The organism is Silvibacterium sp., from assembly GCF_047605705.1.
Taxonomy (GTDB): domain Bacteria; phylum Acidobacteriota; class Terriglobia; order Terriglobales; family Acidobacteriaceae; genus Silvibacterium.
On the sequence record NZ_JASGFD010000005.1, the window covers coordinates 1 to 57,671 of the forward strand.

The following is a 57,671-nucleotide window of genomic DNA, read 5'->3' on the forward strand; positions in this document are numbered from 1 at the left end:
GCGATGCAGGGCTGGCGAAGGCGACGGCCGGCGGCGGGATCGGCGAAGGCGACGCGGGGCTGGCGAAGGCGATGGCTGGAGGCGGTACGGGCGACGGCGTTGCCGGGCTCATGGCGATCGCCGAAGCGAAGGGAAGAGCAAAGGAAGCCAGAGCGAGGACGGAAGTCATTTTGGACATGAGAGATATCTCCTAGGAGTCCGGGGGCAACGCCGGATGCAATTTCTTGAGACGAGCTTACCCCCGAAAGTTGTAGTGAATTGCAACTTTTGCGGAACTCTTTTGGAAAATTGGGCAAGTTTGCACCAATGAGTATCCGCGCATCTTACGGGTCAGTTACTAGTTATTGGATAAGTAATGAGATGGCTGGAAGAGCGAAAGAATGCGCCGAAATGTTGGCCAGTTGGGAAAGCGCTTGACCGGATGAAGTGCAACAAATTGTTGCATATGCCTGCGGCTACGCTTGCTCCCGTTGCGCTTGTTTCGTTCTGCCAAACTACTTGCCAGGATCAGGACGACACTCCGTGGAGGGGTTGGAGGATAGGTCGGATAGGTGGGTGAGAAAGCTGGCTGGATGCTGAACTTACTAATAACTTCTTATAAGTCGGGCGCCCCGCGTTAGTTTCATTTTGGAACAGCAAAGGCGTAGCCGAAGCTACGCCTTTGCGGGATTGCCTATCCTGATCGTGTTATAGGGGTGGCCAGATAGTCATCGTACCTTCGAGAAGATAGGCACACGGCTCGACGCGGAAGGTGCCGTCGTGCACTACGAATTCGCGCGGCCGGCCGGTGGCCCCTGTGCTCCAGAGTGAAACGCCGGCATAGGCTCCATCCTTGCGGACGATGTAGAACTCCATATCGAGATAGCGGATTTTGCGCATGTCCCCGTTGTAGTTACGAACGATGCGGCGCAGCGCTTCGAGGCCTGCCTCTTTGGGGCTATAGCCGTGGCGCATGAGTTCGACGATGGTGTGGGCTCCGGCGATCTTGATGTTCTCCTCGCCTGTGCCGGTGGCTCCAGCCGAGCCTACGTCCTGATCGGTGTAGCAGCCGGCGCCGATGACCGGCGAGTCGCCGATGCGGCCGGGCAGCTTCCAGGCAAGGCCCGAGGTGGTGGTGGCGCCGGACATCTCGCCTTTCGCGTTCACCGCAGAAACATGGATGGTGCCGGTCGTCGGCCAGAGGATCTGCTGCGCGGCGAAGAGGCGCTTCTCGGGAGCGATGCCCAGGTCGGCAGCCATGGCCAGCAGCTTCCGGGTGCGGTCGGCGATCACCGGCTGCCATTCGGCGGTGGGCTGGCGGGGAACTTTCCCGCCAGGGATAGGTAACGGCTCCAGCGCCGAGGTTTTCTTCTGCTCTTCGGACATGCCATGCAGGTCCATGGTGGGCTTGGGCGCGGGGCGGTCGGCGTAAGGATCCTTCCACTCCGGATCGGGCAGGCCCGGTCCCCACCAGTCCATTTGCGAGTTGCTTTCCTTCCAGAGCATCCAGATGCGGCGCGCGTCTTCGGTGAGCAGGTCTTCGCGCTTGAAGCCGAGATCGACGGCGAAATCTTCGGCGCCCTTGGCGGCCATCATCACGTGGGCCGAGTGCTCATAGACTTTGCGGGCCAGCAGGCAGACGTTGCGGATGTTCTGGACACCGGCGACGGAGCCGGCGCGGCGGGACGGTCCGTGCATACAACAGGAGTCTAGTTCGACGACTCCCTGCTCGTTGGGCAGACCGCCGTAGCCGACGCTATGGTCGTTGGGGTCGTTCTCGCGGCCGAGGCAGACGTGGTGAATGGCGTCGAGAGTGTCCTGACCATCGAGCAGCATCTTGTAGGCTTCTTCGACGGTCTGGTCCCCGGTTACCCGGGTAACGATGATCGGCTTCGCGGGTGGCTTCAGCGCGCGCACCTGGTCGGCGGTAAGCGATGGCCGGATCTCGTCGGCAAAAGAGACCGGCGTGCCCAGGCCGAGTCCGGCAGCGGTAAGTGCTCCAATGGAAAGAAAATTACGTCTTGTTGTCATCTGTACTCCTGCGGGGGATAAGGCTCAAAAACCAGAAAATCAAAAGGTTGGACTGGGAGGCATGCTGAAGCGGCGTGGATCGGGATCGTTTTGCTGGATGCTGGGCGCCTGATCGAGATCGGCGACGAATCCGCAGAGAAGCCGATAGTTCTCGTAGTAGCTGTCACTCTGGATGGCCGCTGCGGTGTCATCCGCGGAGCCGGGCAGGTCGGAATGAGCGGCATCCACGGAATGGATCAGAATGGAAGGCACTCCCTTGAAGCGGAACTGCCGAGTATCGTCGGTCCGAAACCATTTGCCGGGCACTACCTGAAGCGCCTCGGGCAGGCCGGATTCGTGCGCGGCGAGCTCGAGCTGGGAGACGAGGCCTAATTCCGGCGTAGAGGGATGGTTTTCGACGGGGCGTAGATAGAAGGCGGCGGGACCGAGACCGAGCGAATCCAGGGCGATCATGGCTGTGAGGTTATGCCGCTGCTTCTTGGTGAGGCGGTTCATCCAGGCCTGCGCTCCTGCCTCGCCTGCGAAGGCCGCGAAGATGTAGGTGTGCTCCCGGGGCTGCGCGGTCAGCGCGTGATAGAGGAATGGGAGCATGGTCGCGCCGGACCAGTTTTCGACTGCGCCCTGCCCGGTCTCGCCCACCTGGTAGTGCGCAGCGATCACGATGGCCTCAGGAGAGTTCCCAGGCAGAGTACAGAGCACATTGGGACCGGAGAGCAGCGCTTGCTCCTGCAGATCCGTCGACTCGCAATGAAAATCCTGGAAGGTCTGGCGGAGCTGGGCGACCCGTATGGCATTGTCCTTCGGAACGTGATGGACCAGCATGTCCACCCGCTTTTGCGGCAGCGTCCAGACGAGCACGCCCGGATGTTTCTGCGGGGCGGCCGGCGCCGCAAAAGAAATGAGCGAGAGAAGGGCCAAAGCCGGAATGCGCATGAGGTGGTTGGAGGCAGCATAGCAGACACGGAGCCGGAGTTCTGCCGTTCGTGAGTCGGCTCTGAACCTTGACGCACCGCCCTTCGCGCTACCGGGATCGCCGGGACAAGGGAAGCTGGTCGAGTTCCGTCACAAAGGTGCAGAGGAGGCGATAGCTGTCGTAGTAGAAGCCGGTTGCGATCGCCTCCGGAGTGTCCTGGGAGCTTCCGGGCACGGGAGCATGAGCGTCGCCTTCGGAGTAGAGAAGAATCGCAGGAATATCGTTGTAGCGAAACTGCCGGGTGTCGTCCGTGCGAGGGCTGTGTCGCGGCACACGCTGCTGCGGGGTCGGCACACCGGAGTCGTGAGCCGCATACATAAGAGCAGAGGCCAGCTCCGACTGCCCTTGCGGAGCCGGCATATCCATTGGGTTCAGATAGAACGCCAGCGGCCCGGTACCGAGCGCATGCAACGCGACCATGAAGTCCAGGTTGCGGCGCTCCTCCCTGGTCAGGTTATGCATCCACGCCTGGGCCCCGCTCTCTCCGTCGAAGGCAATAAAGAGATAGGTATACCGGCGCGGCTGGGCGGTAAGGGCGTGATAAAGAAAGGGCAGCAGCATGCTGCCGGACCAGTCGTCGATGGCGCTTTTCCCCTCGCCTTTGCGTTGGTAGTGCGCAGCGATGACGATGGTCTGCGGGCTTTGTCCGGGGAGTGCGCAGAGCAGGTTCGCGCCGTGCGGGAGTGCTTCTGTACGAAGCGCGGGTGGCTGGCATTCCAGCTCGTGGAAGGTGTGACGGAGCTGTTCGAGGCGGGTGGGGTCATCCTGCGGAACGTGATGCACCATGGCGTCGATGTTCTTCGGATCGCTTTGCCAGTAGAGGAGTCCGGGACGGCTTGTCTGCACGGCGGAAGCCGAAAACGCGAAGAGCAGGACAAGAGCCTGGGCCGGGGTACGCATGGGGTAAGCGGCAGCATACCAGAGCCATGCAGGCATAAGAATGCCCCGCGGCGCAGGAGTTGCGGCCGCGGGGCCGGTGTTCCGAACGGGCTCGATGCTGCTTAGAAGCCCATGATGCTGTAGCCGGAGTCGACATAGATGACTTCTCCGGTGATGCCGCTGGCCAGGTCAGAGGCGAGGAAGGCCGCGGTGCCGCCTACTTCGAGCTGATCGGTGTTGCGGTGAAGGGGAGCGCGATCGGCGTGCGCCTTCAGCATGTCGCTCATGCTGCCCACGCCGCGGCCTGCGAGCGTCTTGATGGGGCCGGCGGAGATGGCGTTGACGCGGATCTGCTTCCTGCCGAGATCGTAGGCGAGGTAGCGGGTTGTCGCTTCGAGTGAGGCCTTGGCCACGCCCATGATGTTGTAGCCGGGCACGACCTTCTCGGCGCCGAAGTAGGAGAGCGTGACGATGCTGCTGCCTTCGGGCATGAGCGGGGCGGCGGCGCGGCTGAGCGCGATCAACGAGTAGACGCTGACGTCATGCGCAATGCGGAAGCCGTCGCGCGAGGTGTTGACGAAGTCGCCCTTGAGATCTTCGGCCGGCGCGTAAGCGACGGAGTGGATGAGGATGTCGACCTTGCCGAACTTCTCCTTGATTTGCCCGAAGACGCTGTCGATCTCGGCATCATTGGAGACATCGCACTGAAAGGGCACGGCGCCCGGCAGATCGACGATGAGCTGGTGAGCCTCGGACTTCATGCGCTCGTTCTGATAGCTGATGGCGAGCGTGGCGCCGGCTTCATGCAGCTTCTGGGCGATGCCCCAGGCGATGGAGCGCTTGTTGGCGAGGCCGAAGATGACCGCGACTTTTCCTTGCAGGTTCAACATAACTCGGGTGTTTCCTCCAGACCCATCCAGAATACCAGCGGGACTTGCCGTCCAGGCGATCGCCTTCGGCCTCCCACTCCCGTTGGTCGCGGACCAGCATACATGGAAAAGACTCTTCCTCTAACGCTGGCTGGCTTCTCCGGCTGCGACCAGGCGGTTGAACTCCTGTGAGCGGTTGCGCGGCACGCTGAGCGTGCGCCACTGGCCTCCGGCCATGTGCCGGGCGAGCAGGACAATCTGGCCTATGTGGTGCGGGTAGTGAGCGAGCTGGCGGTTGATGGCCTGCATCACGCTGTGTGCCTCGCCGCGGATGGTGATGGTGCGCGCAAGGTCGGCTTCGGTGAGCGGCTCGATGGCGCCGAAGAGGCAGGCCCAGCCTTCTTCCCAGCAGGCGTGCAGCGCGGCGCGCGTGGCCGGAGGCTCGCAGAATTCGCCGTCACGGTTACGATCCGGCTTCTCGCCATCCGTGGTCAGAAAGTCGGTCCACCGCGAGAGCATGTTGCCGGCCATGTGCTTCACGATGACGGCGATGGAGTTGGTTTCGTCATCGAGCGCGAGGAAGAGCTGCTCGTCGGTGAGCTGTTCCATCGCCTGATCGCCGAGCTTCTTGTAATAGCGGAAGAGCGAGATCGCGTCTTCAAGATACGAGGTAGTGAAGCGCAGAACCATGCGGACAGTGTATGCCCGTAAAGGTGGCTTCCTCCCACGTCTCAGAAGCGAGACGTGGGGCACCCGGGATTGAGCCGCCTAAAAGCCTTCAGCCCCCTAAGTCGATGAGCGTGACTTCCTCGATGGGCTGGCCGAGGAAGGCTGCGCCGAGGCGGCGGAATTTGGCGACCGAGTCCGTCGCGTAGAAGAGGCGGATGCGGTCGCCTGTGGGGCCGGCGAGCGCATCTGCGGGAATCGCCGCAGCGACCTGCGCGGCGGTGACGTCGGCCGAGTCGATGACGCGGATGGACGCAGGCACGGCGCGCTCGATGTTGCGGCGCAGCAGTGGATAGTGTGTGCAACCGAGGACCAGCGTATCGGGATTCAGGCTCTGCGCAGCCGTCTCGGCCGCGAGTTCGTCAAGATAGATCCGCAGCACTTCTTCGGTGACGGGGTGGTCGATCCAGCCTTCTTCGACGAGCGGCACCAGCAGCGGACAGGCCTTCTCCCAGGCACGCAGGCCGCGCTCATGGCAGGCGTCGCGGTAGGCGTGGCTTTCGACGGTGGCGGCGGTGGCCATCACCAGAACGTCAGAGGTCGTGGTGCTGGCGAGCGCTGCGTTCGCGCCGGTTTCGATGACGCCGAGGACGGGCACGCGGACTGCGTCGCGGATGGCGTCGAGGGCGAGCGCGCTGGCGGTGTTGCAGGCGATGACGAGATAGTCCGCGCCCTGCTCGACTAAGAAGCGAGCACTGGAAACAGCGTAGCGCGCTACGGTGGCCTGCGACTTCGCGCCGTAGGGGAGGCGCGCGGTGTCGCCGAGGTACATGTAGTCGGCCTGCGGGATCTGCTCCAGCAGAGCGCGCATGACGGTGAGCCCGCCAAAGCCGGAGTCGAAGACGCCGATGTTCATTGTTTGCCGCTCACTGTGTGGTGGCTCCTGCGCCGGAGGTGGATTCGACCGCGCTGTCGCCCGAGATGCTGGTCGCTGTATCGGAGGCGACATAGGTGCGGGTCAGGTCGGCGTGGCCGGCGAGCGTGTCCTTGACATGACCGTCTACGAGGAAGCGGACCTGCGTGATGTCGGGCAGGTTGTCGTGCAGTGTGCCGAGCACGGCCAGCAGCGTCAGCGTCTCGGGTTCGATGCCAGAGGGATGCGCAGCCGTGAAGGCGGAGGTGAAGTCGATGACCGCCATTTGTCCCTTGACCGGCGTGCTGCCCTTCGCCTGCGGAATGGGCATGAGGTAGACCTCGTCGAGATCCTGCGCCGCGAGCGCATCTTCGAGTTGCGCGGAAGAGGCTGTGCTGCTGCCGCCATACTGCGAGCTCAAAGGAGCGAGGGGGTGCGTGGAATGGGGCTCGCGGAAGGTGCGCAGCAGGGTCTCGATCAGCACGCGGGCGCGGGCGCTTTCATCCTGCGGCATGGGCAGGGTGCGGTGTATCTCGACGAGTGAGCCGTCGGTGTCATTGGGCATGAGCAGCGCGATGGACTCCGGCGCCGCGCTCGCAGGCTCGACCGTGGGGACGTCGATCTCCAGCGCGTGGAAGCGGTCCTGGGCGCGCTCGCGCAGGCGAATGAGGATGGTCGCCATCACCACTACGGCGATCAGCATGCAGAGGAAGAGAATGCGTTGCGCGCGGGAGATCACGGCTGCTGTCTCCAGTCGTTCTTCCACTGGCCGAGCGCAGCGGCCAGCGCGTCGATGATCGACTTCTGGTAGCTGATGTCGGTGAGCGCCTTGTAGTGCGTGGTCGCGCCCTGCTGCAGCGGAGCAATCTCGAGCGCGACGGTGGGGCAGGCGAAGCTGTCCATTGGCTGGAGCGAGGTGCGGCCCAGTGTCACCGGCACCTCGGCGTGCGCGAGCGCGGAATCGATCTCGGAGGAGAGCTTGAGGCTCTGCGTGACGTAGGCGGCCTGTGCGGTCTGCCAGGGGAGGAACTTCGTCGCCTGTGCGGGCGCGAGCGACGAGGTGTAAAGATGCACGCCGCTGCCGGTGGCCGTCGCGTGGATCAGCAGGCAGGCCGCAGCCTGCGCTCCATTGGCTGCCGTGGCGCGGGCGGTTGAAGAGAAGTCGCTGTCGGATTCGCGCGTGGTCACCACGCCGATGCCGCGCGCGGCAAGTGCAGATCGCAGCCACACGGAGAAGTTCAGCGTGACGCTCTTTTCGAGCAGCGTGCTGCTGATGCGCGCGCCGGTGTCGGAGCCGCCGTGCGCTGCATCGAGAACGACGACGAAGCGCGGTGTGACAGGCGTGGGCAGCGCTGCGGGAATCGAAGGCGCGGGCGTGGCCGTCTGGACGGTGACTTGTTGAGGGGCGCTCTGCTGCGGCGTCTGGGCGAAAGCCGGGGCAGCGGCGAACGCAGGCAGAACTAGGGTTAAGAGAGGGCTAGTCCAGCGCATAGATCGTGAGCCCGCTCAGGAGTTTGGGATAGAAGTCGGTGGACTTCTGCGGCATGACTTCGCCCGCAAAAGCCACCTCGCGTAGCTGTTCGAGCGTGACAGGGCGCACGAGGAATGCGATGTTCGCCTGTCCGCCGCGAACCTGCGCGATGGCTTCGTCCGCGTCACGCAGATAGCGCAGGTGGGACTGATTACGGATGGCCTCCGGCGTCAGGCCGAGGAGGTCTCCGAGTACGAGCGTGTGCAGCCGCACGACATCGAGCTGCTGCTGGCGGGTGGAATGCCCGTCGAGGGTGTTCGTGCTCCCGCCCGGTTTCTGCGTCAGCAGGGCGGGGCCGTTCGCGGTGATCGCAATGAAGGCGGTCTTCTCCGGCGATTGTTCGAGATGCTGCTGCAGAGCGGCGGCATCGGTTTCTGCGAGTGGTTGCACATCGAAATGACGCTCGGCAGCTGCGAAAAATGCAGACGGCTCGAAATTTGCGAGGCTGTGGACGACGCGATGCGTGGGCAGGATAACCAGCCCTTCGCTGTCCATGTTGACGAAGGTCATCATCGCGGCGGCTTCGGGATAGGGCGGATGCGGCAGCGCATTCGGCGACGACTCGTGCGGCGCGGTGTTCGCAGTTGCGGCGTGCTCCTGCGCGTATGCCAGCGCGGTCTCGTAGCGATGGTGCCCGTCGGCGATGATGAGCTTTCTGTCGGCCATTTCGGCGACGACCATGCGGATCACGGCGGGGTCGGAGATGCGCCACACCCGGTGCTCGACGCCGTAATCGTCGGTGACTTCCATCTCCGGGGCCGCGCCTTCGGTGAAGATCAGGTTCTCGATGGTGTTGGCCGGATCGGAGTAGAGCATGAAGAGCTGGCCGAAGTGCGCGCGGGTGGCACGCAGCAGGTTCATGCGATCACTCTTGGGCTTGGCCAGCGTCTGCTCGTGGCGGAAGACGATCTTCTCGGCGTAGTCATGCAGGTGGCCGAGGGCGATGAGTCCGCGGCGCTCGATGATTGTTTCGGGCTGTCCGGGCAGGGCAAAGCGCTGCGCGTAGGCGAAGATCGAGGGCTCATTTTCCCGAGCGAGGATGCCGTTGTTGCGCCATGCCGTGAAGTCGCCGGCCGCGCGGGTATAGATGTCCGCGCCTGTGTTCCCGGGGCCTGTTTGATCGAACAGTTCGGGCAGGCCGAGTTCGATGCGTACCAGGTTGTAGGGGCTGCGCTGGTAATAGGACTCCTGCAGCGCGGGCGTGATCTTGTCGTAGGGCTGGGTGACGACGTCGGCGAGGCGAACCTGGAACGGGCTGTAGCGAAGGGCTCGAAAGGGGTAAATACGGGCCATGCGGTGAGGGTCGAGCTCCTGGTGAATGGCTGATGGGCTGGCTGGAACGCGCAGGCTTCCTGATACGCCTCGGGGTCCCGGAATGTTCTGGACGATTGTAAATCAGGGGAAAACCGGATTTCGCTCATCCATTTCTCTTTGGGATGCCGGTAAAACCGTCTCCCAGGATTGCACCGGCGTCTTTCACCCCACAAAAGCGGCAGGAATACAGGTGGTGACGGCGTGCTAGGATGCTGCACAACCTTGCTTGAGAACCCGCTGGCTGGGAGTCGCGGAGACCGGGCTCACGAGGGGCGGGCGGCTCTCCATGGCGATTACCCTGACCTCTGATTTCTTTTGTCTTCGTCCCCGGCGATTCCACTTCCTGTTCTTCGCGGCAAAACGAAAGCATGTGCTGATGCGGACCCTGGCCGCCGGTCTGCTTCTGCTTTCCTGCATTGCTCTGCCCGCGATGGCACAGGAAAATCCTCTCGGCACGGTACACGTCGATGCGCCTCCTCCGCCCCCATCCAAGGAGCCTGCGCCCGTAGAGGGAAGCGCTGCGTTGAAGGCCCGCGGTGGCGAGCGCATCCGCGTGGATGTGAACCTGGTGCTGGTGCCGCTTACCGTGACCGATCCGATGAACCGGCTGGTGACCGGCCTCGATAAAGAGAACTTCTTTCTTTACGAGGACAATCACCTTGAGACGCTCAAGAGCTTTTCTTCGGACGATGTGCCGGTGTCGATCGGGGTCATCTTCGACCTGAGCGGAAGCATGGCGAACAAGGTGCTCCGCGCCCGCGACTCGATTTTGCAGTTCATGAAGACCTCGAATCCGCAGGATGAATTTTTTGTGGTGGGCTTCAATGACCGGCCGGAGCTGATCGAGGACTTTACGCAGTCGACGGATGAAGTTGAGGCACGGCTGAGCATGGTGAAGCCCGGACATCGCACCGCGCTGCTCGATGCCATCTACTTTGGCATGGTCAAGATGAAGCAGGCGAGGTACGAACGCAAGGCGCTGCTGGTGGTCTCGGACGGCGGCGACAACCGCAGCCGCTATACCGAGGGCGAGGTGCGCTCGGTGATTCGCGAGAGCGGCGTGCAGATTTATTCGATCGGAATCTTCGATCCCTATGCGGCTACCACCGAGGAGCGGCTTGGGCCGATGCTGCTGAACGACATCAGCAATGAGACGGGTGGCCGGCTCTTCCGGGTGGACGACATCACCGAGATGGGCGACGTGGCGACAAAGATCAGCTCTGAGCTGCGGCACGAGTACGTGCTGGGGTATCGTCCAAGTGACGAGAAACGGGATGGCAAGTGGCGTAAAGTGAAGGTGAGGCTGGTGCCACCTTCCGGGCTGCCTCCACTTACGGTTCACGCCCGCAATGGATACTATGCGCCTTTGCAGTAATCGGATTGTCTCCGCTCTGCTCCTTTTCGCTCTTGCCCCGCTTGCCGGCTACAGCCAGACGGCTGCACCGAGCCAGCAGCCTGCCGCTACTTCTACGCCTACGCGCCCCGTACTGCGGCCGGAGACTCAGGCTCCGCTCAACGAGGATCGCGACCCCGTGACCTCTCCGGATGCGGTGGACAACCTCGGCGTGAGCCCGGAAAATCCCGGGGCGGCGCGGCAGTCCGCACAGGATGTGGAGAAGGGAAGCCACGGCTACACGCTCACCCGCACGGTGGACGAGGTGGTGCTGAATGCCACGGTTCTCGATGAGAACCGGCGGCTGGTAACCGACCTGAGCAAGGACGATTTCAAGATCTGGGAAGACAACGTGCCCCAGACCATCGCCAGCTTCCAGCATCAGGACATACCGGTCTCGATGGGCATCCTCGTCGACAACTCCGGCTCGATGCGGGACAAGCGCGCGGCGGTGAACAACGCGGCTCTCGATCTGGTGAAGGCCTCGAACCCCGAGGACGAAGCCTTCATCGTGAACTTCTCCGACGAAGCCTTCATCGACCAGGACTTTACCTCCAACCTGGACAAGCTGCGCGAAGGGCTTTCGCATATCGACTCGAAGGGCGGCACCGCGCTCTATGACGCAGTGGTGGCCTCGGCCGACCAGATGGCGAAGTCCGCGAAGCGGTCGAAGCAGGTGTTGCTGGTGATCACGGACGGCGAGGATAACGCTTCGAGCCTGACGATCGAGCAGACGATCCGCCGCGTGCAGCAGCTGCAGGGACCGATCGTCTACTCCATCGGTCTTCTTTTCGGGGAAGACAGCGGCGGCCGCGAATCGAAGCGCGCTCGCCGCGCTCTGCAACTGCTGTCGGACGATACCGGTGGGCTTGCCTTCTTTCCGCGTTCGCTCGGCGAGGTGGATGAGATTGCCGCCGAGGTAGCGCGGGATATCCGCAACCAGTACACCATCGGCTACCACTCGACACGCTCGCCGGAAGAGGGCGGCGGCGCGTACCGGACGATCCGCGTCGATGCGCATGCCCAGGGGCATGGAAAGCTCATCGTGCGCACACGCAGCGGGTACTATCCGAAGGCGAATCAGACGACGGCGAAGCCGGCTGGAACGAACTAGAGCCGATTCATTGCTCGTTGCAGCCGGTGACGAAAAGCGCATAGCCACTGCGCCTCCGCGGCACAGGTTGGATCGCCGAATTAGCCTGCCTTTCCTTCTCGCGCGAACTTCAATTTCACGAGTTCGCGCGAGAGGATCGTCGAGGTGCAAGTTGTTAATTCGTCTGCACCAGCTCCGCAAGGACCTCGGCAATTTTGTCGAGTATCTGGTTCCAGCCCTCGAGCTGACCGCTATTCTTGGCGCTCTCCATAGGCTCATTTCCAATGAAGGTGAGTCGCGTCTGGCCATTTCCCAAATCTTCAAAGAGGGTCACGTCGTACGCATCCTCGATGGCCTCATGCTCTATTCCCAGCTCCGCGGGATCAATCTTGTTTCCCTTCGAGTCGGAAAAGTACATGGAGGAAACGATCTTCTCGTGCAGAACGATCTCGTGGTATTCGCCGCCATTCCAGAACTCCTGCCCGTCCGGCGTTCTCATGGAGCAGAGAAATTTCCCTCCCACGCGAAAATCGATCTGACAGTGAGGCGAGGTAAAGCCCTTCGGTCCCCACCACTGCATGACATATTTCGGGTCGGTCCACGCCTTCCAGACGAGTTCGCGTGGGGCATCGAACACCCGTGTGACAACCATCCGCTCTGTTTCATTCACCGTCTTTCCTGTCATCTCTCACCTCCGCTTTTTTCATTTGATTGACAACGACCTCCAGCTTGTCGAAGCTCTCTTCCCAGAATTGGCGATAGCTGATTGCCCAGTCACTGACTGTTTTTATCGCCTCTGGTCTAAGTGTGCAGATACTCTCTCGTCCATGCTTTTCCTTGACCACAATCCTGGCCCGCACCAGGAAGGCAACATGCTTGGAAATCATCTGCTGCGAGAGTGCGAACGGTTCCGTCAGGCCACGCACGGAGGCGGGACCGCGGGCGAGTCGTTCGACCATCGCGCGCCGGGTTGGATCGGATAAAGCCGCGAACGCCTCACTCAATTTATCCACAACCGTATGGTTGTGTATTGGTCGTCGAATGTCAATGGGAATCTTCGCCGTTCGAGATTTTTGTTTCCTGATTTCCGGTCGTGCATGCCTGCGCGACGGATCGCGTGCGCTTCGGTGAGAGCGGAAGTGTGAGCTTAGGAGAGCAGCAGTGCTTCGGCGGGAACGACGCAGTTGCGTCCGCGATGCTTCGCTTCGTAGAGTGCCCGGTCGGCAGCCCGCATGACGTCCTCGGCGCGCTCTCCGTGTTGCGGGAAGACGGCTACGCCGACGGACATGCTGATGTCCCGGAGAAGCTCCCCGCGGTTGCGGACGTGGATGCTGTTCACCATGCTGCGCAGGGTCTCGGCCCAATCCATTGCGGCGTTGAGCGTAAGTTCCGGCATGATGGCCACGAGTTCTTCTCCGCCGTAACGGCAGATGATGTCCTCACCGCGCACCGCATCCCGCAGCGCGGTGCTGATCTCCTTGAGGATGGCGTCGCCTGCCTCGTGGCCGTAGGTGTCGTTGAACTCCTTGAAGTGGTCGAGGTCAAACATGAGGATGGCGACGGACTTCTTCTGGCGCGTGGCGCGATCAATCTCGCGGTCGAGGGCAATCTCCATGAAGTGCCGGTTGAAGAGCCCGGTGAGTCCGTCGCGGATCGACTGGTGTTCGAGGCGGCTGCGCAGGTTCAGGCCGGCGATGGAGATGGAGGTGAGCTCGACCAGTTCCTGCAAGCGGCTCATCTTGGCGTCGACCATGGCAGCGATGCCTGTCGACGAGCACTCGATCACCACACAGCCCAGCGTGTCGCCATAGGCGGCCAGGGGCATGCAGAGATAGCATTCCGGCGGGGTGCCGGCAAAGTGGCCGCAGTGCACCTCGGAGCGCGAGGGCTTGCGCCAGCGCGGGCGTCCGGAGCGCAGGCCGCAGCAGCCATCGAGAGGAAAGCTCTCCGTGACAGAGGAGAGATTTCCCCAGGCAGAGGTGGCCTCGACGACATGCCGGGAGTTATTGATCATGTGAATGCTGCCGGAGGTGCCGGGCAGCAGTTGATCGAAGTAGCGTGCCGCGCATTGCTGGGTCTGGATCGGCTTGATGCACAGCTGCAGTTCGTCGCGGAAGCTCGTTATCAGCGCAGACTCGCGGGCCTGGCGCTCGAGGGCGCGGATCGTCGAGTTAAGCTTCTCGTTTGCTTCGTAGAGCTGGAATTCGTCGCTGCGGCGGCGGATGGTGTCGCGCAGGAGGAAGCCGAAGAGCGTGAGTACTACAGCGATGGAGAGCGCTGTCACCGTGACGCTCAGCTCCAGGCTGCGCGTGGAGCCTTTGCGGGCGACCTCGGTGCGTTTGTTGAGCTGCTCCTTTTCGATCTCGCCGAGCGAGCCCAGCACCTCACGGCACTGCTGGATGTCGGGAATCAGAGCGTGCGCATCCTGGTCGATGCTGCTGATGAGCTGAGCGAGCGAAGTCGAGCAGCTGGCCAGGGACGGAATCTGTGCGGCCTGCTCGGGATTGTCCCCCACCAGCGAACGCAGGTGGACGACATCGGTATTGAAGTTGACCTGGTTGGAAGAGGCGATTCTCAGCTCTTCCATGGAAGGGTTCAGCTTGTGAATGCGCAGGGCTGCTTCGATGCGATCGACACGCTGGCTGAGCGATTGCAGGGTGAAGAGTACATTCTGCGAGTGCTCGATCCAGTCCCGGGAGTCGTCGAGGCGAACGGCCGCGCTATAGTGCAGCCAGCCGGCTGCGCCGATGCACAAGCAGGTTCCCAAAGCCGCAAGCAAAAGAAGCGGGATGGCGCGTGTTCGAGCAGGAAGCGGATTGGATGGCGCTAGCGGCACAAGTTAGGTCAAGAGCCAGTGCTTGACTACAAATTTCGGTCCAGAAGCTGAGAAAAATCAATGCGGGCTCGCAACCTGTGATGTAAGTCGAGGGGCCCGCTCAGGTGACTAAAGTGTACTTCAGGATGTTTCCTGAAAACAGCGAAAAAGATGGCGCTATGAGGAAGCCAATAGGAAAGAGAGCAGGCGAGCACTTATGGAGAGATGGAGCCTGTCTCGTCTCTGTTCGTATGTCGGGAAATAAGAAAGGGGCGTCCGTGGAGTGGACGTCCCTTTCTCTTGCGTTCTTTTCCTTAGATGGAAGTTACTGGTGTGCGCGGCGTTCGGCCGTAGGCGGAGGAGGCACGCTGGCCAGAACTTCAGGTGTGTCTTCCTTGATTTCCGGCAGCGGTGAGGCAAGCGCGAGCTTGAGCACCTCGTCCATTGAATCGACAAAGTTCAGCTTCATCGCGGACTTGAGGTTCTCAGGCAGATCGGCCAGGTCTTTGCGGTTTTCCTCCGGCAGGATTGCTTCGAAGATGCCGGCGCGGTGAGCTGCCAGCAGCTTCTCCTTAAGGCCGCCGATGGGCAGCACCTTGCCGCGCAGCGTGACTTCGCCGGTCATGGCAACGTCGCGGCGCACGGGGATGCGGGTGAGCGCCGAGGCGAGCGCCGTGGCCAGCGTGACGCCAGCGGACGGACCATCCTTGGGCACCGCGCCTTCAGGAACGTGAATGTGGATGTCGATGTTGCGGTAAAAGTCCTTGGGCAGGCCGAGATGGTGCGCACGGCTGCGGATGTAGGAGAGCGCAGCCTGCGCCGATTCCGTCATCACGTCGCCGAGCTGGCCGGTGGTGGTGAGCTTGCCCTTGCCATCGAGAATCTGCACCTCGGTCTGCAGGATGCTGCCGCCGACCTCGGTCCAGGCCAGGCCGTTGACCAGGCCGATTTCGTTCTTCTCATGCACGGCGGAGTCGCGGAAGCGCGGCACGCCGAGGAAGTCCTTTACATTGTCGCCGGTGATGGTTTCCTTGTACTTCGCACCGGACTTCACGACGCGGCGCGCTACCTTGCGGCAGACGTTGCCGATTTCGCGTTCGAGGTTGCGGACGCCGGCTTCGCGCGTGTAGCTGCGGATGATTTCGGTCAGCGCATCTTCGGTGAAAGTGATGTTCTTCTCGCTGAGGCCGGTGTTCTCGCGCGCCTTCTTGAGCAGGTACTGCTTGGCGATCTCGAGCTTTTCCACCTCGGTGTAGCCGTGCAGGCGGAGGATCTCCATACGGTCCTGCAGCGGGCCGGGGATGGTATGCATCACGTTCGCGGTGGCGACGAAGAGCACCTGCGAAAGATCGTATTCGACGTCGAGATAATGATCCTGGAACGAGGTGTTCTGCTCAGGATCGAGAACTTCGAGCAGCGCCGAGGCCGGATCGCCGCGGAAGTCCGAGGCCATCTTGTCGACTTCATCGAGCAGGAAGACCGGGTTCTTTGTGCCGGCCTTCTTCATCGACTGGATGATCTGACCGGGCAACGCGCCGATGTAGGTGCGGCGATGGCCACGGATCTCGGCCTCGTCGCGCACGCCGCCGAGTGACATGCGAACAAACTTGCGGCCGGTGGCCTTGGCGATCGACATGCCGAGCGAGGTCTTGCCGACGCCCGGAGGTCCGACGAAGCAGAGGATGGAGCCCTTGGGGTTTTTGACAAGCTGGCGCACGGCGAGGAACTCGAGAATGCGTTCTTTGATCTTCTCAAGGCCGTAGTGGTCGGCGTTGAGCACTTTCTCGGCGTGATCGATACTGCGCGTCTCCTTCGACTTCTTCTTCCACGGCACAGCCAGCAGCCAGTCGAGGTAGTTGCGCGAGACAGTCGACTCGGCCGACATCGGAGGCATGGCTTCGAGCTTCTTCAGCTCCTGGATCGCCTTGTCGAAGACATCCTTGGGCATGCCGGCGGATTCGATCTTCTTCTTCAGATCGTCGAACTCGCTCTTTTCGCCGCGTCCCAGTTCCTTCTGGATGGCCTTGATCTTCTCGTTGAGGTAGTACTCTTTCTGCGCTTTCTCCATCTGCCGCTTTACGCGCGACTGGATATTGCGATCCATGTTGAGCTTTTCGATTTCGAGCTCGAGTACGGCAGCGACTACAGTAAGGCGCTCCGCGGGATCGAAGACATCGAGGATGGCCTGCTTCTCGGGGATCTCGAGCTGCAGATTTGCGGCGATGGTGTCTGCGACCTTCGCGGGCTCGTCCGTGCGGACGGCGGCGATCATGGTCTCGTAGTTCAGGGACTGCTGCAGCTTGACGTACTGCTCGAAGAGCGAGACCACGCGCTGCACAAGCTGTTCAACTTCCGGCGTGTTTTCGAGCTCGGCGGAACCGGTCTGCAAGGTGGCGACAAAGAAGCCATCGGAGTCGTTCATCTCGACGGCGCGGGCACGCTCCAGACCTTCGACCAGCACCTTGATGTTGCCGTCGGGCATCTTTACGCTCTGCACGATGTTGCCGATGGTGCCGACGGAGAAGATGTCCTCGGCGCGCGGCTCGTCCATGCGCGCATCGTGCTGTGTGGCGAGGAATATCTTCCGGTCGCCGTTCAGCGCTTCTTCAAGGGCACGCACGCTCGATTCACGACCGACTACGAAGGGCGTCATCATGTGCGGGAAGATGACCATGTCGCGAATGGGCATCATGGGCAGCTTGCGTACATCGTTCGCATGACGGCTGCCGATCGGGTCCTTTTTATCGCGGGGTTCTTTTGGCTGAGTCACAGGATCCCTTTCTCTGTTCCTTGTTAGATGAACTTTAACGCATTCCGTCTCGCGGCGTTTGAACTTCGGTTACCTCGAAAGGAGCATGCGCGGCGCAGAACTGTGTGGGATGAAAACAAATGGAGGCGAGCCTGGTGGGGCCCGCCTCCATTAAGTAACCGTCTGTCTTGAAGTTGTACGTCAACCGGCTTTTTCCAGCAGGGAAACGGAGAGATCGCGGTTCTTCACCATTTCCGCTGTGATTTCGAGTTCCTTGATCTTCTTGTTGCTGGGCAGGTGGTACATCAGGTCCAGCATCAGCTCTTCGAGGATCATGCGGAGACCGCGTGCGCCGACCTTGCGCGCAAGCGCTTCCTGCGCGATGGCCTTCGTCGCATCTTCGCTGAAGGCGACCTTGACGCCCTCGTACTCGAAGAGGCGCTGGTACTGCTTCAGGATGGCGTTGCGGGGCTTGGTAAGAATCTCCACCAGCGCGACTTCATCGAGTTCGTCGAGGATGCCGAGCACGGGCAGACGTCCCACAAACTCGGGAATGAGGCCGAAGCGGATCAGATCCTGCGGCTCTGCCTGGCGAAGCAGTTCCGCGTCGCGCTGATTGCGGATCGTGGCATCGCCCGCGGCATCCTTTTCTGCGATGGCCTTGAAGCCGAGTGCCTTCTTGCCGACGCGGCGTCCGACGACACGCTCGAGTCCGACGAAAGCGCCGCCGCAGATGAAGAGGATATTCGTGGTGTCGACCGGCGTGAACTCCTGGTGCGGGTGCTTGCGTCCACCCTGCGGAGGCACGTTGGCGACAGTGCCCTCGAGGATCTTCAGCAGGGCCTGCTGCACGCCCTCGCCTGAGACATCGCGGGTGATCGACGGATTCTCGTCCTTGCGGCCGATCTTGTCGATTTCGTCGATATAGATAATGCCGGTCTGGGCGCGGGCGACATCGCCATCCGCGGCCTGGAGCAGCTTGAGAATGATGTTCTCGACATCTTCGCCGACGTAACCGGCTTCCGTGAGCGTGGTCGCGTCCACGATGGCGAAGGGCACATCGAGCATCTTGGCCAGCGTGTGCGCCAGCAGCGTCTTGCCGCTGCCGGTGGGACCGACCAGGAGGATGTTCGACTTCGCGAGTTCCACATCATTGCCGCGCGTCCGGTTCATTTGGATGCGCTTGTAATGGTTGTAGACCGCGACGGCGAGCTTCTTCTTGGTGGTCTCCTGGCCGATGACGTACTCGTCGAGGAATGCCTTGACTTCAAGAGGCTTGGGCAGGTGGGCGGGAGCCGCACCTGCAGGAGCCTCGCCGCGGTCGTCCTCGAGGATCGAGTTACAGACCGCGACGCACTCGTCGCATATATACGCGCGTGGATAATCGCTTGGCGAAGAAATCAGCTTGGCGACTGCGTCCTGCGATTTATGGCAGAACGAGCAACGGAGAGTGTCGTCCGAACCCGTGCGCGTTTTCATGCTTCAGCTCCTTCAACTTGCCTGAGTAAACCTAGGTACGCGGCCGATCGATGATTTCATCGATAATGCCGTATTCCTTGGCCTGGGGGGCGTTCATGATGAAATCGCGTTCCACGTCGCGTTCGATACGCTCGAGCGACTGGCCCGTGTGCTTCGACATCAGAGTGTTGGTGATTTCACGGATGCGCAGGATTTCACGCGCGTGAATGTCGATATCGGTGGCCTGGCCCGAGAGCCCGCCCATCGACGGCTGATGGATGAGGATACGCGAGTTGGGCAGAGCAAAACGCTTGCCCGCCGTGCCGGCCATGAGCAGGAATGCGCCCATGCTGGCGGCCTGACCGATGCAGAAGGTCACCACGTTGTTCTTGATGTACTGCATCGTGTCGTAGATGGCGAGTCCCGCGGTGATGGAGCCGCCCGGGGAGTTGATGTAAAGCTGGATGTCTTTTTCCGGATCTTCGCCCGAGAGAAAGAGCATCTGGGCGATCACGAGGTTGGCGATCTGGTCGTCGATGGGCGTGCCAAGGAAGATGATGTTATCGCGAAGCAGACGGGAATAAATGTCGTAGGCGCGTTCGCCGCGACTCGTCTGCTCGATGACCATGGGTACGAGTGCCATATCCAGCCTTACTCTCAATCCTTCCGCGATGGAGTGACGTTACAGCCTGCGAAGATCGCGCTCTCCGCAGGCCAGAAATCTGCGTTTAAGCAAGCCGCTCGTAGAGCAGATTTCCTGTCTTTTCCCTGCGTAGTTGTTCACGAATTCTAGCCAGCGACCCATCATTCGTCAAACGTTCACGAAGCGTTTCGAGGGGCTCGCGGGTCTGCAGAGAGATGAGCTGAAGCTCGTTTTCGAGCTCGTCATCGGAGGCTTCGACATTCTCAAGTGAAGCAATTTTGTCGAAGATCAGCGTGGCCTTCACTTCGTTCACAGCCGAGTCACGCTGCGCCTCGCGGAGACGCGCGAAGTCGAGCTTGCGCATGTCCTCGGGGTTCATGCCCTGCTGCGCCAGAGCGCGCAGGCCGCGGTCGAGACGGGCATCGACCTGGTTCTGCACCAGAGCCTCGGGGATCGGGAAGGTGTACTTCGCGATCAGGGCTTCGGCCAGCTTGTCGCGGGTCTCGGCCTTGGCGCGGCGGTCCTTGTCGTTCGCGAGGTGCTCACGCAGCTTGGTCTTGAAGTCCTCAATGCCTTCGTACTCGCCGAGTTCCTTGGCGAATTCGTCGTTCAGCTCGGGTGCGATCTTCTTCTTGATGCCCTTCACTTCGACTTCGTAGGAGACGGTCTTGCCCGCGAGGCGGCGATCGCCGAACTCAGCCGGGTAGGCCACTTCGAGCTTGAGCTCCTGGCCGGGCTTGGCGCCGCGGAGAGCGTCGTTGAAGGCTGCGAGGGTGTTCTCACCGCCTACTTCGACTGGCACGTCGGTGCCTTCGATGGGCTGCTCGCCGGCAGCGGCGGCTTCCTCACCCTGGATTTGACCCTTGAAGCTGATGACGGCAAAGTCGCCGTCCGCGAGCTCGCGCTCTTCTTCGACCGGCTCGAGGGTCGAGCGCGAATCGATTACGCGGTTGAGTTCGGCGGTGAACTCTTCTTCGGTCAGCTCGGCGGTGGACTTTTCCACCTTGATGTCCTGGTAGCCGTCGAGGTTGATCTCCGGCATGACCTCAAAGACAGCCTTGAACTTGAGCGGCTTGCCGTCCTCGAGCTCGAGCTCGGTGACCTGGGGCTGCGAGATGGGCTGGATGCCCTGCGCTTCGATGGCGGTGCGGAAGTGCGTCGGCAGCACGGACTCGACCACGTCCTGGCGGATGCCATCGTTGAAGCGGCTCTTGATCAGCGTCTCGGGCACCTTGCCGGCGCGGAAGCCGGGGATGCGCGCCTGCTTCTGGTAGCGCTTGACGACGGTGCGGAAGGCCTTCGAAACTTCGTCGGCGGGAATCTCGACTTCGACCTCGCGGGTGAGTTCGGGATTCAGGGCCGGGCCATGATTGTGCGCGTGATCGTGGTGCGCGTGGTCATGATCATGATCGTGGTCGTGGTGAGCGTGATCGTGCGCTTCCGCCGTGGCTTCCGCGGCGTTCGTGTTGGTGTCGACAGTGTCAGTTGTGCTCAACGTATTGCCTTCCAGATGTGTCCGTCCAGATGGTTTGCGTGCGTTCGAGCGGGCCGGAACCCCCGGCGAAGACGCAGCGGTGGACGCTTCTACTTATGGTACGGAGCTTCCGTCCGGGCAGCAAGTGGACCTGCCGTCCAGGCAGCCGCCTTTGGCCCCCGCTCCCGCCAGCCGCGATCCGGATTGGAGCCTCATTTCGCCCTTCCGGAGCGGCCTTTGGCCGCTTCGATTGGAATAGCAAAGGGTGAGGGACTGCTTTATTGGGTGGAATCGAGGAATTCCTCATAGCGGCCGAGGATGTAGAGGTCGGTCATGCCGGCGATGTAGTCGGCTACGGCCCGAGGCGCGCCCTCGGTCTCGACGTCGGGCAGTTGGCCGGGGGGCATCCGGGAAGGTTCCTCCACCCAGGCCTGGAAGAGCGTGGCAACCACTTTCTCGGCTTCGGAGCGGCCCTCGGCCAGCTCCGGGGAGCGGTAGAGGCGTTCGGCGAGGAAGGCCTTCGCCTCGGCGCGCTGGGCCTCGATCTCAGGGGAGAGAGAAGCCAGCCGCTCGGGATGGTGGCGGATTGCATCCAGCGAGAGCGCACCGGCGGCCTCGACGCGGCGGGCGGTCTCGGCGATCAGATCGCCAACCAGCGCGTTGAGCATGCGCTTGAGGGCTTCGTTGAAGACCAGCTTGTCGCGGGTGTCGGGATACTTTGCCTGCATCGGCTCCCAGAACTGGCGGAAAAGCCCGACGTGGGCGATGACCTCCTCGAGGGAAAGGATTTCAGCCTCGAGGCCGTCGTCGAGATCGGCGGTGAGATAGGCAATTTCGTCCACCACGTCGATAAGCTGGGCTTCGAGCGGAGGACGCAGGTCGAGGAAGTACTCCGCGAGCTCAGGATGGTCGGCAGCAGAGTAATCGCGGGAGTGCTTGATGATGCCTTCGCGGACGGCCAGGGTGAGATTGAGGCCGCGGAACTCGGCGTAGCGAGTCTCGAAATACTCGACGATGCGCAGGGCGTGGAGATTGTGGTCGAAGCGCAGGCCGTAGGGACGCAGGGCGCGGTCGAGCGCGTGCTCGCCGGTGTGGCCGAAGGGCGGATGTCCGATGTCATGCACCAGGGCTAACGACTCGGCCAGCGGCTCGTTGAGGCCGAGCGTGGCGGCGACGGTGCGCGCGATCTGCGCTACCTCCATGGTGTGCGTCAGCCGGCTGCGGAAGTGGTCGGAGGAGCGATGGGTGAAGACCTGCGTCTTCCCGGCAAGGCGGCGAAAGGCGCGGGCATGGATGATGCGCGCGCGGTCGCGGTCGAAGGATGGCCGGTAGGAATGGGGCGGTTCCGGATGCTGCCGCTCGCTGAGCGGCCCCTCGTTGGGGACCGCGCAGGCGGGCGGCAGCCGGTGGATGGGATCAGTGCTGGTCGCGGTCATGGGTTAGCGCTCATGGGAGCCCGTGGACGCCGTCCATGCTCTATGGGGGCTCGCCGGGTTACTGCTGCTTCGCGGTGTTGTCGGGCGTGTAGCCTTCCCGGGCAAGCCGGACCCGCGCGTTATCGAGGCGTTTCTGCACCTTGTCGACGTCGCCCGGATCGATGTCCGCCGGCAGTGTGTGCGAGTAATCGTTCAGCGACTCCTCCCACTGCGAGGCGGCCAGCTTCAGGCGGCCGGTCTTCTCATAAAGCTCGCCGAGATGGTCATGGACAGTCGCATCGGTGGCGTTGCGTGAGACGGCGCGACGGAGATCATCCTCAGCCTGGTTGTACTTGCCGAGCTTGAAATAGGCCCAGCCAAGCGAATCGAGATAGGCATAATTCTGAGGGTCGAGTTCGACGGCCTTCTGGATCATGCTCAGAGCTTCGTCGAGCTTCATGTCGTGGTCGGCGAGCATGTAGCCGAGGTAGTTCAGGGTCATCGAGTTCTTCGGATCGATGACCAGCACCTGGCGGAATTCCGCCTCGGCCGGGGCGAACTGCTTCTGCCGCTCGTAGAGCACGCCCCGCAGGAAATGGACGTAGAGCTTGTCGTCCGGCTTGGTGGAAAGCTGCTCGGCCTCATCGATGGCCTGGGCTGCGTCCTTCCACTTGCGGAGGCGGGTGTAAATGGTCGCCAGCGCGCGATACACTTCCAGGTCGCTGGGCTGCTTCGAGAGCAGCGACTTGGCGAGCGTGATGCCTTCGTCGGCCTTGCCGTTGTCGGCGAGCTGCGTTGCGAGCATCAGCTTGCGGGCGCGGTTCGAGGGGTCCTTGGCGACGGCATCGCGGGCGACCTGCGTGGCCTTGTCGTATTCGTGACCGTCACGATAGGCGTCCACTTCGGACTCATACGCCTGGTCGGAGAATGCCGTGCCGAGGTCGGCCAGCTTCTGCCAGGTGGCAGCAGCCTTTTCGGTCTGGTTGGCTTCGCCGTAGATGATGGCCAGCCGCTCGAGGAAGAGCGCATGGTTGTTCTTCTCCGGCTCGGAGTACTGGCCGGAGGTGTGCTCGGAGTCGGCGGTCAGCTTTTCGAAGATGGCGATGGCTTCGTCGAAGCGGCCAAGCGTATCGTCCAGCAGGCCTTCCTGGAAGGAAATCTCGATGGAATCCGGGGCCAGGGCCTTGGCCTTCTTCAGCGTGGCGAGGGCGTCTTCATAATGACCCTGCCGGCGCTGGATCTCGGAGATGCGCAGCAGCGCTTCGGGATCACTGGGATCGCCCGCGGCGACATCCTGGAATGCCTTCAGCGCAGGCGTGAGCTGGTTATCGGCCAGCAGCAGCTTGGCGAGGGCGCGCTCGGCGTCGAGGCTGTCGGGATCGAGATCGACGGCCCGCTGGTAGGCGGCGATGGCGTCCTTCGTGTCCTTATCGTGCTCGTAGGTCGCGCCGAGGAGGAACTCGGTCTTCGCGGTACGGTCTTCCGGCGGCACCTGGTTCAGGATCGAGATGGCGCGCTTGGTGTCTCCCTGCTCGGCATAGAGGCGGGCAAGGCTGAGAGCCGTCTCCTCAGAGCTGGGATCGATCTTCTTGGCGGCATCGAACTGCTGCTCGGCGTGCACGGAATCGTGCGCGAAGGAATAAAGCTGGCCAAGGAGGAGGTGATCTTCGACGGAGTTGGGCTCGAGCTGGACGATGGTGTTGTATTCGTCGATGGCGAGCTTGAGGATTTCGTCGGAGGCACTGTTCTGCTGGCCGTCGCTCAGCGTGCGCAGATAGATGTTGCCGAGGAGCTTGTGGGCCTCGAGGTTCTTCGGATCCTTCTTGATCTGGTCCTGCGCGGCCGAGATGGCGTCGCGGATGCGGCCGGTGCGGTAGTAAAGCTCGGCGAGGCCGTTGTTCAGGAATTTAGAACCGGGATCGTTATTGAGGGCGAGCTTGTACTCTTCGCCGGCGCGCGTGGCGTACTCGGAGCGGCCGGTGGTCATGGCCAGCTCTTCGTATTCGTGGGCGAGCATGTAGTGGTAGTAAGCCTGGGCGCGATCGGCCTGCTGGCCGGCATCGGCGGAATTCTGAGCAGGGGGCGTGGCCGGGGTCGCTGACGCCGGTCCGGACTGCGCCGGAGCCTGGGCGAAGGCTGCGGAGCCCAGGGCAAACGTGGCAAGAGCGAGGCTGGCGATGCGGCAGAGAGAGGGACGGCGCGGCTTGCTGGTCATGATGGCTGGAACTTCCTGTGTCGGATAGACGGCCGACCGGTGCGATAAGATGTGCGGCGCTGGCAAAGAGTACGGCAAAGCGGTACTGCGGCGTGTCTGTGGCCTGCTGGCTCCGGTCACCCGGTCCTCGACCCAGGCATGCTCCCAATTTAAGACGATTGTAACCCGGTTGGGGTTGGTGGCTGGAAACGGCGATGGAGAGGCGGGGATAGGGAGTTTCTTTGGAAATTACAAACCCCTGCCGGAGCAGGGGTTGTACTTTTCCTCCCAAATGGGAGCCTGGATTCGATATTGTCCCTAACCGCCGGGTTTCGATGCTCCCGCTGATGCGCGACCAGCGGGAGCGGGGTGCCGAAGGGGGAAGGCCTGGACGGCCAGTCCCCCGCAGCAGTTTAGTGGCGGAAGTGGCGCATGCCGGTGAAGACCATCGCGATGCCCAGCTTGTCGGCGGCGGCGATGACCTCGGAGTCCTTGACCGAGCCTCCCGGCTGGATCACGGCCGTGGCTCCAGCGGAGACGACGACTTCGAGACCGTCGGGGAAGGGGAAGAAGGCGTCCGAAGCGGCCACGCAGCCTTTGAGCGGCAGCACGGCCTTCATCGCGCCGAACTTGGCGGCGTCGACTCGACTGGTCTGTCCGGCCCCGGCGGCGAGCAGCTGACCGTTTTTCGAGTAGACGATGGCATTGGACTTGACGTGCTTGCAGACACGCCAGGCGAAGAGCAGCGCCTCGAGCTCGTCTTCGGTGGGCTTGCGGGCGGTGACGACCTTCAGGTCTTCGGCATTCACGTAGCCGCGGTCGGCATCCTGCAGGAGCAGTCCGCCGGAGACCTGCTTGACGACGCGGGCGGTCGCCGAGGGCCGGACTTCAACCAGGCGCAGGTTCTTCTTGGCGGCAAAGCGGGCCTTTGCGCCTTCGGAGAAGGACGGGGCGGCGATGGCCTCGACGAAGAGCTTGGCGATTTCCTCGGCTGCGGCTTCATCCACCTCGCGGTTGATGCCGATCACGCCGCCGAAGGCGGAGATGGGATCGGCTTCGAGGGCCTTCTGGTAGGCCTCAAGGATGGTTGCGCCGGTGGCCGCGCCGCACGGGTTGGTGTGCTTGATGATGGCCACGCCGGGCTTGTCGAATTCCTGCGCCAGCTCCCAGCAGGCATCGAGATCGACGAGGTTGTTATAGCTGAGCTCCTTGCCCTGGAGCTGGGTGCAGCCGGCGACGCCGGTCGCGGTGCCATCGCTGTAGAGGGCGGCGTTCTGGTGCGGGTTCTCACCGTAGCGCAGGCTCATCTGCAGGGGATAGTTGATGCGCAGCGCCTTGGGGAACTCAGCGTCGGAGAAGTGGACCGGGGCTTCCGGCTGCTCTGCGGAGTCGACGCGCTCGAGGGCGTTGGCGATGGCGGTGTCATAAGCCGCGGTCACGGCGAAGGCCGTCCTGGCCAGCTTCCAGCGGGTCGCGCGCGAGAGGCCGCCGGTCGACTTCAGCTCCTCGGAGAGTGCTTCGTAATCAGACGCCGCGGTGACGATGGCGACGTCGTCGAAGTTCTTGGCCGCGGAGCGGACCATCGACGGACCGCCGATATCGATATTTTCGATGAGGTGCTCGAAGGACGCCTTGGGATTGGCCGCGGTCTTTTCGAAGGCGTAGAGGTTCACGACGACCATGTCGATGGGCTGGATGCCGTGCTCTTCGACAGCGGCGCGGTGCTCGGCGTTGCCGCGGATGTGCAGGATGCCGCCGTGGACCTTGGGATGCAGGGTCTTCACGCGGCCGTCGAGCATCTCGGGGAAGCCGGTGAGGTCGGAGATGTCGAGAACCTTGAGTCCTGCCTCACGCAGGGTGCGGGCCGTGCCGCCGGTCGAAACCAGCTCGACGCCATGGGCTTCGAGCTGCTGGGCGAAGGCGACGAGGCCGGTCTTGTCGGTAACGCTGAGGAGGGCGCGCTTGATGGGCTTGATGCCGGGCGTAACGGTGCTCAAGAGGGTACTGCTCCTGGATGCAGTCATGATGACCGCAGAGATAACGACAACCCTTCAGTGTAGCGGGTAAGTGAGGGCGGCGCATCCGATGTCGGGAGGCGGCGACGTCACGGTCTGAAATGGCCGCGCTATGATCATCAGGAACCTGACGGAGAGCATCAGAATCAGGACGGAGGGCGACGTGGCAGCCTGGCTGGCAGTCATCATCGGTGCGGCAGTAGCGATTGTTCTGTCGTTCAGTTCGGTGTTCTTCGCGCGATCGAAAAAGTCCAAAACGTAGAGCGGGACGCAGGACTAGAAATGGAGCCTGTTACGCCTGGCTCTGTCTGGCGCGTTCCTGGGCGGATTGCGTTTCTATGAAGCAGGCCCGGGCGTGAGCGAGACGGTTTCCTCTCTTGTTTTGTTGAGGTCCATTGCCGGCGCGGTTGCGTGATCCATGGCGGTATAGTGAGAGGGAAGACTGCACGGATGATGGATCGAGATTCGAACTGGTCGGCTGCAAAGGCCGGTGAGCGGCAACAAGGGGTTTTCGGATCGGCAGGCGAGGCCAGCCGGGGCGCGGCATTCTCACGCAACGAGCCTGAGATCCTGCCTCCGGGCGCCGAGCCCGGTTCGGGCAGCAACGGCGGATGGGGCTGGCAGGGTAGCCGGCCCGCTGAGCCTGCCTATTCGAATTCTTCCTCTCAGAATTTCGAGCAACAGGGCGAGTGGACGCCCAGGCCTTCCGCGCCGCAGCGCAAGCGCCATGCCTGGACCTTCGCGCCGGCGACGTACACCCTGCTGGGTATCAACTGCCTCGTTTTTCTCGGCATGGTGCTGACGGGAACTTCCATGATTTCGCCGACGACGGCGCAATTGCTGAAGTGGGGAGCCAACTGCGGGCCGTACGTGCTGGTGGGCGGCGAGTGGTGGCGGCTCTTCACGGCGATGTTCGTGCATGTGGGCATCATCCACATCGCAACCAATATGTGGTGCCTTTGGAACCTCGGGCTTCTGGCCGAGCCGCTGATGGGGCCGTTTGGCGTGGTCGCAGCGTACGTGCTGACGGGCTTTGCCGGAAACCTGCTGAGCGTGGCGCGCCATCCGGGACTCAGCTTTCAGAATGGGCAGATGGTTCCGGCCGATTCATGGATTGTCGGCGCGGGGGCGTCCGGGGCGATCTTTGGCCTGGCCGGGGTGCTGATCCTGCTGCTCAAGTCCAAGCGTCTGCCCATTCCGGCCATCGAGACGAAGCGGCTGCGCTGGAGCGTGATCCAGTTCGCTATCCTGAATTTCGGCATCGGCCTCTATACTGCTTTCGGCAAGAGCCCGGTGCAGATCGATAACATGGCGCACCTTGGCGGCTTCCTCGGCGGCCTTGCGCTGGGGATGCCGCTGGTGCCGCGCGTAGGTTCACCGCGCGCGCTGTTTGAGAGACGCCGGATGCTGGCGATTGGCGGCATGGCCTTTCTGCTGGCTCTGCTGACCTACGGCCTGCATTCCTTCTGGCGCTAACCACTGCGCGTGTAGCCACTGCGCGTGGAGCGAATCGCCTTCGGCACGCGCTCCCTTTGGTCGCGGTTTGGCATTCCTCTACTTCTCTCTTTTGCTTTTCCGCCAGTCGGAGTTTGGACGGGACACCCTCGTCCCCGCTCTGTGGGGAAACAGCAGGTTCCTCCGCTGCGCGGCCTTCGGCCGCTCCGGTCGGAATGACAATGTCTGGGCAAGCTAGCGCTTCTGAAAAACGAAACCCCGGCGCCTGAAGGGCTTCAGGGCCGGGGTGCTGGGAACGATGCTAAGAGCGTGGGTGGAATGTCTTCGCCGACGGGGGAAGCGACGGCTGGAACCTAGCGGACTGCCGTGGCGGCAAACTTCTTGACCATGGCCAGCAGAAGCTTGCGATCGCTGTCGTTCAGATTCGACGAGTAACGGCGAATCTGGGTGAGAAAGCGGAGCTCGTCGTCGGAGAGCTTCTGCGGGTTCAGCTCGCGACCGAGGGAGTCCTCGGCGAAGAACTGTGCCAGCGGGAGATCCAGCGCCTGGGCGATTTTGGCGAGTGTGTCGAGAGAGGGCACGGTGTGACCGTTCTCGACCCGGGACAGATAGCAGCGCAGGAGGCCGGTACGCTTTTCGATATCGCCTTGAGAGAGACCCTTCTGCAGGCGATATCCCCGGATGGTTGTTCCAATTTTCATAGACATGGCTATGTCCGCACTTTCCCCTTCAATACCTCTGGATGGGTTTTGGTGGAGGTATTGGCTGCATAGTTAACATGCTGGAAATCGCGATGCAAGATAAATCTTCCTGGGACACCGGTTAAGTCCCAAAATGAACCAGACTTGGTCCAATTTGTGGCTGTTTACCAGCTGTCTCCACCCGCAGGCGGCGGCCAGGCTCCAAGGAGCTGCCGAAGCAGGACGATCCGGCCGAGGTGATATGCATCATGGGTAGCCAGGCCAAGGAGTTCGTCTTCGACGGTGAGCCGCAGTGTGCCGGTGCGGGAGGGGCGGTCGAATTTGCGCGCGAGTGTGGCCTCGTCCCCGGCCATGCCGAAGGCGATTTCGAGGCCGTCGAGGAAGCGGCGGAGAAGCTGAGCGAAGGGTTCGGCAGCGATGGCCTCCGGGGCGGGAAAGCCTTCCGAAGAATGCGGCGGATAGGGCGTAAGCTGCCCGGTGATCCAGTCGAGGGAGAGCTCGAGCCAGAAGGCGAGGTGCCAGAGCTCCTCGTAAATGGTGTGCGGTGCTCCGGGGACCGGGGTGTGCGCCAGCTGCTCTGTCAGAGCTTCGAGGATACGGGCAGGGGGTGCGCCATACCCGTCGGAGACAAGGTTGCGCTGGAGTTCGTTCACGGGATCAGGCCTCTGCGTGCCTATGATAGCGGGTAGCGTCGCCTGCTTCGTTCAGGAAATGGAAGCAGATCGTTTTTGTGGCCACGTCCGGATGCATCTTGACGCATCCAGGGAAGCGCTGCGGACATCGGAAGAAGTGAACGCGGGGAAAAATGGAACGAGCAATTGCATGGCCAGTGTGGCGGGAGCGCGCCGAGACCGAGGCGCGCGAGGTCTGGCGCATTGTCGTGCTGATTTATAACGAATTGTGGCGGACGCGGGCGTTCACGATCGCGGCGGCGCTGGCGTATTACTTCCTGCTGTCGCTGGTGCCACTGATCGTCATTTTTTCCTCTCTGTTGCAGTTTTTGCCGGTTCCCGATGTCTTTCAGGGGATGTTGAACCTGATGGCGGAGGTGGTGCCGGCGGATTCGCTGAACTTCGTCGAGACGATCCTGGCGAGTATCCTGACGCCGAACCGGGGCAAGCTGCTTTCCTTCGGCGTGGCCGGCTATCTGTGGGCGGCTACGGGCGGGTTCTCGTCGTTAATCGAGGCGTTGGATATTGCCTATGACGTTCCGGACAAAAAGCAGAGGAGCTGGTGGCGGAACCGGTTGCAGGCGCTGCTACTGACCTTCACCAGTGGCGGGCTTGTCTCCATCTCGCTGGTTGCGCTGCTGGCGGGGCCGGAGTTCGGTCACTTCCTGACGCGGCTGCTGCCGATCCCGCAATCCTTCGAGCACCTGTGGCCCCTGCTGCGGCTGGCGGTCACCTTTCTCACGTTTTTCCTGAGCCTCGAGCTGATCTACTATCTCGGCCCGAATACGACCCATCGCTTTTCGACGACGCAGCCGGGGGCGCTGGTGGCGATCACGGTGTGGTTCCTGGGTTCGACCAGCCTGAGCTACTACCTTGGCCACCTTTCGAACTACAACACGACGTATGGATCGATGGGAGCGCTGGTGGGCCTGATGCTGTGGTTCTACATGACGGCGGTGGCGATCCTGATCGGAGCGGAGCTGAACGCGGAGCTGTGCAAGCGGCGGGCGCTCAGGGCCAGGGGGTAGGGGGATAGATTTTTGCGGCGCACCGGGGGGGTGCGTGTGGACTATCTGCCCTTTGCCGCTACTGCCAGTTGATCTTCTGAGAACCCGAGCTCCTGCTGATAGCTGGGAGAGTGTCCAGGGGCGCGTGAGGCAGGTGGTGCCTTTTTCTCCTTCTTCATCCACTGGAAAGCCACGGCGGTAAGCCCGAGAGCGCTTAGAGTCAAAATCCCGATACCCATAAATAAGCTGGTCATGGCCGACGCCTCTCGATTGCGATTCCCAGGGCAAGAATTCCGATTCCGATCAGAACCGTGGTGACCATGATGGCGATCAGTTCCCAGACTGGCCACGCACGATCTTTATACGCCTCAAGTGGAACAAAGACGATGACGAGCACCGCGATCTCACGCACAAACTCACCGATCATCTCTGAAACGGAAGACTTTTCCCGTTCGGACAAGCCATGTTCCTCGATCTGGGGTGGAGGCAGTTTAGCGCTACCAATCCAGCTTGCCTAATACTCTGATTCCTATCGGCTGACGCAGGTTCCCATATGAGTCAGACAGAAGCATACTGCGGCGCGCCGGGAGAGATGCCCGGCGCGCCGTTTGTGTTTCAGGCATGCGTGAAGGGCGCGGTGATGCGGCCGTTCCAGTTGGCGGCGTTGCGGGCATCGTCGCTTTCGAGGTGGTAGCCGACGATCTCCGGGATGAAGCCGCGGCGGGCGCGAGGCCAGAGCTGGGCGAAGACGGTGTCTCCACGGCCGGCGTTGGTGTGCTCCTCGGGATAGCGGGTGATGCCGGAGACGGAGGGGTTCCAGAGTTGGAAGAAGCCGATGGGCACATAGCCGCCGGCGTGGCGGTGCATGACGCGGGTTCCGATAGGGAAGGCGTGCATGTGGATGTAGGTCTCGGCCTCCTGCTGGAGGCGCGGCTCGCCCTGGAAGGCGGCCCAGGCGGGGTAGCCGCGGACGTTGAAGCGATCGATGCCGTAGACGCAGCGGGGATCGAGCTCGGCCTGCTGGAGCAGGAGGCGTGTCTGCGGCGGCAGGTAGATGTCGGCGTCGAGGTGCACGGCCCATCCTTTGAGGGAAAGCGCGGCAAGGCCGAGGTTGATGCCCTTGCCCTTGTGAAATTCGCCCTTGCGGCTCTGCAGGAGGTCGGTGGGGATGCACTGTACGTGGTGGAACTCGCAGAGCTTGCGGGTGGCGCGGTCCTCGTAGGATGTGATGACGACAATGCGGTCGAAGAGGAACTTGTTGTGAGGCAGGGTGTGGGCGAGGAAGTCGGAGTATTGGTCGCAGACGACCACAGCTTCGAGCCGGAAGGGCTGCGGTGGGCAGGTCTCGGGCTGGGGGCAGGGATTCGGCTGGGGTGGATTCGGGTCCTGGTAAGTCATCGCGGATGATCCTCGGGCGGCGTGATGAAACGGGTGTGTGCGCAGTGGGCGCAATAGAAAAGGCCGTCCGGATATGCCGGACGGCCTTTTCTTCTCTATTACTAGTTTAGCTGTGCGAGAGGAAATAAAATGCGCCGGCGGAGTCGGCGCAAATGGATGATTTCAGGTGGCTTGCGATTTCTGAGGCAAGCTTGGGGCTTGACATGGATCTCGCTGCTTGCCACACCCAAGTCAAAGTTGCGTTTGAGTGGGCCAACGCCGGGTTCGTGCTCTCCCACGTCTCAGAATCAAGACGTGGGGCACCCGGTTTGTTCCCCCACACAAGCCAATTTCGGGCTTGTATTGGCCACCCGTCCGTCCCACGTCTCAGGATCGAGACGTGGGGCACCCGGTGCGAACCGCTGGACGCGAAGTCCTACTGCATGTGCATGCCGCCGTTGACGTCGAGGGTGTGGCCGGTGATGTAGGCGGCCTCGTCGGAGGCGAGAAAGCGGACGGCGTGGGCGATGTCCTGCGCGGTGCCGGGGCGGCCGAGGGGGATGTTCGTGGTCATGGCCTCGCGCTGCTTGTCGTCGAGGACAGCGGTCATCGCGGTCTCGATGTAGCCGGGAGCGACGGCGTTCGCCGTAATGCCCCGGGAGGCGAGTTCGCGGGCCAGCGACTTGGTGAAGCCGATGAGTCCGGCCTTGCTGGCGGCGTAGTTGGCCTGCCCGGCCTGGCCGGTTTCGCCGACGACCGAGGAGATGTTGATGATGCGTCCCCAACGGGCCTTCATCATGGAGCTGACGAGCGCCTGCGTAAGCAGGAAGGTGCCGGTGAGGTTGGTGGTGAGAACCGAGTCCCAGTCGGCGCGCTTCATGCGCAGCAGAAGCGTATCTTTTGTAATCCCGGCGTTGTTGACCAGGATGTGCACCGTGCCAAAGTGCGCGAGGACGGCCTTGGCGCCTTCCTTGATGGAGTCTTCGCTCGAGATGTCGAGGGCAAAGGGCTGCGCGGTGCCGCCGGCGGCGGCGATCTCCTGTGCAAGCTCAGCGAGGGCGGCTTCATTGCGGGCGGCGAGAGCGACATTGGCTCCGGCGCGGGCGAGTTCGAGGGCGATGGCGCGGCCGATGCCCTGTGAGGCTCCGGTGACGAGGGCGGTTTTTCCGGTCAGAGAAGACATGCTTTGGAGATTGTAATCTCGCAGCGGCTGCGTGCAGGACCAGCCATCCTGGCCTCTCGCCTTCGGCCTCCGCTCCCTTTGGTCGCGAGCTGAGACGAAGGCAAAGGGCTCAGTTCTGGATTGACAGGGGTGAGGCAGGCCTCTACGATTTGGCGGCTTTCTCCCCCCATCTGCAATTCTGACCTGGCTTCGGAGGTGAGGTATGTCGTGGCGTCGATGTGCGGCAGTGACGGTGCTGCTGATCGCGGTATCAGGCTGCAAGACGGCTGAGGATGCGACAGCCGCCGCCGCGCAGATGTCGGCGACGGCGAAATCGCTGAGCGACTACTACGCGGCTCTGGGCGTGGTGCTTACGGCGCGGGATGCGATCGGGAAGGTGAATGAGGCGCTGTTCGAAAAGCCATATCCCGAGGCGAGCCGCAAGGGCGTGCAGACGACACAGGCAGAGCTGGCAAAACGCACGGCGATGGCGACCGATCTCTCCGCCCTGGCTGCGGATTTCGCTTCGCTCGCCGGCTCGAAGGCCTCCGACGACGTAGCAACAGCGTGTGGAAAGCTCGAGACCGAGGTCGATGGCCTGGCTTCGCATAAGGCGTCCTCCACGGAGCAGGCTGCGATCAAGGCTGGTATCGAGGCCCTGGTGACAGCGGTGAAAGAGCACAAGGAGCGCGAGTCGGCGAAGGCGATGGATTCGGTCGCGAGCGGGCTGAGCGCGCTTTTCGATAAGGAAGCGCCAGAGTGGCGATCGGAAGAGGTGGTTTATCTGGATCTGGCGGCGACATTGGCGGGAAATCTTGCGGATGAGAATGCTGTGGACAGTGGCGCGCTGCTGAAGCCCGCGCTCGATCCCTTTGGGCTTGCGGCCGGACCGGTGACTCCGGCGACGGGTGCGAAGCTGGCTCCTTTGCTGAAGCAGCAGATCGCAGAGAAAAAGACGGCACAGCTCGCGGCCTACGATAAAGCGAGCGCGGCCATGTCCGATGCACTCAAAGAGATGGCGACGCGTATCCATACGGTGGCAACCGAGCAGCCGATGAAGTTCCGGCTGCCGCCCCCGACGATCGACGGTGTGAAGCAGTGGACAGACCAGATTCTGGCGAAGTGAGGACAGGACGATGGCGAACGCGCTGGACGATGTGCAGGAGACTTTCACTACGCTGGATGCGCAGTACAACACGCTCCTGATCGGTTGCAAGACGCAGGCGGATCGGGACGCGTTGAAGGCAAAATACGCGCTCGCCCAGCAGAATTATGACGCCTGTGTGAATAAGCTGCTGAGCGACGACGATGCGACGGTCGCGGCGCTGGACAAGCAACTGAAGACCGCGAATGTGCAGGTGAAGACGGCTGTCGCGCAGATGGGCAACATGCAGAAAGTTATCGGGGACATTACGACGGCAGTGAGCTACGGCTCGCAACTTCTTTCGATGGTGTAGCCGTCTCTAGGTCCAGCTACCTCCGACAGGGATTTTTCATCCTCGCGGCGTGAGGAGGCATCTGTTACTTGGAGACACCTTGGCAAATACAGAAAATGTACGTGTGCCTGCTGCGGTGAGCGGCGGTACTGAGCCCACAGCAAAAAAGACGACTCATCCGAACCTGATCCTGGCGATCTGTTGCATGAGCCTGCTGATTGTGGGTATGGATGTGACGATTGTGAACGTCGCGCTGCCTGCGATTCAATCGAACCTGCATGCGCGATTCAACCAGCTGCAGTGGATTCTCGATGCCTACACGCTGGTGGTGGCGAGTTTCCTGATGCTGGGCGGCTCGATGTCGGATCGTTTCGGGCGGCGGCGCTTCTTCCAGATCGGCCTGACGATCTTTACTATCGGATCGTTGCTGTGCAGCCGTGCGGCGACGATCGAGCAGCTGATCGGCTTCCGGGCTCTGCAGGGCTTCGGCGCATCGATGCTGAACCCGGTGGCACTGTCGATTATTGCGATGGCGTTCCCGAAGCCGAAAGATCGCGCAAAGGCTGTGGGTGTCTGGGGCGCGGTCGCGGGTGTTTCACTTGGCGTTGGGCCGCTGATCGGCGGCGCGCTGACGCAGACCGTCGGATGGCGTTCAATCTTCTGGATCAATGTGCCGGTAGGCATCGTCGCGTTCGTGTTGGCGGCGATCTTCGTGCCTGAGTCGAAGGCGCCGCGTGCGCGGCGGTTCGATCCGGTGGGGCAGGCGCTGGTGCTCATCGGGCTGTCGGCACTGACGTGGGGCGTGATCGAGGGGCCGCACTCGGGATGGAGCTCGGACCGGATCCTTGGATTATTTGTCACAGCGGCGGTTTCATTTGTCGGTTTTATCCTCTATGAGCCTCGTCGTCGCGATGCGCTACTGGATCTTCGATTTTTCCGCAGCGCCCCGTTTACAAGCGCGACGATGCTGGCGCTGAGCGCCTTCTCCTGCTTTGCGGGCTTCCTGTTTTTGAATGCGCTTTATCTACAGCAGGTGCGTGGACTATCGGCCTTCCGTACCGGGCTGTTCACGCTGCCGCTCGCGGTAATGATGATCCTGTGCGCGCCGTGGTCGGGACGGCTGGTGGCTGCGCGCGGAACAAAGCCTTCGCTGCTGATGGCGGGCGCGGGCTTCGTGCTGGCCACGCTGATCCTCACCAACCTGGGGCAAACCACACACGTGGGCTGGCTTCTGCTGTCGTACGCGCTCTTCGGCATAGGCCTGGGCATGGTGAATCCGGCGATTACGAACAGCGCGGTCGCGGGCATGCCGCTTTCACAGGCGGGTGTGGCGGCGGCTATTGCTTCGACGAGCCGCCAGGTGGGCGCGGCGCTGGGTGTGGCTGTCTCCGGTACGGTGGTCGCGGCGAGCCGTGTGCACGGCACGGACTTCACCACGGCGACGCATGCCATCTGGTGGACGATGACGGCGGCAGGCGCGGCGGTGCTGGTGCTGGCGTTCGTTTCGACCTCGGCATGGGCCCACAAGACTGCGGAGTCGGTAAAGCATCTGCTGGAAGAGCGACACGCGTAGAAAAGCCAACGTCTCAGAAGCGAGAGGTGGGCCCCCCTGCCTCCTATGGGAGTAGCGCATGAGGAGAGGCTGCTGGTAGGCTGACTTTTCTTATGAAAAGCCTGATGCCTGCCTCGCGCGCAATCCGATTTGTCACAGTGACTTCACTCTTTTCGTTCTCTGCCGCGCTGGTGGCGCAATCCGCGCCGCCGGGGCTGGTGGTGGAGACGATGCCTGCGGAGCAGCGGGCGAAGATCGATGCCGCGGCCGAGAAGGTGCTGGCTACAACGGGCGTGCCATCGGCGACGCTCGCGGTCGTCGAGCATGGGGAGATCGTCTACACGCATGCGTACGGCGATGCCCGGCTCGATCCGAAGTTGATTGCGACGCCGGAGATGCGCTATTCGGTAGGCTCGATCTCGAAGCAGTTCACCGCAGCGGCGATCCTGCTGCTGGAGCAACAGGGCAAGCTCTCGATCGACGACAAGGTGTCGAAGTATCTGCCGGACCTTACGCGCGCGAACGATGTGACGATTCGCATGCTGCTCTCGCACACCTCGGGATACCAGGACTACTGGCCGGAAGACTACCTGATGCCTCCTATGCGCGAGGCGGTGACGGCGCAGCACATCCTCGATGTGTGGGGCAAGAAGCCGTTGGATTTCGAGCCGGGAACGAAGTGGCAGTACTCGAATACGAACTTCGTGATCGCCGGGCGCATCGTGGAGATGGTAAGTGGCGAGGACCTGATGGAGTTCCTGCAGAAGAACGTCTTCAAGCCGCTGGATATGGAAGCGGTGTGGAACTCTGATGCGAAGAAGCTCGGCGATACCGATGCCGAGGGATACATCCGCTACGCGCTTGGACCGCTGCGCCCCGCGCCGAAGGAAGGCAGGGGGTGGATGTTCGCAGCAGGGGAGCTCGCGATGCCCGCGTATGATCTCGCGCAGTGGAACATCAGCATGATGAACCGCTCTTTGCTGGCGAGGAAGTCCTACGATGAGATGGCGGACAGTGTGAAGCTCAAGGACGGAACGGACTCGCATTACGGCCTGGGCATCTTCGTACGGCAATTCAACGGGCATGTGCTGTGGGAGCACTCCGGGGAAGTGTCGGGCTTCACGGCAGAGAACATGGTGTTCCCGGATGACAAGCTGGCGATCGATGTCCTGACCAATCAGGATGCGGCCTCGGCAGGCAGCGGGATTGCAATTGCGGTCTCAGATCTGTTGCTGGGTTCCGGTAGCCATGAGGCGCATCCAAACGCGGCGTTAGACCAGGCGAAAATGATCTTTGCCGGACTGCAGCAGGGCAAGATCGACCGCTCATTGTTTACCGAGAATTGCAACGCGTATTTTGGCGATCAGGCGCTTGCAGATTTCAAGAGCAGCCTCGGACCGTTGGGTACTCCGTCAGAGTTTACGGAAGGGCACGAGAGCCTGCGCGGTGGCATGACCTTTCACAGCTTCATTGTGAAATTTGCGGACCGGGCGCAGACACTGCACGTGACGACCTACACGATGCCGGACGGCAAGCTGGAGCAGTATCTGGTGATTCCTGCGGAGTGAGATTGTCGCCGAGGTTTGTGATGCTCCACCTCTCAACTTCGAGAGGTGGGACACCCCGATCCTCGCTTCTTGGGGAAACGCAGGCCCTTCCACTTCGCTGCGCTCAGGTCGAGATGACAGAATGCGGAATATGAACATGTGAAGCAAAGAGAAAGGCCGGCGATATTCTCGCCGGCCTTTCTGCTTTTGTGCTGTCGTCAGTCTACGCGGCAGACTTCTTCGCCTTGCGCACAGGCTTCTGCTCAGCCTTGAGTCCCGCTTCGCGGATGGGCTTCTCGTGCAGCAGCAACTCCGTCGCCTGGAACTCGGGGTTGGCGTGGAACCAGCGCTGTACGGCGTTGTCGGCGAGCAGGTTGAGCAGCGACATCATGGCCATGCCCTGGTGGTGGGCCATCCACTCGCGCACGACAACCGGTTTACTTGTCGACTCGCAGAAGTCTGCTGCCTCGTAGAATCCGTAAGCGCCGACCCACTGCATGCCTTCCATGCGGCGCAGGTTGCGGATGACCTCCTGCTGCTCGACGCTGACGGCGAGGAAGGTGGAATAGGGAGAGACGACAGGGCCGGCGGTCGCGTCGTACTTGAGCGAGATGGCCGGGATTCCGAACGCCTGGTAATGATAGTGACCGGCATCGTCGGTCTTGCCGAAGCCCGATTCGGAGATGCCCCACGGGATGCCGTGCTGACGGCCGAACTCGCGCTGGATGTAGACCGCTGCGGAGAGCGAGCGCGAGATGAGTGTGTCCGGATAGTTGCGCATCCAGAGAGCGGGCATCAGGTACTCGAACATGGTGCCGGTCCATGAGAGCAGGATGGCGCGGCCGTAGGCCATGGTGTGCACGCGGCCCATCTTGAACCAGCCCTGCTGCGGCAGTTCACCGCGCGAGACAGCGATGAAGGTCGCGATGCGCGCTTCGGAGGCGAGCATGTCGTAGGTGGCTTCGTGGAGCTTGTGCGTGGCCAACTCGTAGCCGATGGAGAGTAACTGGCGGCCCTTGTCAGCGAGGAAGGCGAAGTCCATCTCCTCAGCGGCACGGAGCGCGCCGTTCGAGACGGCGAGCAGGTGCTCGGCAAGCGCGGTGAGACGCTGGCGCACGGCTGGCAGCTCGGAGCGCAGCTTCTCGATGAGAATGCCCTGCGAGGAGCTATCAGTAGGCTCCATGGCATTGACGGTGGCCCAGGCGCGGGCGAGGCGCTGCTCGAGCTGGTCGAGAAATTCGGGAGCGTTTTCGACGGTAGGCACGAGGTTCTTGTCCTTCACGCCCTGCTCGACGACCTCGCGCAGCGAGGCATACTCGCAGGAAAGCCAAGGCAGGTATTCGCGGAGGAGCGTGAGGATCGCTTCGAGCCGCGCGCGGGTTTCGCGAAGCCACCATGCCAACTCATCCGGCGAAGGCTTGGTGTATTCGGGAAGCTGTTGCAGCGCAGGAAGCTTGGCCGTCTCGGCGACCCACTGCAGCCAGTCGAAGAGGCTGGCTGAGCGCGCGGGGACGGAACGCCCGGAAAGCTCGGAGGGCAGGTCTTTCTGTAACCGCAGCAGTTGCCAATGCGTTTCGAGTCCGGTGAAGAGGATGGGCTCGAGCACCGGGCGATGGAGCAGCTCTTTTGCTCCCGTCCGCAGCGTATAGAGCGATGCTACGAGGTTGCCGCTATCGACCGAAGAGACGGTGATGGGCGTGAGCGGCTTGAAGGTGTGCGTGTCGTACCAGTTGTAGATGTGGCCGCGGAACTTTTCGAGGCGGTCCATCGCTTCCAGGCTGTGCAGCGAGAGGTCACAGAACTCGGGCAGCGTGAGGAAGCCCATCTCGACCGCCGCCTGGCGTGCATTGAGCAGCAGGCCGAAGTTGGTAGGCGAGACGCGCGCGGCTTCGAAGAGCGTTTCTTCTTCGACGTTGTCGGGGATGAAGTAGTTGTGCCGAGCGCCGCCGAATTCATGGAAGAAGCGCCAGATGCGCAGCGCGTGCTGGCGCATCCAGGCCTCGTCCTGCATAGAGAGCGGCGTCTTTTCCTCGCGCGGGGCGCGATTGAGCCAAACGGTAATGCCGCTCTCGAGTCCCCAGAGCAGCAGGATGGGGGCTGCGACGAAGAGCGCTTTGAAGTGGAAGAAGGTGAGGATGAAGGCCAATGCGAGCGCGAAGACCGGCGAAGCCGCGAGATAGCGATCGACCGGAGTGCGCTTGGCCTTGTTCGATTCGGCTTCGGCTGCGGTTTCCCATTCGAGCAGGCGCTGACCGGTGATGAAGCGGCGCACGAGCGATCGCACGATGGCGTCGAGCGAGAGCATCGTCTGGTGCGGCAGGAAGACGAGGTTGAGCAGCGTGATGACGAGTGCCTGGTAGAAGCCGAGCAGGGCTTCGCGCACTTCGCCGGGTGTTTCGCTGGCCATGGCGCGACCCAGGCTGAAGACCAGCTGCACGAGCGTCGGCGCAAAGAGCAGGCCGAGTGTGACCGCGGTCCAGAAAATGGGACCACCGGGCAGGCCGAGCCATCCGGCAACGAGCAGGATCAGCGTGAGCGGCTCGACCAGGGAGCGGCGCAGGTTGTCGAGAATCTTCCAGCGAGAGATGTTCGAAATCGGATTGCGGACGAAGCGGCCGGACTCATCGGGCACGCGTGAGAGCAGCCACTGTGCAATCTGCCAGTCGCCGCGCACCCAGCGATGTTTGCGGCGGGTGTAAGCCGAGTAGTGCGACGGATAGTCGTCGATGACCTCGATGTCGGTGGCCAGTCCCGCGCGTGCGTACGCGCCTTCGATGAGGTCATGGCTGAGCAGCGAATTGCGCGGGAAGCGGCGATCAAGCACCGAGTGCAGAGCGGCGACTTCATAGATGCCCTTGCCAGTGAAAATGCCCTCGCCGTAGAGGTCCTGGTAGACGTCGGAGACAGCGCGTGTGTAGACGTCGAAGCCGGTCTGGCCGGAGTAGATGGCGGCGAGGCGTGAGCGCGAGGCACTCTGCACGCTGACGCCGACGCGGGGTTGCAGGATGCCGTATCCGGCGGTGACGACGCGGCGCTCGGGGTCGATGATGGCGCGGTTGAGCGGGTGCGCCATAGCGCCGACCATGGATTGCGCGGTGCCGCGCGGCAGCTGCGTGTCGGAGTCGAGCGTGATGATGTACTGCGTGCGGGCGAGGACGGTCATGTCGCCGGCCTTCACGGGGAAGGCGTCGAATTCGCCTTTGAGGTACTTGTTCAGGTCGAGGAGCTTGCCGCGCTTGCGCTCCCAGCCCATCCACACGCCCTGGCGCGCATTGAAGATGCGATGGCGATGCAGCAGGAAGAAGGAGCCGTGCTTTGGGGCCGATCCTGCATAGCGCTGGTTCAGGCCATCAATGAGGCGAACGGCGAGATCGACGAGCGGATCGCGATCCGACTCACGCGGACGCGCAACGGAATCGGGCAGATCGGTGAGCAGCGCGAAATGGAGATTCGGATCCTGGTTGGCGAGGAAGCGGACTTCGAGCTCACCGACCAGCTCGCGCACCTGCTTTTCGTTCATCAGCAGGGTGGGTACGGCAACGAGCGTGGTGAACTCAACCGGGATGCCCTTGCTGAAGTCGAGCTTGGGGAGTGCCGTGGCCTTGAAGATCGCGGTGACGGTGTTGTTGATGAAGTCGATCGCAGTCTGCGAGACGGGCAGCAGCAGCAGGAAGAAGGCGAAGGTAAGGCCGCCGAAGACCGAATGATGCGGGACGAGCGGCAGGACGATGGCCGCCATCAGCAGGATGGTGAGCACCTCGATGCCGATGATGAAGAAGTCGTCCGGATTGCGACGCAGTGCGAGGCGTGTGCGATCGATGAAGTTGGGATGGTAGCCGATGTGGCGCGCCAGCTCGGGGAAGCCGCGGTCGATTAGGTAGTAGCCGACGTGGGCCTGCCGCAGGTAGACGCGCGGGTCTTCGATGCGCTGCTGTTGCGCCTTGGTTGCGAAATCGATGGCTGCCTGCGCGACTTCGGACTCGGAGCGCTCGGAGTAAAAGGCGATCTCGGCGACACGCTTGCGGTAATTCTCGCGGCTGTCGAAATCCATCTTCGGATAGCCGCCTGCGGGGTCTTTCAGCAGGATGGCGTCGAAGGCGACCAGCGGCTCCATGAGCGAGGTCCAGTCAGCGTGGCCGAGCTGGCGGAGGCTCTTGATGCGCGCGGTGAGCAGCTGCGGCGTGCCGGCGTCGGGCATCTGCGGATGATGCAGCATGGCATCGGCCTGCACGAGGATCGAATCCAGCAGCGCGAACTTCAGGAATGTGGGCAGGATCCAGAGCTCACGAAGCTCGAGCGGATCGAAGGACTGCGCTTCATCCATCCAGATGCGCAGCGCCGAACCATTCCACACAGACTTCGCGCCTTCAAGATACGCAGCTGCGATCACTGCGACGCGCGGCTCTTCGCCGAGAGGCGAGACGATGCGTGGCAGCTTCGGTACCTTCTTCTGCACGGAGAGCATCTCGGTGATGGCGGCGCGGAAGAGGCGGGGATTTTCGCGGATTTCGAGCAGGGGATTGGGGCCCTGCTGCGCGGCGCTGGAGGGAAGGTCCTCGAGCTCGGCTAACAGTGCATTCAGCGCCTCTTCGGCCTGCTGAATGCGCGGCGCGAGAGTGACGCGCGACTGCGGCCGATGAATGACCGACCACTGCGCGGTGACGGTGCGAGCGTGCGCACGCATTTCTGCCGGGACTAGGCCGGCTTTATCGAGGATTTCCTGATCGATCGCGGGAACCTGAAACATGCGTCTCCATCATCGGTAGCTGGCGGCCTGCATTTCAAACATGCCGGCGTAGCGGCCACCGAGGGCCATAAGCTGGGAATGGGTGCCTTCTTCTACAAGCTGGCCGCCTTCGAGCACCACGATGCGGTCGGCCATGCGAACAGTGGAAAAACGGTGAGAGATGAGCAGCGCCATCTTGCCTTCGGTCAGTTCGGCAAAACGCTCGAAGACTTCGAGCTCGCTGCGGGCGTCGAGGGCTGCGGTGGGTTCATCGAGAATGAGAAGCTGGGCATCGCGCAGGTAGGCGCGGGCGAGGGCGATCTTCTGCCATTCGCCACCGGAGAGGTCAACGCCGGTCTCGAAGCGGCGGCCGAGCTGCTGGTCGTAACCATCGGCGAGCTTGGCAATCACGGTGTCGGCAAGGCTCTTGTGCGCGGCCGAGACGATCTCTTCTTCGGTGTGCGGGACTTCGATGTGGCCGACGAGGATGTTTTCCTTCGCAGTCATCTCGTAACGCATGAAGTCCTGGAAGATGACGCCCATTTCATGATGAAGGTCATCGAGGTCGTAGTCGCGCAGGTCCACGCCGTCGAGCAGAATCTGGCCCTCGGTGGGGTCATATAAGCGCGTGATGAGCTTGACGATGGTGGTTTTGCCCTGGCCGTTTTCGCCAATGAGCGCGATGCGCTCGCCGGGGTGCAGCGTGAAGTTGAAGTCCTTGAGCACGCGGCGCTGGCTGCCGGGATAGGCGAAGGAGACGTTGCGGAACTCAAAGCCGCGCTGGATGGGGCGCGGAACCTTGATGCCGTCAGGCTTGGAGTAGACCGTCGGCTTCATCTCAAAGAACGCAATCAGGTCGGTGAGGAAGAGCGCCTGGTCGGCGATGCCGGATGCGGTCGAGAAGGCCTGCATGAAGTTGTTCGAGGCCTGCTGGATGGCAACGGTGATCAGCGAGAAGACGCCGATGCTGGGATACTTTCCGGTGACCGCCTCGTAGATGGCGAAGGCATAGGCGCCGTAATAGCCCGCTGTGCTGATGAGCGAGAGCAGTCCGCCCCAGAGGAGCTTCTTGTTTGCGAGCGCGACGTCTTCGTCATAAATACCCTGCGAGAGTGCGCGGAAGCGGTCGGTGAAATAGCGGCTCAGGTTGAAGAGCTTGAGCTCCTTGGCCGCTTCCTTGCTGCCTCCTACCTGCCGCAGGTAGTCCATCAGCCGCTTGGCCGGGGTCTGGCGGAAATTCTTGGCGTAGCCGAGGAAGGCGAAGTGCGTCTCGCCGAAGAAAGAAGGCAGCACGCCGGCGATGAGCAGCAGGATCATGCTGGGCGAGCGGTAGATGAGCACGCCGCTCCAGATGAGGGTGAGGACCGTGAGCTGGAAGAGCCGGCCCATCTGCTGGATCATGGCCAGCCGGTCGGTGGCCTGGGCGCGGGCGCGCTCGAGCCGGTCGTAGAACTCGGGATTCTCGTAGGTGGTCAGGTCGAGCTGCGCGGCCTGCTCCATCACCTGCACGCTGACGTGGAAGGTGTACCGGTTGGCGAGCAGCTGGTCCGTGTAGTCGATGGTGCGCGACAGAATGCCGGTGAGCAGCGCGAGGATGATCTCTGCGACAACCAGCCACCAAAAGTAAGGGTACTGCGGCTGGTGCTGGAAGGCGCGGGAGACGCCGTCGAGGATTTTGGCGGCAACGATACCGATCAGCAGGCCCAGCACCGGGACAATGACACGCAGGATCAGCCCCCAGGTGACGACCGCGGGGCCGGACTTCCAGACGATGCGCAGGACCTGGGGAACGTTCTTGAGGGCGCGGACGCGGTCTCCCCATGCGCTGTGGGTGCTGGCTTGCTTGGATTCACTCATGCTGATTCGATCTTCCCCGGTGTTTCGACTGGTCTTCGCCTTATCCGCCCGGTAGTTACAGTGCTGGGACAGAGCTGGAAGCGCCCTCATTGATCGGGGACAAGGCACTCACTTCGATGCTAAGTGCGTGCCTGCTGTTGTTTTTGGCCGTGCCTGGGACAGAGACACAATGGCCATGAGAACAGTATGAAGGATTATCGGGCGCTCAGAAACTTGAGGGTGTAGGCGCTGGTCGGCTCGACGGGGTGGGCGAGCACCTTGAGATTGGCGAGCTGCTGCTCCATGGCAGCCCAGCGGGCGGGGTCGAAGGAGCCAGCTGCGGCCGGATCGTTGGCAGGGTAAATAAAGTGGCCGTCGCGCAGGGCCTGCCAGGTGAAGTTCATCTGTTCGGCGGTCATGGCCGGGTTGCGCTTGAGCAGCTCCGCGTTCACCTCGGTGGGGTCGGCCATGTAGTCGCGCCAGCCGCGCAGCGAGGCGCGGACGAACTTCGCAACGACGTCAGGATGAGCCTGCGCGTAGCTTTGCGAGGTGAAGAAGACGCGATAAGGATCGTAGCCGGTGTCGCTGATGAGCAGAGTGCGGATGTCGGCCCCGGCCTTGCGGGCGAAGAACGGCTCGGAGGTCACGAAGATCTGCTGGATGTAATTCGGGTCGGCGAGAAAGTTGGCGATGGAGTAGGTGGCGGGAATCTCGCGGACGGTCTTGAGCTGGTAGCGGGCAACGATGTACTCGAACCAGGTGGCTCCGGTCTTGATGGCGACGGTGTGGCCTTCGAGGTCAGGGAAGGCGTGCACGGGGGAGTTGGCGTGCATCATGATGCCCTGCGGGTCGTGCTGCATGGTGGCGGCGACGGCCACTAACGGCTGGCCCTGAGCGACAGCCTCGAGGATGCGATCGGACGAGCCCATGGCAAACTGCGCGGCTCCGAGCGAGACCTGCTGTTCGGCGATGACGTAAGGACCGCCGGGCAGGATGGTGACGTCGAGGCCCTCGTCCTTGTAATAGCCCTTGAGCAACGCCTCGTAGAAGCCGCCATGCTCGGGCTGCGGATACCAGTCTGTCTGGAATTTGACCGAAATGAGCCCGTTGGAGCCGCTGCTATGACAGCCGGCAAGGACGACAATCGAAAGCGAAAAGGCGACGCAGCGGAGGACGGCTCGAAGCATACCCGAGGGTAGCAACGCGATGCGGATGCGACAACAGAATTACGAGCCGTGCTGCGACGGCGATTTCAGGCCTCGAGAGAAAGCGCTTCTCCGAGCCGATGAGCGAAGGCGAGCAGGTTCACATCGGCTCCGCGCGGCGCGAGCAACTGCATTCCTGCGGGAGCAGCGGGGAGCACGACTGCCGGGTATCCACCAAGGCTGGCCGGTGTGGTGTAGCGCAGGATTCGCGGGCGGTTGGGCGCCTGGTCCTCACCTGCGACGAGATGCGGGACGGGCAGTGCGGGCAGGAGAAGGAAATCGAATTCCGTGAAGAGCGCCGCACTCCGCTCGTTGAATTGGGCATGTTGGTTGCGGAAGCCGGCAATCTCCTCTGCGGATAACGCCGCGCCCCAGCGCAGGCGGTCGGCAATGGCGGTCTCGAATATGTCCGCCTGTGGATCTTCGTAATGGCCTTTATGGAGAAGCGCAGCCTCATGGGCCTGGATGGGCGCGTAGATATCGTAAGCCCCGGTCCAGAAGGAAGCGTCGCAGTCTGCAACATGTACGCCGAGGCTTCGCATGCGCTCGACCCATTGATTTTGTGCGATGAGGATTGCTGCATCGCATTCGGTGACGAGTTCGCCGGTGATAATCCCGACGCGGAGGTTCGTAACAGGCGCGCCTGTGGGGGCGTCGAGTTCGAAGAGCGCGTTTGCCAGCAGCGGCAGGTCGCGCAGGTCACGGCAGAGCCAGCCGATGGTGTCGAATGTCTGCGCCAGGTGCGCGCCTCCCCGCCAGCTGCCGAGCCCAAGCGAGGCGCGGTATCCGGCGAGGCCGCAGACCGCTGCAGGTACGCGGATGGAGCCTCCGGTATCGGTGCCGATGGCCGCGAAGGCCGACCCCTCCAGAATCGAAGCTGCCGATCCAGAAGAGGATCCGCCGGTGAGCAGCGTGGGCGCGCCGGGCTGAACGCAGTCGCCGTAGTCGCGGTTCTCACCGGTGATGCCGTAGGCAAGCTGGTGCAGGTGGGTCTTGCCGGTAATGACTGCGCCTGCGCACTTCAGTTGTGTAGCGACCCATGAGTCGGCAATGGCAGGTGTATTGTGCTCCGCATAAAAGCGCGAGCCGCTGCTGGTCACAAAGCCCTCGAGGTCGAAGCAGTCTTTCAGTGCGACAGGAAGAGCGTGCAGCGGTCCACGTTCGGCGCGAGAAGAGCTGGTCAAGAGCTGGTCAAGAGACCACTCTTCATTACGCGCGAGATATGTGTTGCGAGAAGCGTTGCCGTTTGCGCGCGCAAGTGCTTCGAGGAGTATTTGCTCGGAATAAGTTTCTTTTATAGCGAGAGAGTGAAGCAGAGAAGCAATGGACGAGCGGGCAGACGGCATGCGGCGATTGTATCTGTAGCCGTATCTGCGCTGTGCATAAAACTAGCGATGGAAAACCGCCTCGCTCATGCTAGATTGCGCACATGGGAAAACCTTCAGGCTCTGCGCGTGATCGGGATATCGCGATCATGACGGAGCTTGTGCGTTTCACGGCGAAGAGCCTTGCGACGCCGAGCCCGGTGCCTTTCGGCGCCGCAATCGTCCATACGAAAACAGGCGAACTGCTCTATCGCGCGCGCAACGCAGTGATGCGCGAGCATGATCCCAGCGCCCATGCTGAGCTGCGCACCGTGCGGCTGGCGTGCAGAAAGCTTGGGTCCGTGTCGCTGAAGGGCTACACGCTTTACACCACCTGCGAACCGTGCCCGATGTGCATGGCGAATGCGCTGTGGGCGGGGCTCGACCGTGTGGTCTACGGCGCGACCATCGAAGATGCGAACCGGCACTGCCGGCAGATTCAGATCGCGGCAGAAGAAGTATCGAAGCGCAGCGATATGCCGTGCGCAGTGGATGGTCCGTTCCTGCGCGAAGAGTGCTACGGGCTGTTCACCGATCCGCGTATGTTGCATGCTTTTAAGAAGTGGAGCACACGTAGAGAGAAAACATAACGGAGGGCTCGAGTGTCCGAAGTTGAAGTGCGTGATGTCTTTGCTGTACTTGAGAAGGGAATTCCTCCGCTGGTGGGCGATGCGTCGCGGTTTGTGACTGCGCCTGCGATGGTGGAGCGGCTCTCAAAGGACTTCTACTGGTATTCGCCAGTGCTGCGCCCGCAGCTCAGGGAGAAGCGTGGCGATGCAGTTGCACTGCCGGTGAGCTTGGACGAGATCCGCGCGATCCTGAAGTTTTGCTACGCCGAAGATATTCCGGTCACGGCGCGCGGCGCGGGCACAGGGAACTACGGACAGGCGATTCCGCTCGAAGGTGGCCTGGTGCTCGACCTCTCGAAGATGGAGGCGATTGAGGAGATTACTGCTGAGGGCGTGGCCATATGCGAGCCGGGCGTGAAGCTGGGTGTGCTTGAAACGGAAGCGCGCAGGCAGGGCTGGGAGCTGCGATGTTATCCGAGCACCATTGCCAAGGCGTCACTGGGAGGATTTCTCGGTGGAGGCTCGGGGGGTATCGGGTCCGTGAGCCATGGCGGCCTGCGCGATTTCGAAACCGTACGCGCACTCGAGGTGGTGACGATGGAGGCCGAGCCCCGCGTCATTCTGCATGAAGGCCTGGCTGTGCACGACATTCTGCACGCATGGGGCACAAACGGGATTATTACGAAGATATGGCTGGCGCTTACGCCGGCAGTCGAGTGGTCGCAGATCGTAACCGCATTTGATACCTATGCGGAAGCTTTCGATTTCGCCGAGAAGATCGCAGCTGAAGATACGTGGACGAAAAGACTGGTGACGGTCTTCGAGTCGCCAATTGCGTCGTACTTCACGCCGATTGCGAAGTATGTAGAGGGCAGCAGGCATACGGTCTTCTTTCTCATTGCACAGTCTCAGCAGTCCGCACTCGAAGTAGCCGCCAAGGCCGCAGGCGCGAGCGTGCCTTATGCTGGCGCGTACAGCGGGCTGCGTACCGTGCCGCTGCTCTCCGACTACACGTGGAACCACACAACTTTATGGGCGATGAAGCAGGATGAGGCCTTTACCTATCTACAGTGTGGCTTCGATCCGGATCGCGTCCGCGAACAGATGCGGTTGCTAAAGAAAAAGTTCGGGGAGGAGATGCTGCTGCATATGGAGTTCATGAAGAACGGCACGGGCCGCGTGATTCCGGGAGCCATTCCATTGGTGCGCTTCACCACGGAGGAACGGCTGCGGGAAATGATCGATTTCTGCCGCGCAAATGGCATCTTTGTCGCAAATCCGCATGTGAACAACGTGGAGGATGGCGGCCGCTTTCGTGAGGATCATGTGCAACTGGTGGCGAAGCGGCGTTATGACCCGAAGGGATTGCTAAACCCGGGCAAGATGCTGAGCTTCGCTCCGCAGAAAGAGACGGCGCAGGCATGAAAACGTGGATTCCGGACACAAGAAACTTTGCCTATTTGCAATGGCCGCAGGTGGACGCGCTGCCGCGCGAATCGACGCTGCTGGTGCTGCCGACAGCCGCGATCGAACAGCATGGGCATCATCTGCCACTGGCGACCGACACGCTCATCAATAATCTGCTGCTGGGCAAGGCGCTCGAGAAACTGCCCGCCGATATGCACGTCTATGCGCTGCCTCCGGTCTGCTATGGCAAGAGCAATGAGCACATCGGCTTTTCGGGCACGTTGTCGGTTTCGTCGACGACCTTCCTTGCGATGGTAAGGGATATTGGCGCGAGCATCGCAGCTGCAGGCTTTAAACGGCTGGCCCTGTATAACACGCACGGAGGCAACTCGTCGCTGGTAGATGTGCTGGCCCGTGATCTGCGCGCTGAGTTCGGGCTGCGCACCTTTTCACTCTTCGGCTCAGGTGGTATCTCGTTCGATGGTTTGAGTGAGCAGGAGAAGGCATACGGCTTTCATGCCGGTGAGATCGAGACGGCATTTCTTCTGAGCGCGACGCCGGAGCTTGTCGATACCTCGGCGTACACCGTGAACTATATCGCGCAGGTTGCGAAGCCGGAACTCCTGAAGCCGGAGAATTCCGCTGCGAACTTCGCATGGCTGACACGTGATATTGCGGAAAGCGGTGTCATGGGCGATCCGCGCCCCGCAACCGCGGAGAATGGAGCGCGCTGGGTAGAAGCCGCCGCTACGCGTATTGCCGAAGCGCTGATGGCGATGGTCCGCTACGAGAATTTGTATCAGCCATGAGTGCAAAATGGGTTGACTGTGGCGATGGCGTGCGGTTGGAGCTCGGTGTTGAATGCGCGATGGCCGATGGCGTGGTGCTGGCTTCCGACCACTACTATCCGGATCAGAGCAAGTGGGGCGTAGGACCACATCCGACCTTGCTGATGCGGCAGCCATACGGGCGCGATATCGCGTCGACGGTGGTCTACGCGCATCCTGTATGGTTCGCGCGGCATGGCTACAACGTCGTGATTCAGGACGTGCGGGGTCGTGGCGATTCGGGTGGCGAGTTCTATCCTTTTCGCCACGAGCGCACAGATGGTGCGGAGACGATCCGCTGGCTGCGCACGCGGCCGGAATCGAATGGCCGTGTAGGAATGTACGGCTTTTCATATCAGGGATTGACGCAGTTGCTGGCTGCAGCAGAGCAGCCGGAGGGGCTGTTTGCGATCGCGCCGGGCATGGCGGCCTGCGATCTCTATCGGGGATGGTTCTATCACAATGGCGCGCTACGGCTGGCTTCGAGCCTGGGCTGGGGCCTGCAGATGCTGAAGATGGATGCGCGTAGATTGGGCCTGCGCGAGGCGACCGACAGGCTGGAAAGAGCATGGTCTGCGCTGCCCGGGCAGTCCACTGTGCTTCCTTTCGGCAAACATCCTGCAATCGTGGATCCTGCGCTGCCGAGCTACGTGCGCGACTGGTTTGCGCAAACCGAGGCAGGTGCCTACTGGGAGGCTCTCGATGTGAGCGCGTGCCTCGAGCAGATTGATGTCCCGGCGCTGCATGTCTCCGGTTGGTATGACACCTATCTGAAAGGTACGATCGATGGGTATCTCGCCCTGCGTAAGCATGCGGCGACGGAGTTCGCGCGCGAGAATCAATACCTGCTCGCCGGGCCGTGGGTGCATATCCCGTGGGGCGATCGCATTGGCGAGGTGAACTTCGGGGCCGAGGCGTTGCTCGATACCGATACTGTGTTGCTGCGCTGGTTCGATCACTGGTTGAAGGGCGATGATTCGTTCGCGCATGAGCCACGGGTGCGGCACTTCGCGCTCTTTGAAAACAAGTGGCATGGAGCTGAGAACTGGTACGGCCAACAGGAAATGAAGCTTCACTTGTTCAGCAATGGGCGGGCGAACTCCCGCAAGGGAGATGGTGTGCTGCAACTAGAAGCACCGGAAGGCGAAGCGCCATGTGACGTTTTCGTCTATGACCCAGAGGTGCCGGTGGTGGCGCCGGGCGGCCCGGCGTCGATGAGTGGCGCCACGAACCAGGCGGCTGTGGAAATGGGGAACAACGTTCTTGTGTATACGACGGAGCCGCTCCTCGAAGATGTGGCGGTCTTTGGCTCGCCGCGTCTGGTGCTGTGGTGCGCGGCTTCGGCAGAGTCGACGGACTTTACCGGAAAGCTGGTGCGGGTAAGGGTAGACGGAATCGCGGACTTCGTCTGCATCGGTATCGCACGGTCGTCCTATCTGTTCGGTGACAGTTATAAACCCGATGCCGTGATGAAGTGGGAGTTCGAGCTTGAACCGACATCGTGCCGCTTCACGTCCGGAGAGCAAATTCGTCTCGAGATTGCGAGTAGCGCATTCCCGCTTTACGACCGCAATCCCGGAACGCGGGTGCAATCGGCTGAGGCGACCTCGTGGGATTGGAAGCGTTCGACGCAGTTTGTGTTTCACGACGGAGAACGGCCTTCCGTGCTTTATCTGCCGTTGCGAGGGGATGCCTGATGGCGACAGCAGCAATGCATAAAAGAGTGCCGCAGATCGTGCTGGAAGGCGTGGCGAAGCGATACGGGCAGGGGAGGACGATTCTCGATCCTTTCGACCTCACGGTAGAGAAGGGAGAGTTTGTCTCGCTGCTTGGGCCTTCGGGGTGCGGAAAATCGACGCTGTTGAAGCTCATCGCGGGGCTAAGTCCGGTATCGGCTGGAGAGCTGCGTATAGATGGAATGACGCCGAAGGATGCACGCGAGACGATGTCGTTCTTGTTTCAGGATGCAACGCTGCTGCCCTGGCGTACGGTGCGGGCGAATGTCGGACTGGGGCTTGAACTGGAACACGCGACGCGTGATCGGCGGCGGGCCAAGGTAGATGGGCTTCTGGAGTTGGTCGGCCTTGCTCACGTGGCCGGAGCCTATCCGCGTGAGCTTTCTGGTGGGATGAAGATGCGTGCCTCGATTGCTCGCGCGCTGGCGACTGATCCGCGCTTGCTGCTGATGGACGAGCCGTTTGCGGCATTGGACGAGATGTCGCGCGACCGGATGGGCGAGGAGTTGTTGCGCTTCTATGAGGAGCAGCGCTGGACCGTGATGTTTGTCACTCATTCGGTTACAGAGGCGGTGTTTCTCTCCACGCGCATTGTTGTATTGGCGCCGAATCCGGGGCGCATTCACGCCGATGTGCCAGTGAGATTTGGATCGATGCGCACCGCAGAGCTACGCGGCACGCCGGAGTTCGAGCAGAAGGTCGTCGAGGTGTCGCGGTTGCTTAGAGAGGCGCGGCCGGCATGAAACGTATCTGGGTGCTGTTGAATGCGCTGGGGATTTTCGCGGTGCTCCTGCTCCTTTGGCAGTCGATCATCTGGATCAACCATGTGCCACCATACATGCTGCCCTCGCCGTGGCGCGTGTATCAGGTGATTGTGGAGCGATTTCCGGCGTTGGCGGCCTCGTTTGAAATCACGGCAGGCGCGGCAACCATGGGGCTGGCGGCGAGTATTGTTGCAGGTGTCGCGATCGCGCTGGTCTTCGCGCAGTGGCGATGGGTGAGGCGGACGCTCTATCCGTATACGTTGCTGTTACAGACTGTGCCGATCGTAGCGATTGCTCCGCTGATCCTGATGTGGGTGGGGCCTGGGCTGGGATCGGTGACGCTGATCGCTTTTATCATCTGTCTTGCGCCGATCATCGCCAACACCACGCAGGGACTCATCAGCGTGGAGGAAAACTTCGTGCATCTCTTCCTGATGCACAATGCGTCACGCGGACAGATCCTAATGAAGCTGCGCCTGAGGCATGCCGTGCCGCAGTTGTTTGTGGGCGTGCGTATCTCTGCGGGTATCGCGGTGATTGGCGCGATTACGGGCGAGCTATTTGCCGGATCGACGACGGTGGGCCGCGGCGGCCTGGGGTATTCGATCATCTATGCTTCGCAGCAGTTGCAGACCGATTATCTTTTTGCGCTGATCGTGGCTGCGACGGTGCTGGGCTTTGTCTTTTACTTCGTCGTGTCGTTCTTCGAGTGGTGGTTCCTGCATCAGTGGCATGAGTCGGCGCGTGTGCTGGAGGTGGAGTGATGCTGCGCCTGGAGACCGAAACCGGCTGGTGGCTGGTGGCGCATGCGGACCATGCGCGGTTGGCCGGTGAGTTCGCAGCGGTGTGGGGGAATACACAATTCCGCGCGCCGGAGCCGCGGGTTCATGTGCTGAAAGGCATCGCGCGGCATGACGATGGATGGATTACGCGCGACGCAGCGCCGCAGATTACGCGAGCAGGAAAGCCCAGCGCATTCTCTGTGGAGCTGGTGGGGAAGTACTCGGCCTTCGAGGAAATCGATCTCGCAGATTATCTCGCCGTGCGGGAGCGTGCGGTGGGATTGCTTGCCGAAGAGGATGCTTACGCGGCGGTGCTTGTCTCCATGCACACTTACAACCTACTGACGGAGCGTGCAGATCGCAGCACGATTCGCACAGAGGAGTTGTCGTTGCTGGACGCCTTTCTCGCGCGACAGCGGGCGCTTCAGGAAGCGCTCACAGTGAGGATCGCAGAGGATGCCTTTCTCAGCGAGGAAGCAAGATCCATGACGCGGGTGCGTGAACATTTCCGTCTGTTACAGGCAACGGATAACCTGTCGCTCCTGACGTGTGTGGACTTTCGTGGGCCTGCGACGCTGCTGCATCCGCTGCCATTGAACGATGGCAGGACCGCTGAGATTGCAGTTCGCTCGATGGGCGAGCGGAGTTTTGTGCTCAATCCCTATCCCTTCACGCAGGATGGCTTGGAGTTCCAGTTCCCAGCGCGGCACGTGACAGGGAAGGCATACGCCGCCGCTGCGGATCTGCAGCGGGCTTATGCGGCGGCTCCTGTGGAGAGGTTGACGGTGAGAGTGTCTGCTGGATAAGTGTTCTCTGATTTGTTTGTCCTGTGGGTTTCGCATGCATTGGAATGATCAATGTGTTTCGGAAGCACAAAAAAGACGGCAGCCCGAAGGCTGCCGTTTCTGCTGTGCACAGGGCTATATGCCCCAGATGCACGGTTAAAAAGTGAGTCGCAGCGACATCTGGATCTGGCGCGGGCTGCCGATGGTGTGGGTCACGTATCCAAGTCCTGAGGGGCAGTTATAGAACGTGGTAGCCGTATTGTTGCCGGCCGCGCAGGCTGTGGCTGCCGGTGCGGGAGTCGTGCCGACCACCGGGTAGTCGTTATAGCCATCGTTCTGAGCGACGTTATCGCCGGGGATGTCGAAGCTGGTGGTGTTGGTCAGGTTGAAGACATCGAAGGTGTAACGGGCGACGATGTTTTCGGTGATCTTGAAGGTCTTGGCCAGCGAGGCGTCGGCGCGTTTCTGCCAGGACTGACGGAAGATGTTGCGCTGGCCGCTGGTGAAGTTGGTTTCAAAGCTGTCGTTGGTCGGGATGGCTCCGCTGAGCGCTCCTGGGCTCAGCAGCGGGATGGTGAAGCAGGTGGAGTCGAGTGCCGGAGAGTTGAAGGCGCCCGAAGTTCCGGTGTAGGCCTTCTTCGGCGTGCAGCCCGGCGCAAGCGGCACAATGGGGTTCGTGATGCCGTCCGAAACGCCGTAGTAGACGGAGCCGACGGCGCCCGAGTAATCGATGATGCTGTAGGGCTGGCCGCTCTGAAGTACGGTGAGACCCTGCAGTGTCCAGCTGTTCAGTGCTCGTCCGGCGATGGTGTTTTCGCCCAGGAAAGCCGGGCTGGTGTAAGACCAGGTGAAGTTGATGACATGGGTGCGGTCGAAGTCCGACGAGGCGTAGCCATCGTGGAGATCGAGCGGGTTGTTGCCGTTGTAGAAGAGACCCATGGCGCTCTGTTCATCGAGCGAGTGGGAGTAGGTATAGGAGAGTCCGCCCTGGAAGCCGTGGCTCAGACGCTTGTCCACATGCGCGGTGACCGCGTTGTAGGCCGAAAGACCGGCCGCCTTGTAGCTTTCGGATTCAGCCGAGTAGCCGACATAGGGAACGCGAAGATCGATGTTGCCGCCTTCATAGGTGCTGAGGTAAGGCGTACCGTCGGGTAGGTTGGCAGGAGCGCAGTTGCAGTAATCGCCGTTGGTCGGATCGGGGTTCTGAACCGAGTAGCCGTAGGTGTAGTTCTGGCCGTTGATGGGGCTGCCCGGTGAAGCTACACCCGCCTGGTTGAAGGGCACGGGAACAACCTGGTGACGTCCGACGTTGCCGACATAGGCGATGTCGATGGCGAGATCGTTCTTCGGCTGCCACTGTACGTCGAGTGTGTAGTTGATGCTGTATGGCAGCTTGTTTGCGCGGTTGTAGTTGGCGAAGGAGAAGAGCTGCGCGCCGTCCTCGATCTCCGCGACCGAGGGCAGGTACTTGGAGATGTCGGCGGGGTTGCCGCTCGGCGCGTTGCCGGCCGAGTCTCCCCATGGCGTGGAGAGGTTGATGGTGCCGGTGCAATTCGAGGCCACGGTGGGCTGCGGGTTGCTGGCGTTGCACTGGACCGTGTTTACGAAGGGCGGCGTCTGGTTTACGCCGAAGGGACCGCCGGTGACTTCGCCAGCAGCGTAACCGGGCGAGAGATAAGTGAAGAGCTCACCGCGATCGTAGTAGAAACCGGTACCGCTGCGGACCACGACCTTACCGTCGAGCGCCTTCGGCTGCCATGCCAGGCCGAGACGCGGTCCGATGCCCCACTGGCGTCCGGTGAGTGTGGTGTTGCTGACGCCGGCCGTCGGGAAGAGCTTGTTGTTGCCGGCAACGACGAAGCCGTTGCTGGTGACCTCGCTGCCATCGAAAGAGTAGGACGAGGGATCGAAGTTGAAGATCTTGCCGTCCTTTTCCGTGAGGCCGCCGTTCCAGTCATAGCGGATGCCGGCTGTCAGGCTGAGGGTCGGCGTTACCTGGAACTTGTCCTGCAGGAAGGCGCCCACCTGGTTGGCGCGGTAATAGCGATTCGCATTCCCGATCATGAAGGACGTCGTGGTGTAGTCGGTATTCTGCGGAGCGATATTGCCTTCGAGGAAGTTACCGAAGTCCGAGGAGGCAATCATGCCCTTACCGGTACGTTCGTCGCGGACGTTGAGTTGCGTGTAGGAGTAGCTGCCGCCGAAGGTGACGGTGTGCTTGCCGACTGTCCAGATGGCGCTGGCCGAAGGCATGAGCCGGTTCTGAAAGAGGCCGGTGAAGGGCGATTGCGTGAAAGAGCCCGGGCCGATGTTCATGGAGCCGTCGTAGACGCCATTGGGGTTGTACGTCGAAGAGTCGTTGCCGAAATCGTCGATGATGCTGATGCCCGGAAAGTAAGAGCTACCGAAGGCGTTGATGCCGGCCTGCGTGGGCCCGAAGGGCTGGTCGTTCACGCCGTAGGCCTTCTCGCGAAGGAAACCAAGAACTTCCGTGATGGAGAGCGCGGGCTTTACCAGTTGTGTGTTGTTGAGCGAAAAGACCTGGCTGCCGGTATCGAGCTTCTGGTTGAAGCCGGAAACGTTCGAGTAGGCGTAGGGCGCGTCGAGTGGATCGTGCTGGTAGTAGTACTTGGCCGCCAGCGTATCCTTCGATGTTGCGTTCCAGTCGATATTGGCGATGGCCTGGTCGGCGGTGAAGTAGCTGGTGCCGGGGATCGATGCGTTGTAGGGCTCGTTGTAGGTAGGCGCGGCGTTGGTCGTCGGCGAGGGGACGAGATACTGTCCATTCGCGAATTTGTACTGCATCAGGTAGAGAGCAACAGGGCTGATGTCGGCTGCCGTGATGTCTGTTCCGAATTCCTCATTGGCGACGTTGGCGAGTGCTCCCGCGCTGCGGTCATCGGTGAGGGCGGCGGGGACGAGCAAGCGCGAGATGCCGATCTCCTGATCCGCGATGTGAACGTGCTGATAGGCAACGTAGCCGAAGAGCTTGTCCTTGATGATGGGGCCGCCAAAGGAGCCGCCGGCAATGTAGCGATGCAGCTGTGGAACCTTCTCGTTCTCGGGAATGAACGTCGCCTGCTTGAAGAAGAAGGGCGCGGCGTTCAGCCAGTCCGTGCCGCGATGCGCGTAGACCTGGCCGTGATATTTGTTCGTGCCTGTCTCGGTGCTCATGTCGATGTGAGCGCCCGAGGTGGCGCCCTGCTGCGCGTCATACATGGAGGTGTTCACGCGCACTTCCTGCAGAGTTTCAGGCGCGGGGCTGGGCAGCGCGTTGCCGATAGCGAGATAGACCGAAGCCGAGCTCTGCTCGACGCCGCCGGCTCCCGCATTGCCGACGCCGGTGTTGTTCACGATGCGGGCCGAGGCGACCTGACTGGTGCTCTTGCCGTTGAAGAGGTTCGAGGCATCGACACCGTTCAGCAGGAAGCTGTTCGAGGTGTCGCGCTGGCCGTTGGCCCAGATGGGCGCATTGCCCAGGCCGGAGTTTGAACCCGTGCCGCCGGGGAGTTCGGCGTTGACGCCCGGCGCGAGGATAGCGACGCCGGTGAAGCTGCCGGTGGGCAGCGGAACCGCGTCGATCTGTGCCTTATCGAGAACATAGCCGTTTGTCGTATCGACGGCATTCATCAGAGGCGAGGCTTCGACGGTGACCGATTCGCTGGTCTGACCGATCTTGAGCGCGGCGTTGACGGTCGCGGTGCGGTCGGCCTGTACCAGGATCGACGGAATCTTCTGCGTCTCGAAGCCATCATGCGTAAAGGTCAGGCTGTATGTGCCGATGGGCAGGCTCGAAAAGAGATACGAGCCGCTGGCGCTGCTCTTCACCGTGCGCGTCAATCCTGTGTCGGTGCCGGTGGCGGTGACGGTGGTATCCGAAATAAGAGCGCCGGAAGCATCGCTGACTTCACCGGTGATACCGCCGAGAGTCTGCTGGGCCCAGCTGTTCGCGGTAAATGCAAGCACAGCGAGCGAAAGGGAAAGGGCAAATACACCGAGTCTCTTCAACATCGATTCATGGCCTCATGAAGGAAAAAGACAGTCATCGCCGCGGGGGCGGCTTTAGGGTGGACCCTGTGCCTGGCAGGGAAGGTGGCGCAATGCGCGATCTCTTCTCCTGCTCCCGGCCCTGGGAGGATCCGTGGAGCTACGTGTGGACGGGCAGCAATCCCGGAAACTTTTGAGAGAGCATAGCGCAGACTGCGGCTTATTCGAAAGGAAAAGCGCCGCCGTCCGAGGTTTGCGAGGGGAGGGTGATAAAGGTTTTTTATCTCGACTCAGTGCATTGCAGATCCATGCTTGAATTTGACCGGAGATGCCAGCGAAAGCAGGCTTCGGGAGACTCAGGAATTTGTCAC

45 protein-coding genes are annotated in these 57,671 nt (G+C 61.8%); 16 read left to right on the top strand and 29 right to left on the bottom strand.

The genetic code is table 11. The features are described from left to right. Nucleotides 1-194, top strand: a 194-nt coding sequence (locus QM649_RS02835; RefSeq protein WP_415197494.1) for a hypothetical protein, incomplete at its 5' end; no start/stop codon positions are given. Between the two features lie 493 nt (nt 195-687). On the opposite strand, the gene QM649_RS02840 is transcribed toward QM649_RS02835, so the two are convergent. The 9 genes from QM649_RS02840 to QM649_RS02880 form a co-directional block, all read right to left on the bottom strand. Next, entirely contained in the window at nt 688-2,010 is a 1,323-nt protein-coding gene (locus QM649_RS02840) for an isoaspartyl peptidase/L-asparaginase (protein WP_415197495.1), read from the bottom strand. A gap of 39 nt (nt 2,011-2,049) precedes the next feature. Beyond that, nucleotides 2,050-2,868 (bottom strand): M28 family peptidase, encoded by an 819-nt coding sequence (locus QM649_RS02845; protein WP_415197496.1) that lies wholly within the window; start codon nt 2,866-2,868, stop codon nt 2,050-2,052. Nucleotides 2,869-3,031: 163 nt separating this feature from the next. Then, a complete protein-coding gene (locus QM649_RS02850) occupies nt 3,032-3,919 on the bottom strand; it encodes a M28 family peptidase (protein ID WP_415197497.1) in 888 nt (295 codons plus the stop codon). 65 nt (nt 3,920-3,984) lie between these two features. Beyond that, complete coding sequence (locus QM649_RS02855) at nt 3,985-4,752, bottom strand: enoyl-ACP reductase (RefSeq protein WP_415197498.1); 768 nt, start codon at nt 4,750-4,752, stop codon at nt 3,985-3,987. 120 nt (nt 4,753-4,872) lie between these two features. After that, entirely contained in the window at nt 4,873-5,421 is a 549-nt protein-coding gene (locus tag QM649_RS02860; protein WP_415197499.1) for a DUF1572 domain-containing protein, read from the bottom strand. A gap of 88 nt (nt 5,422-5,509) precedes the next feature. Further along, nucleotides 5,510-6,313, bottom strand: coding sequence for a glutamate racemase (gene murI / locus QM649_RS02865; protein WP_415197500.1), 804 nt, complete (start codon nt 6,311-6,313; stop codon nt 5,510-5,512). Nucleotides 6,314-6,323: 10 nt separating this feature from the next. Continuing rightward, nucleotides 6,324-7,049 (bottom strand): GerMN domain-containing protein, encoded by a 726-nt coding sequence (locus tag QM649_RS02870; protein ID WP_415197501.1) that lies wholly within the window; start codon nt 7,047-7,049, stop codon nt 6,324-6,326. Further along, entirely contained in the window at nt 7,046-7,801 is a 756-nt protein-coding gene (locus QM649_RS02875) for an N-acetylmuramoyl-L-alanine amidase family protein (protein WP_415197502.1), read from the bottom strand. Before QM649_RS02875 ends, QM649_RS02870 begins: the two co-directional genes overlap by 4 nt. After that, the gene (locus QM649_RS02880) at nt 7,788-9,134 is read right to left on the bottom strand and encodes a DUF1015 domain-containing protein (RefSeq protein WP_415197503.1); all 1,347 of its coding nucleotides are present in this window, start codon (nt 9,132-9,134) and stop codon (nt 7,788-7,790) included. The genes QM649_RS02875 and QM649_RS02880 overlap by 14 nt, the downstream gene beginning before the upstream one ends. 307 nt (nt 9,135-9,441) lie before the next feature. On the opposite strand from QM649_RS02880, the gene QM649_RS02885 reads away from it, so the two are divergent. Together QM649_RS02885 and QM649_RS02890 are read left to right on the top strand one after the other, a co-directional pair. Further along, nucleotides 9,442-10,530, top strand: coding sequence for a VWA domain-containing protein (locus tag QM649_RS02885; RefSeq protein ID WP_415197504.1), 1,089 nt, complete (start codon nt 9,442-9,444; stop codon nt 10,528-10,530). Then, nucleotides 10,514-11,662 (top strand): VWA domain-containing protein, encoded by a 1,149-nt coding sequence (locus QM649_RS02890; RefSeq protein ID WP_415197505.1) that lies wholly within the window; start codon nt 10,514-10,516, stop codon nt 11,660-11,662. The genes QM649_RS02885 and QM649_RS02890 overlap by 17 nt, the downstream gene beginning before the upstream one ends. 154 nt (nt 11,663-11,816) lie before the next feature. Here QM649_RS02890 and QM649_RS02895 read toward each other — a convergent pair whose 3' ends face one another. From QM649_RS02895 to purH, 10 genes are all read right to left on the bottom strand, one after another. Next, nucleotides 11,817-12,326 carry an SRPBCC family protein gene (locus QM649_RS02895; protein WP_415197506.1) on the bottom strand — a complete coding sequence of 170 codons (510 nt, stop codon included), beginning with the start codon at nt 12,324-12,326 and terminating at the stop codon, nt 11,817-11,819. Beyond that, nucleotides 12,304-12,654: an ArsR/SmtB family transcription factor gene (locus QM649_RS02900; protein WP_415197507.1), complete on the bottom strand. Its 351-nt coding sequence runs from the start codon at nt 12,652-12,654 to the stop codon at nt 12,304-12,306. Before QM649_RS02900 ends, QM649_RS02895 begins: the two co-directional genes overlap by 23 nt. A 134-nt stretch (nt 12,655-12,788) precedes the next feature. After that, on the bottom strand, nt 12,789-14,396 hold the full coding sequence (locus QM649_RS02905) for a diguanylate cyclase (protein ID WP_415197508.1): 1,608 nt from the start codon (nt 14,394-14,396) through the stop codon (nt 12,789-12,791). A 385-nt stretch (nt 14,397-14,781) separates the two neighbouring features. After that, a complete protein-coding gene (lon, locus tag QM649_RS02910; RefSeq protein WP_415197598.1) occupies nt 14,782-17,148 on the bottom strand; it encodes an endopeptidase La in 2,367 nt (788 codons plus the stop codon). A 258-nt stretch (nt 17,149-17,406) separates the two neighbouring features. After that, a complete protein-coding gene (gene clpX, locus QM649_RS02915) occupies nt 17,407-18,684 on the bottom strand; it encodes an ATP-dependent Clp protease ATP-binding subunit ClpX (RefSeq protein ID WP_415197509.1) in 1,278 nt (425 codons plus the stop codon). 31 nt (nt 18,685-18,715) lie between these two features. Continuing rightward, nucleotides 18,716-19,306, bottom strand: coding sequence for an ATP-dependent Clp endopeptidase proteolytic subunit ClpP (gene clpP / locus QM649_RS02920; RefSeq protein ID WP_415197510.1), 591 nt, complete (start codon nt 19,304-19,306; stop codon nt 18,716-18,718). 85 nt (nt 19,307-19,391) lie between these two features. After that, entirely contained in the window at nt 19,392-20,801 is a 1,410-nt protein-coding gene (tig, locus tag QM649_RS02925; protein ID WP_415197511.1) for a trigger factor, read from the bottom strand. Between the two features lie 257 nt (nt 20,802-21,058). Then, on the bottom strand, nt 21,059-22,216 hold the full coding sequence (gene dgt / locus QM649_RS02930) for a dGTP triphosphohydrolase (protein ID WP_415197512.1): 1,158 nt from the start codon (nt 22,214-22,216) through the stop codon (nt 21,059-21,061). 58 nt (nt 22,217-22,274) lie between these two features. Next, nucleotides 22,275-24,410 (bottom strand): tetratricopeptide repeat protein, encoded by a 2,136-nt coding sequence (locus tag QM649_RS02935; RefSeq protein ID WP_415197513.1) that lies wholly within the window; start codon nt 24,408-24,410, stop codon nt 22,275-22,277. Between the two features lie 392 nt (nt 24,411-24,802). Further along, nucleotides 24,803-26,386: a bifunctional phosphoribosylaminoimidazolecarboxamide formyltransferase/IMP cyclohydrolase gene (gene purH, locus QM649_RS02940; RefSeq protein WP_415197514.1), complete on the bottom strand. Its 1,584-nt coding sequence runs from the start codon at nt 26,384-26,386 to the stop codon at nt 24,803-24,805. 468 nt (nt 26,387-26,854) lie between these two features. On the opposite strand from purH, the gene QM649_RS02945 reads away from it, so the two are divergent. Further along, a complete protein-coding gene (locus QM649_RS02945; protein ID WP_415197515.1) occupies nt 26,855-27,880 on the top strand; it encodes a rhomboid family intramembrane serine protease in 1,026 nt (341 codons plus the stop codon). 332 nt (nt 27,881-28,212) lie between these two features. On the opposite strand, the gene QM649_RS02950 is transcribed toward QM649_RS02945, so the two are convergent. Next, the gene (locus tag QM649_RS02950; RefSeq protein WP_129207897.1) at nt 28,213-28,560 is read right to left on the bottom strand and encodes a helix-turn-helix domain-containing protein; all 348 of its coding nucleotides are present in this window, start codon (nt 28,558-28,560) and stop codon (nt 28,213-28,215) included. 164 nt (nt 28,561-28,724) lie between these two features. Continuing rightward, on the bottom strand, nt 28,725-29,213 hold the full coding sequence (locus tag QM649_RS02955; protein WP_415197516.1) for a DinB family protein: 489 nt from the start codon (nt 29,211-29,213) through the stop codon (nt 28,725-28,727). A gap of 152 nt (nt 29,214-29,365) precedes the next feature. Here QM649_RS02955 and QM649_RS02960 point away from each other — a divergent pair, with 152 nt between their 5' ends. Then, nucleotides 29,366-30,259 (top strand): YihY/virulence factor BrkB family protein, encoded by an 894-nt coding sequence (locus QM649_RS02960; protein ID WP_415197517.1) that lies wholly within the window; start codon nt 29,366-29,368, stop codon nt 30,257-30,259. A gap of 229 nt (nt 30,260-30,488) precedes the next feature. Here QM649_RS02960 and QM649_RS02965 read toward each other — a convergent pair whose 3' ends face one another. The 3 genes from QM649_RS02965 to fabG all read right to left on the bottom strand — a co-directional run bounded on the left by QM649_RS02965 (nt 30,489) and on the right by fabG (nt 32,798). After that, nucleotides 30,489-30,698: a hypothetical protein gene (locus tag QM649_RS02965; RefSeq protein WP_415197518.1), complete on the bottom strand. Its 210-nt coding sequence runs from the start codon at nt 30,696-30,698 to the stop codon at nt 30,489-30,491. 155 nt (nt 30,699-30,853) lie between these two features. Further along, complete coding sequence (locus tag QM649_RS02970; protein ID WP_415197519.1) at nt 30,854-31,636, bottom strand: hypothetical protein; 783 nt, start codon at nt 31,634-31,636, stop codon at nt 30,854-30,856. Nucleotides 31,637-32,051: 415 nt separating this feature from the next. Next, nucleotides 32,052-32,798 carry a 3-oxoacyl-[acyl-carrier-protein] reductase gene (gene fabG / locus QM649_RS02975; protein WP_415197520.1) on the bottom strand — a complete coding sequence of 249 codons (747 nt, stop codon included), beginning with the start codon at nt 32,796-32,798 and terminating at the stop codon, nt 32,052-32,054. Nucleotides 32,799-33,000: 202 nt separating this feature from the next. Between fabG and QM649_RS02980 the strand changes: the two genes are divergently transcribed. The 4 genes from QM649_RS02980 (at nt 33,001) to QM649_RS02995 (ending at nt 37,333) form a co-directional block, all read left to right on the top strand. Beyond that, nucleotides 33,001-33,903: a hypothetical protein gene (locus tag QM649_RS02980; RefSeq protein WP_415197521.1), complete on the top strand. Its 903-nt coding sequence runs from the start codon at nt 33,001-33,003 to the stop codon at nt 33,901-33,903. A 10-nt stretch (nt 33,904-33,913) separates the two neighbouring features. Further along, the gene (locus tag QM649_RS02985) at nt 33,914-34,234 is read left to right on the top strand and encodes a hypothetical protein (protein WP_415197522.1); all 321 of its coding nucleotides are present in this window, start codon (nt 33,914-33,916) and stop codon (nt 34,232-34,234) included. Between the two features lie 79 nt (nt 34,235-34,313). Then, nucleotides 34,314-35,786 carry an MFS transporter gene (locus tag QM649_RS02990; RefSeq protein WP_415197523.1) on the top strand — a complete coding sequence of 491 codons (1,473 nt, stop codon included), beginning with the start codon at nt 34,314-34,316 and terminating at the stop codon, nt 35,784-35,786. A 104-nt stretch (nt 35,787-35,890) separates the two neighbouring features. After that, nucleotides 35,891-37,333 (top strand): serine hydrolase domain-containing protein, encoded by a 1,443-nt coding sequence (locus QM649_RS02995; protein ID WP_415197524.1) that lies wholly within the window; start codon nt 35,891-35,893, stop codon nt 37,331-37,333. 202 nt (nt 37,334-37,535) lie between these two features. Here QM649_RS02995 and QM649_RS03000 read toward each other — a convergent pair whose 3' ends face one another. The 4 genes from QM649_RS03000 to QM649_RS03015 form a co-directional block, all read right to left on the bottom strand. Beyond that, the gene (locus QM649_RS03000) at nt 37,536-42,059 is read right to left on the bottom strand and encodes a glucoamylase family protein (RefSeq protein WP_415197525.1); all 4,524 of its coding nucleotides are present in this window, start codon (nt 42,057-42,059) and stop codon (nt 37,536-37,538) included. A 9-nt stretch (nt 42,060-42,068) separates the two neighbouring features. Next, complete coding sequence (locus QM649_RS03005) at nt 42,069-43,895, bottom strand: ABC transporter ATP-binding protein (RefSeq protein WP_415197526.1); 1,827 nt, start codon at nt 43,893-43,895, stop codon at nt 42,069-42,071. Between the two features lie 194 nt (nt 43,896-44,089). Next, the gene (locus tag QM649_RS03010) at nt 44,090-45,061 is read right to left on the bottom strand and encodes an ABC transporter substrate-binding protein (RefSeq protein ID WP_415197527.1); all 972 of its coding nucleotides are present in this window, start codon (nt 45,059-45,061) and stop codon (nt 44,090-44,092) included. Between the two features lie 65 nt (nt 45,062-45,126). Next, on the bottom strand, nt 45,127-46,425 hold the full coding sequence (locus tag QM649_RS03015) for an amidase (protein WP_415197528.1): 1,299 nt from the start codon (nt 46,423-46,425) through the stop codon (nt 45,127-45,129). 128 nt (nt 46,426-46,553) lie between these two features. On the opposite strand from QM649_RS03015, the gene QM649_RS03020 reads away from it, so the two are divergent. From QM649_RS03020 to QM649_RS03050, 7 genes are read left to right on the top strand one after another with little or no spacing between them, the layout of a single operon-like run. Then, on the top strand, nt 46,554-47,033 hold the full coding sequence (locus tag QM649_RS03020) for a nucleoside deaminase (RefSeq protein ID WP_415197529.1): 480 nt from the start codon (nt 46,554-46,556) through the stop codon (nt 47,031-47,033). A gap of 12 nt (nt 47,034-47,045) precedes the next feature. Continuing rightward, nucleotides 47,046-48,437 carry an FAD-binding oxidoreductase gene (locus QM649_RS03025; RefSeq protein WP_415197530.1) on the top strand — a complete coding sequence of 464 codons (1,392 nt, stop codon included), beginning with the start codon at nt 47,046-47,048 and terminating at the stop codon, nt 48,435-48,437. Continuing rightward, on the top strand, nt 48,434-49,228 hold the full coding sequence (locus QM649_RS03030) for a creatininase family protein (protein WP_415197531.1): 795 nt from the start codon (nt 48,434-48,436) through the stop codon (nt 49,226-49,228). The genes QM649_RS03025 and QM649_RS03030 overlap by 4 nt, the downstream gene beginning before the upstream one ends. After that, complete coding sequence (locus tag QM649_RS03035) at nt 49,225-50,943, top strand: CocE/NonD family hydrolase (RefSeq protein ID WP_415197532.1); 1,719 nt, start codon at nt 49,225-49,227, stop codon at nt 50,941-50,943. The genes QM649_RS03030 and QM649_RS03035 overlap by 4 nt, the downstream gene beginning before the upstream one ends. Before the next feature lie 14 nt (nt 50,944-50,957). Beyond that, the gene (locus tag QM649_RS03040) at nt 50,958-51,725 is read left to right on the top strand and encodes an ABC transporter ATP-binding protein (RefSeq protein WP_415197533.1); all 768 of its coding nucleotides are present in this window, start codon (nt 50,958-50,960) and stop codon (nt 51,723-51,725) included. Further along, nucleotides 51,722-52,510, top strand: coding sequence for an ABC transporter permease (locus QM649_RS03045; protein WP_415197534.1), 789 nt, complete (start codon nt 51,722-51,724; stop codon nt 52,508-52,510). The genes QM649_RS03040 and QM649_RS03045 overlap by 4 nt, the downstream gene beginning before the upstream one ends. Further along, nucleotides 52,510-53,334, top strand: a complete 825-nt coding sequence (locus QM649_RS03050; protein ID WP_415197599.1) for a DUF3891 family protein — start codon at nt 52,510-52,512, stop codon at nt 53,332-53,334. The genes QM649_RS03045 and QM649_RS03050 overlap by 1 nt, the downstream gene beginning before the upstream one ends. Before the next feature lie 135 nt (nt 53,335-53,469). Here the strand turns inward: QM649_RS03050 and QM649_RS03055 are convergent, their stop codons facing one another. Further along, nucleotides 53,470-57,324: a carboxypeptidase regulatory-like domain-containing protein gene (locus tag QM649_RS03055; RefSeq protein WP_415197535.1), complete on the bottom strand. Its 3,855-nt coding sequence runs from the start codon at nt 57,322-57,324 to the stop codon at nt 53,470-53,472. Nucleotides 57,325-57,671 lie beyond the last annotated feature (347 nt).

Bases quoted from the DNA above. Each gene is read 5' to 3' on its own strand.
- QM649_RS02945 (WP_415197515.1), top strand. From the start codon at position 26,855: ATGATGGATCGAGATTCGAACTGGTCGGCTGCAAAGGCCGGTGAGCGG.
- QM649_RS02960 (WP_415197517.1), top strand. From the start codon at position 29,366: ATGGAACGAGCAATTGCATGGCCAGTGTGGCGGGAGCGCGCCGAGACC.
- QM649_RS03000 (WP_415197525.1), bottom strand. From the start codon at position 42,059: ATGTTTCAGGTTCCCGCGATCGATCAGGAAATCCTCGATAAAGCCGGC.
- QM649_RS02850 (WP_415197497.1), bottom strand. From the start codon at position 3,919: ATGCCTGCATGGCTCTGGTATGCTGCCGCTTACCCCATGCGTACCCCG.
- QM649_RS02875 (WP_415197502.1), bottom strand. From the start codon at position 7,801: ATGCGCTGGACTAGCCCTCTCTTAACCCTAGTTCTGCCTGCGTTCGCC.
- QM649_RS02885 (WP_415197504.1), top strand. From the start codon at position 9,442: ATGGCGATTACCCTGACCTCTGATTTCTTTTGTCTTCGTCCCCGGCGA.
- QM649_RS02880 (WP_415197503.1), bottom strand. From the start codon at position 9,134: ATGGCCCGTATTTACCCCTTTCGAGCCCTTCGCTACAGCCCGTTCCAG.
- QM649_RS03035 (WP_415197532.1), top strand. From the start codon at position 49,225: ATGAGTGCAAAATGGGTTGACTGTGGCGATGGCGTGCGGTTGGAGCTC.
- QM649_RS02890 (WP_415197505.1), top strand. From the start codon at position 10,514: ATGCGCCTTTGCAGTAATCGGATTGTCTCCGCTCTGCTCCTTTTCGCT.
- QM649_RS02935 (WP_415197513.1), bottom strand. From the start codon at position 24,410: ATGACCAGCAAGCCGCGCCGTCCCTCTCTCTGCCGCATCGCCAGCCTC.
- QM649_RS02995 (WP_415197524.1), top strand. From the start codon at position 35,891: ATGCCTGCCTCGCGCGCAATCCGATTTGTCACAGTGACTTCACTCTTT.
- QM649_RS02860 (WP_415197499.1), bottom strand. From the start codon at position 5,421: ATGGTTCTGCGCTTCACTACCTCGTATCTTGAAGACGCGATCTCGCTC.
- QM649_RS02855 (WP_415197498.1), bottom strand. From the start codon at position 4,752: ATGTTGAACCTGCAAGGAAAAGTCGCGGTCATCTTCGGCCTCGCCAAC.
- QM649_RS02985 (WP_415197522.1), top strand. From the start codon at position 33,914: ATGGCGAACGCGCTGGACGATGTGCAGGAGACTTTCACTACGCTGGAT.
- QM649_RS03030 (WP_415197531.1), top strand. From the start codon at position 48,434: ATGAAAACGTGGATTCCGGACACAAGAAACTTTGCCTATTTGCAATGG.
- QM649_RS03010 (WP_415197527.1), bottom strand. From the start codon at position 45,061: ATGCTTCGAGCCGTCCTCCGCTGCGTCGCCTTTTCGCTTTCGATTGTC.
- QM649_RS03020 (WP_415197529.1), top strand. From the start codon at position 46,554: ATGACGGAGCTTGTGCGTTTCACGGCGAAGAGCCTTGCGACGCCGAGC.
- QM649_RS03050 (WP_415197599.1), top strand. From the start codon at position 52,510: ATGCTGCGCCTGGAGACCGAAACCGGCTGGTGGCTGGTGGCGCATGCG.
- QM649_RS03055 (WP_415197535.1), bottom strand. From the start codon at position 57,324: ATGTTGAAGAGACTCGGTGTATTTGCCCTTTCCCTTTCGCTCGCTGTG.
- QM649_RS02895 (WP_415197506.1), bottom strand. From the start codon at position 12,326: ATGACAGGAAAGACGGTGAATGAAACAGAGCGGATGGTTGTCACACGG.
- QM649_RS02980 (WP_415197521.1), top strand. From the start codon at position 33,001: ATGTCGTGGCGTCGATGTGCGGCAGTGACGGTGCTGCTGATCGCGGTA.
- clpP (WP_415197510.1), bottom strand. From the start codon at position 19,306: ATGGCACTCGTACCCATGGTCATCGAGCAGACGAGTCGCGGCGAACGC.
- QM649_RS02840 (WP_415197495.1), bottom strand. From the start codon at position 2,010: ATGACAACAAGACGTAATTTTCTTTCCATTGGAGCACTTACCGCTGCC.
- fabG (WP_415197520.1), bottom strand. From the start codon at position 32,798: ATGTCTTCTCTGACCGGAAAAACCGCCCTCGTCACCGGAGCCTCACAG.
- lon (WP_415197598.1), bottom strand. From the start codon at position 17,148: ATGATGCCCATTCGCGACATGGTCATCTTCCCGCACATGATGACGCCC.
- clpX (WP_415197509.1), bottom strand. From the start codon at position 18,684: ATGAAAACGCGCACGGGTTCGGACGACACTCTCCGTTGCTCGTTCTGC.
- QM649_RS03045 (WP_415197534.1), top strand. From the start codon at position 51,722: ATGAAACGTATCTGGGTGCTGTTGAATGCGCTGGGGATTTTCGCGGTG.
- dgt (WP_415197512.1), bottom strand. From the start codon at position 22,216: ATGACCGCGACCAGCACTGATCCCATCCACCGGCTGCCGCCCGCCTGC.
- murI (WP_415197500.1), bottom strand. From the start codon at position 6,313: ATGAACATCGGCGTCTTCGACTCCGGCTTTGGCGGGCTCACCGTCATG.
- QM649_RS03005 (WP_415197526.1), bottom strand. From the start codon at position 43,895: ATGAGTGAATCCAAGCAAGCCAGCACCCACAGCGCATGGGGAGACCGC.
- QM649_RS03015 (WP_415197528.1), bottom strand. From the start codon at position 46,425: ATGCCGTCTGCCCGCTCGTCCATTGCTTCTCTGCTTCACTCTCTCGCT.
- QM649_RS02970 (WP_415197519.1), bottom strand. From the start codon at position 31,636: ATGACTTACCAGGACCCGAATCCACCCCAGCCGAATCCCTGCCCCCAG.
- QM649_RS02950 (WP_129207897.1), bottom strand. From the start codon at position 28,560: ATGAAAATTGGAACAACCATCCGGGGATATCGCCTGCAGAAGGGTCTC.
- QM649_RS03040 (WP_415197533.1), top strand. From the start codon at position 50,958: ATGCATAAAAGAGTGCCGCAGATCGTGCTGGAAGGCGTGGCGAAGCGA.